At 44.9% G+C, this 57,671-nt stretch carries 52 protein-coding genes and 3 pseudogenes (2 of these 55 cut by a window edge); 36 read left to right on the forward strand and 19 right to left on the reverse strand.

The features are described from left to right. The 10 genes and pseudogenes from QUB12_RS37470 to QUB12_RS03000 all read left to right on the forward strand — a co-directional run. A pseudogene (locus tag QUB12_RS37470) lies at positions 1–1,033 on the forward strand (leucine-rich repeat domain-containing protein); its annotated part reaches 56 nt to the left of the window's first position; the annotation flags it as partial. A 540-nt stretch (positions 1,034–1,573) separates the two neighbouring features. Continuing rightward, a pseudogene (locus QUB12_RS37475) lies at positions 1,574–2,104 on the forward strand (DUF6745 domain-containing protein); the annotation flags it as partial. A gap of 220 nt (positions 2,105–2,324) precedes the next feature. Further along, the gene (locus tag QUB12_RS02965; RefSeq protein ID WP_333142518.1) at positions 2,325–2,447 is read left to right on the forward strand and encodes a hypothetical protein; all 123 of its coding nucleotides are present in this window, start codon (positions 2,325–2,327) and stop codon (positions 2,445–2,447) included. Between the two features lie 429 nt (positions 2,448–2,876). Then, on the forward strand, positions 2,877–3,830 hold the full coding sequence (locus QUB12_RS02970) for an ABC transporter ATP-binding protein (protein WP_333142519.1): 954 nt from the start codon (positions 2,877–2,879) through the stop codon (positions 3,828–3,830). Positions 3,831–4,031: 201 nt separating this feature from the next. Then, positions 4,032–5,702, forward strand: a complete 1,671-nt coding sequence (locus QUB12_RS02975; RefSeq protein WP_333142520.1) for a hypothetical protein — start codon at positions 4,032–4,034, stop codon at positions 5,700–5,702. A gap of 574 nt (positions 5,703–6,276) precedes the next feature. Beyond that, positions 6,277–8,439 carry a DUF4394 domain-containing protein gene (locus tag QUB12_RS02980; protein ID WP_333305416.1) on the forward strand — a complete coding sequence of 721 codons (2,163 nt, stop codon included), beginning with the start codon at positions 6,277–6,279 and terminating at the stop codon, positions 8,437–8,439. 150 nt (positions 8,440–8,589) lie between these two features. Next, entirely contained in the window at positions 8,590–8,877 is a 288-nt protein-coding gene (locus QUB12_RS02985; protein ID WP_333053679.1) for a hypothetical protein, read from the forward strand. 205 nt (positions 8,878–9,082) lie between these two features. Then, on the forward strand, positions 9,083–13,480 hold the full coding sequence (gene nrdJ, locus QUB12_RS02990; RefSeq protein WP_333305418.1) for a ribonucleoside-triphosphate reductase, adenosylcobalamin-dependent: 4,398 nt from the start codon (positions 9,083–9,085) through the stop codon (positions 13,478–13,480). A 208-nt stretch (positions 13,481–13,688) separates the two neighbouring features. Beyond that, positions 13,689–13,889 (forward strand): helix-turn-helix transcriptional regulator, encoded by a 201-nt coding sequence (locus tag QUB12_RS02995; RefSeq protein ID WP_333231794.1) that lies wholly within the window; start codon positions 13,689–13,691, stop codon positions 13,887–13,889. 224 nt (positions 13,890–14,113) lie between these two features. Next, on the forward strand, positions 14,114–15,289 hold the full coding sequence (locus tag QUB12_RS03000) for a formylglycine-generating enzyme family protein (RefSeq protein ID WP_333305420.1): 1,176 nt from the start codon (positions 14,114–14,116) through the stop codon (positions 15,287–15,289). Between the two features lie 278 nt (positions 15,290–15,567). Here the strand turns inward: QUB12_RS03000 and QUB12_RS03005 are convergent, their stop codons facing one another. After that, positions 15,568–16,854 (reverse strand): Glu/Leu/Phe/Val dehydrogenase, encoded by a 1,287-nt coding sequence (locus QUB12_RS03005; RefSeq protein ID WP_333305422.1) that lies wholly within the window; start codon positions 16,852–16,854, stop codon positions 15,568–15,570. 324 nt (positions 16,855–17,178) lie between these two features. On the opposite strand from QUB12_RS03005, the gene QUB12_RS03010 reads away from it, so the two are divergent. Beyond that, positions 17,179–17,790, forward strand: coding sequence for a DUF4126 domain-containing protein (locus QUB12_RS03010; RefSeq protein ID WP_333142527.1), 612 nt, complete (start codon positions 17,179–17,181; stop codon positions 17,788–17,790). A gap of 338 nt (positions 17,791–18,128) precedes the next feature. Here the strand turns inward: QUB12_RS03010 and hemH are convergent, their stop codons facing one another. Next, positions 18,129–19,292 (reverse strand): ferrochelatase, encoded by a 1,164-nt coding sequence (gene hemH, locus QUB12_RS03015; protein WP_333142528.1) that lies wholly within the window; start codon positions 19,290–19,292, stop codon positions 18,129–18,131. Positions 19,293–19,885: 593 nt separating this feature from the next. Between hemH and QUB12_RS03020 the strand changes: the two genes are divergently transcribed. Genes QUB12_RS03020 through QUB12_RS03030 form a run of 3 tightly spaced genes read left to right on the forward strand, consistent with a single transcriptional unit; the run spans position 19,886 to position 20,584 of the window. Next, on the forward strand, positions 19,886–20,242 hold the full coding sequence (locus QUB12_RS03020) for a hypothetical protein (RefSeq protein ID WP_333142529.1): 357 nt from the start codon (positions 19,886–19,888) through the stop codon (positions 20,240–20,242). Next, positions 20,190–20,348 carry a class I SAM-dependent methyltransferase gene (locus QUB12_RS03025; protein ID WP_333305477.1) on the forward strand — a complete coding sequence of 53 codons (159 nt, stop codon included), beginning with the start codon at positions 20,190–20,192 and terminating at the stop codon, positions 20,346–20,348. The genes QUB12_RS03020 and QUB12_RS03025 overlap by 53 nt, the downstream gene beginning before the upstream one ends. A 29-nt stretch (positions 20,349–20,377) precedes the next feature. Then, a complete protein-coding gene (locus tag QUB12_RS03030; protein WP_333142530.1) occupies positions 20,378–20,584 on the forward strand; it encodes a hypothetical protein in 207 nt (68 codons plus the stop codon). 67 nt (positions 20,585–20,651) lie between these two features. Here QUB12_RS03030 and QUB12_RS03035 read toward each other — a convergent pair whose 3' ends face one another. The 3 genes from QUB12_RS03035 to QUB12_RS03045 all read right to left on the reverse strand — a co-directional run bounded on the left by QUB12_RS03035 (position 20,652) and on the right by QUB12_RS03045 (position 24,666). Beyond that, the gene (locus QUB12_RS03035) at positions 20,652–21,776 is read right to left on the reverse strand and encodes a hypothetical protein (protein WP_333305425.1); all 1,125 of its coding nucleotides are present in this window, start codon (positions 21,774–21,776) and stop codon (positions 20,652–20,654) included. Between the two features lie 692 nt (positions 21,777–22,468). After that, positions 22,469–23,167: a GDYXXLXY domain-containing protein gene (locus QUB12_RS03040; protein WP_333305427.1), complete on the reverse strand. Its 699-nt coding sequence runs from the start codon at positions 23,165–23,167 to the stop codon at positions 22,469–22,471. A gap of 98 nt (positions 23,168–23,265) precedes the next feature. Next, positions 23,266–24,666, reverse strand: coding sequence for a DUF2157 domain-containing protein (locus QUB12_RS03045; protein WP_333305430.1), 1,401 nt, complete (start codon positions 24,664–24,666; stop codon positions 23,266–23,268). 191 nt (positions 24,667–24,857) lie between these two features. On the opposite strand from QUB12_RS03045, the gene QUB12_RS03050 reads away from it, so the two are divergent. Further along, a complete protein-coding gene (locus QUB12_RS03050) occupies positions 24,858–25,451 on the forward strand; it encodes a Uma2 family endonuclease (RefSeq protein ID WP_333305433.1) in 594 nt (197 codons plus the stop codon). A gap of 272 nt (positions 25,452–25,723) precedes the next feature. Here QUB12_RS03050 and QUB12_RS03055 read toward each other — a convergent pair whose 3' ends face one another. The 5 genes from QUB12_RS03055 to QUB12_RS03075 form a co-directional block, all read right to left on the reverse strand. Continuing rightward, positions 25,724–26,179: a hypothetical protein gene (locus tag QUB12_RS03055; RefSeq protein ID WP_333305435.1), complete on the reverse strand. Its 456-nt coding sequence runs from the start codon at positions 26,177–26,179 to the stop codon at positions 25,724–25,726. Between the two features lie 399 nt (positions 26,180–26,578). Continuing rightward, the gene (locus QUB12_RS03060; RefSeq protein ID WP_333305437.1) at positions 26,579–28,009 is read right to left on the reverse strand and encodes a hypothetical protein; all 1,431 of its coding nucleotides are present in this window, start codon (positions 28,007–28,009) and stop codon (positions 26,579–26,581) included. A 288-nt stretch (positions 28,010–28,297) separates the two neighbouring features. After that, entirely contained in the window at positions 28,298–28,423 is a 126-nt protein-coding gene (locus tag QUB12_RS03065; protein WP_333305439.1) for a hypothetical protein, read from the reverse strand. A 169-nt stretch (positions 28,424–28,592) separates the two neighbouring features. Beyond that, positions 28,593–29,303, reverse strand: a complete 711-nt coding sequence (locus tag QUB12_RS03070; RefSeq protein WP_333305441.1) for a DUF547 domain-containing protein — start codon at positions 29,301–29,303, stop codon at positions 28,593–28,595. Positions 29,304–29,451: 148 nt separating this feature from the next. Further along, a complete protein-coding gene (locus tag QUB12_RS03075) occupies positions 29,452–29,700 on the reverse strand; it encodes a pentapeptide repeat-containing protein (RefSeq protein ID WP_333305443.1) in 249 nt (82 codons plus the stop codon). A 255-nt stretch (positions 29,701–29,955) separates the two neighbouring features. Between QUB12_RS03075 and QUB12_RS03080 the strand changes: the two genes are divergently transcribed. After that, on the forward strand, positions 29,956–31,434 hold the full coding sequence (locus QUB12_RS03080) for a bifunctional orotidine-5'-phosphate decarboxylase/orotate phosphoribosyltransferase (RefSeq protein WP_333305445.1): 1,479 nt from the start codon (positions 29,956–29,958) through the stop codon (positions 31,432–31,434). A 392-nt stretch (positions 31,435–31,826) separates the two neighbouring features. On the opposite strand, the gene leuB is transcribed toward QUB12_RS03080, so the two are convergent. Continuing rightward, entirely contained in the window at positions 31,827–32,912 is a 1,086-nt protein-coding gene (gene leuB, locus QUB12_RS03085; RefSeq protein WP_333305447.1) for a 3-isopropylmalate dehydrogenase, read from the reverse strand. 119 nt (positions 32,913–33,031) lie between these two features. Between leuB and QUB12_RS03090 the strand changes: the two genes are divergently transcribed. The 3 genes from QUB12_RS03090 to QUB12_RS03100 all read left to right on the forward strand — a co-directional run bounded on the left by QUB12_RS03090 (position 33,032) and on the right by QUB12_RS03100 (position 35,379). Further along, on the forward strand, positions 33,032–33,874 hold the full coding sequence (locus QUB12_RS03090) for a Uma2 family endonuclease (protein WP_333145251.1): 843 nt from the start codon (positions 33,032–33,034) through the stop codon (positions 33,872–33,874). A 126-nt stretch (positions 33,875–34,000) separates the two neighbouring features. Next, entirely contained in the window at positions 34,001–35,206 is a 1,206-nt protein-coding gene (locus QUB12_RS03095) for a DUF4336 domain-containing protein (RefSeq protein ID WP_333145252.1), read from the forward strand. 32 nt (positions 35,207–35,238) lie between these two features. After that, positions 35,239–35,379, forward strand: a complete 141-nt coding sequence (locus QUB12_RS03100; protein ID WP_333305449.1) for a hypothetical protein — start codon at positions 35,239–35,241, stop codon at positions 35,377–35,379. A gap of 50 nt (positions 35,380–35,429) precedes the next feature. On the opposite strand, the gene QUB12_RS03105 is transcribed toward QUB12_RS03100, so the two are convergent. From QUB12_RS03105 to QUB12_RS03115, 3 genes are all read right to left on the reverse strand, one after another. Further along, a complete protein-coding gene (locus tag QUB12_RS03105) occupies positions 35,430–36,071 on the reverse strand; it encodes a HEPN domain-containing protein (protein WP_333145254.1) in 642 nt (213 codons plus the stop codon). A gap of 13 nt (positions 36,072–36,084) precedes the next feature. After that, positions 36,085–37,332, reverse strand: a complete 1,248-nt coding sequence (locus tag QUB12_RS03110) for a DUF262 domain-containing protein (RefSeq protein ID WP_333145255.1) — start codon at positions 37,330–37,332, stop codon at positions 36,085–36,087. A 117-nt stretch (positions 37,333–37,449) separates the two neighbouring features. Then, a complete protein-coding gene (locus tag QUB12_RS03115; protein ID WP_333145256.1) occupies positions 37,450–39,273 on the reverse strand; it encodes a metallophosphoesterase in 1,824 nt (607 codons plus the stop codon). A gap of 416 nt (positions 39,274–39,689) precedes the next feature. Here QUB12_RS03115 and QUB12_RS03120 point away from each other — a divergent pair, with 416 nt between their 5' ends. Continuing rightward, positions 39,690–40,667, forward strand: coding sequence for an acetamidase/formamidase family protein (locus QUB12_RS03120; RefSeq protein ID WP_333145257.1), 978 nt, complete (start codon positions 39,690–39,692; stop codon positions 40,665–40,667). 503 nt (positions 40,668–41,170) lie between these two features. Beyond that, positions 41,171–41,458, forward strand: coding sequence for a hypothetical protein (locus tag QUB12_RS03125; RefSeq protein WP_333301011.1), 288 nt, complete (start codon positions 41,171–41,173; stop codon positions 41,456–41,458). Between the two features lie 246 nt (positions 41,459–41,704). On the opposite strand, the gene galT is transcribed toward QUB12_RS03125, so the two are convergent. Next, positions 41,705–42,727 carry a galactose-1-phosphate uridylyltransferase gene (gene galT / locus QUB12_RS03130; RefSeq protein WP_333145259.1) on the reverse strand — a complete coding sequence of 341 codons (1,023 nt, stop codon included), beginning with the start codon at positions 42,725–42,727 and terminating at the stop codon, positions 41,705–41,707. A 351-nt stretch (positions 42,728–43,078) separates the two neighbouring features. Between galT and QUB12_RS03135 the strand changes: the two genes are divergently transcribed. Beyond that, positions 43,079–43,300: a helix-turn-helix transcriptional regulator gene (locus QUB12_RS03135; protein ID WP_333145260.1), complete on the forward strand. Its 222-nt coding sequence runs from the start codon at positions 43,079–43,081 to the stop codon at positions 43,298–43,300. Further along, a pseudogene (locus QUB12_RS03140) lies at positions 43,301–43,905 on the forward strand (ScaI family restriction endonuclease). A 15-nt stretch (positions 43,906–43,920) separates the two neighbouring features. On the opposite strand, the gene QUB12_RS03145 reads toward QUB12_RS03140, so the two are convergent. Both QUB12_RS03145 and QUB12_RS03150 read right to left on the reverse strand, forming a co-directional pair. Next, the gene (locus QUB12_RS03145) at positions 43,921–44,751 is read right to left on the reverse strand and encodes a site-specific DNA-methyltransferase (RefSeq protein WP_333301013.1); all 831 of its coding nucleotides are present in this window, start codon (positions 44,749–44,751) and stop codon (positions 43,921–43,923) included. 137 nt (positions 44,752–44,888) lie between these two features. After that, positions 44,889–45,578, reverse strand: coding sequence for a restriction endonuclease subunit R (locus tag QUB12_RS03150; RefSeq protein ID WP_445300653.1), 690 nt, complete (start codon positions 45,576–45,578; stop codon positions 44,889–44,891). Between the two features lie 75 nt (positions 45,579–45,653). Here QUB12_RS03150 and QUB12_RS03155 point away from each other — a divergent pair, with 75 nt between their 5' ends. The 8 genes from QUB12_RS03155 to QUB12_RS03190 all read left to right on the forward strand — a co-directional run bounded on the left by QUB12_RS03155 (position 45,654) and on the right by QUB12_RS03190 (position 51,635). After that, positions 45,654–46,169 (forward strand): DUF433 domain-containing protein, encoded by a 516-nt coding sequence (locus QUB12_RS03155; RefSeq protein ID WP_445300654.1) that lies wholly within the window; start codon positions 45,654–45,656, stop codon positions 46,167–46,169. Continuing rightward, complete coding sequence (locus QUB12_RS03160) at positions 46,147–46,509, forward strand: DUF5615 family PIN-like protein (RefSeq protein WP_333145263.1); 363 nt, start codon at positions 46,147–46,149, stop codon at positions 46,507–46,509. The genes QUB12_RS03155 and QUB12_RS03160 overlap by 23 nt, the downstream gene beginning before the upstream one ends. A 121-nt stretch (positions 46,510–46,630) precedes the next feature. After that, positions 46,631–48,601, forward strand: a complete 1,971-nt coding sequence (acs, locus tag QUB12_RS03165; RefSeq protein ID WP_333145264.1) for an acetate--CoA ligase — start codon at positions 46,631–46,633, stop codon at positions 48,599–48,601. A gap of 304 nt (positions 48,602–48,905) precedes the next feature. Beyond that, complete coding sequence (locus tag QUB12_RS03170; protein ID WP_333305452.1) at positions 48,906–49,160, forward strand: hypothetical protein; 255 nt, start codon at positions 48,906–48,908, stop codon at positions 49,158–49,160. Positions 49,161–49,397: 237 nt separating this feature from the next. Further along, positions 49,398–49,811, forward strand: coding sequence for a hypothetical protein (locus tag QUB12_RS03175; RefSeq protein WP_333305454.1), 414 nt, complete (start codon positions 49,398–49,400; stop codon positions 49,809–49,811). Between the two features lie 89 nt (positions 49,812–49,900). Further along, positions 49,901–50,479 carry a Uma2 family endonuclease gene (locus QUB12_RS03180; RefSeq protein ID WP_242716837.1) on the forward strand — a complete coding sequence of 193 codons (579 nt, stop codon included), beginning with the start codon at positions 49,901–49,903 and terminating at the stop codon, positions 50,477–50,479. 119 nt (positions 50,480–50,598) lie between these two features. Continuing rightward, complete coding sequence (locus QUB12_RS03185) at positions 50,599–51,459, forward strand: restriction endonuclease (protein WP_333305457.1); 861 nt, start codon at positions 50,599–50,601, stop codon at positions 51,457–51,459. Then, complete coding sequence (locus QUB12_RS03190; protein ID WP_333305461.1) at positions 51,441–51,635, forward strand: hypothetical protein; 195 nt, start codon at positions 51,441–51,443, stop codon at positions 51,633–51,635. Before QUB12_RS03185 ends, QUB12_RS03190 begins: the two co-directional genes overlap by 19 nt. Here QUB12_RS03190 and QUB12_RS03195 read toward each other — a convergent pair. After that, positions 51,598–51,885 carry a hypothetical protein gene (locus QUB12_RS03195; protein WP_333305463.1) on the reverse strand — a complete coding sequence of 96 codons (288 nt, stop codon included), beginning with the start codon at positions 51,883–51,885 and terminating at the stop codon, positions 51,598–51,600. The genes QUB12_RS03190 and QUB12_RS03195 overlap by 38 nt on opposite strands. A 91-nt stretch (positions 51,886–51,976) precedes the next feature. Here QUB12_RS03195 and QUB12_RS03200 point away from each other — a divergent pair, with 91 nt between their 5' ends. The 5 genes from QUB12_RS03200 (at position 51,977) to QUB12_RS03220 (ending at position 55,373) form a co-directional block, all read left to right on the forward strand. Then, positions 51,977–52,393 (forward strand): element excision factor XisH family protein, encoded by a 417-nt coding sequence (locus tag QUB12_RS03200; RefSeq protein WP_333053641.1) that lies wholly within the window; start codon positions 51,977–51,979, stop codon positions 52,391–52,393. Further along, the gene (locus tag QUB12_RS03205; RefSeq protein ID WP_190740648.1) at positions 52,381–52,716 is read left to right on the forward strand and encodes a XisI protein; all 336 of its coding nucleotides are present in this window, start codon (positions 52,381–52,383) and stop codon (positions 52,714–52,716) included. The genes QUB12_RS03200 and QUB12_RS03205 overlap by 13 nt, the downstream gene beginning before the upstream one ends. 3 nt (positions 52,717–52,719) lie before the next feature. Then, the gene (locus QUB12_RS03210) at positions 52,720–53,298 is read left to right on the forward strand and encodes an ACP phosphodiesterase (RefSeq protein WP_333305465.1); all 579 of its coding nucleotides are present in this window, start codon (positions 52,720–52,722) and stop codon (positions 53,296–53,298) included. Between the two features lie 96 nt (positions 53,299–53,394). After that, positions 53,395–54,291: a thermonuclease family protein gene (locus QUB12_RS03215; RefSeq protein ID WP_333305467.1), complete on the forward strand. Its 897-nt coding sequence runs from the start codon at positions 53,395–53,397 to the stop codon at positions 54,289–54,291. Between the two features lie 293 nt (positions 54,292–54,584). Then, positions 54,585–55,373, forward strand: coding sequence for a class II glutamine amidotransferase (locus QUB12_RS03220; protein WP_333145272.1), 789 nt, complete (start codon positions 54,585–54,587; stop codon positions 55,371–55,373). A 685-nt stretch (positions 55,374–56,058) separates the two neighbouring features. Here the strand turns inward: QUB12_RS03220 and uca are convergent. Next, positions 56,059–57,671, reverse strand: partial view of an urea carboxylase gene (gene uca / locus QUB12_RS03225; RefSeq protein WP_333305469.1) — the final stretch only. Its footprint extends 2,005 nt past the window's final position; 1,613 of the gene's 3,618 nt are visible here — the last part of the coding sequence; the start codon falls outside the window, past its right edge; its stop codon occupies positions 56,059–56,061.

Raw genomic sequence — 57,671 nt, forward strand, 5'->3', positions numbered from 1 at the left:
GCTCACCAATCTGACAACACTGAATCTCTACAACAATCAAATTAGCGACATCAGCTTCCTCGGCTCGCTCACCAATCTGACAACACTGAATCTCGAAAGCACTGGAATTAGCGACATCAGCTCTCTTGGCTCGCTCACCAATCTGACAACACTGAATCTCTACCACAATCAAATTAGCGACATCAGCTCTCTCGGCTCGCTCACCAATCTGACAACACTGAATCTCTACCACAATCAAATTAGCGACTTCAGCTTCCTCGGCTCGCTCACCAATCTGACAACACTGAATCTCAGCCTCAATCAAATTAGCGACTTCAGCTTCCTCGGCTCGCTCACCAATCTGACAACACTGCGTCTCTATGGCAATGAAATTACCGACTTCAGCTTCCTCGGCTCGCTCACCAATCTGACAACACTCCATATCTGGGACACTCAAATTAGCGACATCAGCTTCCTGGGCTCGCTCACCAATCTGACAACACTGGATCTCTACGACAATCAAATTAGCGACATCAGCTCCCTCGGCTCGCTCACCAATCTGACAACACTGGATCTCTACGACAATCAAATTAGCGACATCAGCTCCCTCGGCTCGCTCACCAATCTGACAGAACTGGATCTCAGCTACAATCAAATTAGCGACATCAGCGCCTTGCGAGCGCTCACCAATCTGACAGCACTGAATCTCGCAAACAATCATCAAATTACCGACATCAGCGCCTTGCGATCGCTCACTAATCTGATATCACTGAATCTCAGCGAGAATCAAATTACCGACATCAGCGCCTTGAGATCGCTCACCAATCTGACAGCACTGAATCTCAGCGAGAATCAAATTACCGACATCAGCTCCCTCGGCTCGCTCACCAATCTGACAGAACTGGATCTCAGCGAGAATCAAATTACCGACATCAGCGCCTTGCGATCGCTCACCAATCTGACAACACTGAATCTCGAAAACAATCAAATTACCGACATCAGCGCCTTGCGATCGCTCACCAATCTGACAACACTGGAGCTCTGGTACAATCAAATTACCGCTCTGTGCGTGTTAGGCGAACTCGCAGAGAAACGTCTTACTCTCTCGACTAAGCCAATTGATGCTCAAAAAGCTACAGAAGCGATCAAAGTTGCCTATGCCGCTATTGGGCTAGAACAACCCTCCGTTATTATTTGCAGTAGTCCCCGCGACGCTTATCTCCAACTCTTCAACTTGCCGAAACGCGACCATTCACCAAACTGCTCAGACGAATGGGACAGCAATAGATTGGGGAAAAAGCTAGAGTGGGAATGGATTTCCCCATCGATTATTGTGAGAGAATTTACAAGTCCGGGCCTGTGGGAGTCTGAGCTCGCTCACATGACGATCGAGTCCGAAGCAGACAGCACAATGAGGTGGCTGATGTACGAATTGGTTGGCAGCTATGCGCGATCGGAAAAAACGAAGGGGAATGTTTTTCCCGATTATTTGTTCGGCCTCCAATCCCCTGAAACCCCCACGACTTTGGTTAAAAAAATCTATTTGACTGAATGGTATATCTCTTCATTAGGCGTCAATCTTTCCCAAAAGGCACAAAAAATACTTCGCTGCCAAAAGCAGCTTTTCGAGCATTGCGGTTTGATATTTCCCTTTGAAAAGATTTGCGCGGTGTGCGATCGCCCCCGCCACCTCCGCTTTGACAGTCAAAACCGCTTGCACGCAGAAGGGGAACCCGCGATCGAGTTTGCGGATGGATGGAATTTTTACTATTATCACGGTGTCAAATTGCCTGAAGAATACGGCCAAGTCCACCCAAATCAATGGCAATCAGAATGGCTTTTAGCTGAAGATAATGCCGAAGTTCGGCGAGTGTTAATTGAAGGAATTGGTTACGATCGCCTAATTCAAGAGTTGCAAGCAAAACAAATAGATAGTTGGCAGGAATATGCACTATTACAAATAGATAATGCCGATGTCGAGCCGATTTGTTTGTTAAAAATGACTTGTCCGAGTACGGGATTCATTCACGCTTTGAGAGTGCCGCCTAACCTGACATCAGCTAGGGAGGCAATTCGCTGGGCAAATTGGGATATCGATCCAGAGGAATTTTCCGTGCAGACTTGATATAGCAGAAGGAAGAAGGAAGGCACTACACGGATTAACACGGATACACGGATACACGGGAGCATCTCACCTTTGCAGCCCAGCTATAAATTGGAGTTTTGAGGCAGGAGGCAGGAGGCAGGAGGCAGAAGGAAAGAGGAAGAAGGAAGGAGCCAGAAGAAGTATTTTTACAAATATGAGATGCTCCCCGGATACACGGATTAAAGGGTGCGCGTATCAGATGTCATACCGAATCAGCGATCGGGAAGAAGGAAGACTTAATACTAGCAAGAATTTCAGCGATCGAGAATGTCCTTGTTTTCATTTCAGAAACGAGATGACAATTCCTGGAAGAACGAGCTAGGCTAGCTGTAGGCATCTATTTCGATCGGGATTTACGCACGGGTGGCCAGAAACCGGGTTTTTTGTGAGAAGACGCGTTATAGCCCGTAAAAATGACAAAAACCCGGTTTCTTTGGTGTTGATGCGTAATATCCTGTGCGGTAGATTAGTCGAGGGGGCAGGTTTATGAAATTGTCGGTTTTCGGCAATTATTGTCGGTGAACCTGCCCCTACAAGACATGGCGTTTGTAAGAACGGATCGGATCTATCTGAGATATTGCAGCGTTCTCCATTAGCTGTAGGGGCGGGTTCGCCAGTAGGCTTAAACGTTTGCAGACAGGTTAAATAAACCCGCCCTCCCCCACGAATAATCCCCTCAAATCAATCGGACTCGATATAACTCCTATTATTCCCAGGAATGCACCGATAAAATTTCATTCACCCTCCAAACATGGCAAAACAACTAGCAATAGAAACTCGCGGGCTGACGAAACAATTCGATCGCCATATAGCCGTCAATGACATCGATTTGCAAGTAGCAGCAGGCGAAGTATGCGGACTGATCGGCCCCAACGGTGCCGGCAAAACTACTTTGCTGCGAATGCTGGCGGCGGCTGAGGAACCGACTATAGGGGAAATTTACATCAACGGGGATAGGTTATTGCGCGATCGATCGCACCCCATACTCAAACAGCGCATCGGCTTTCTTCCCGACGACTTTCCCCTCTACGACGACTTGACTGTTTGGGATTATTTAGATTATTTTGCGCGACTCTACAACCTCCAGCAACCGCGCCGCCGATCGCGAATCAACTCCGTGTTAGAACTCGTGCAACTAACCAACAAGCGCAACAGCTTAATTTCCACCCTGTCGCGGGGGATGAAACAGCGCCTGAGTTTGGGGAGAACTATTATCCACGAACCGCTATTGTTGTTGTTAGACGAACCCGTTTCTGGCTTAGATCCGATCGCCCGAATGCAGTTCCGCGAAATTATCAAAGTTTTGCAAGAAGCCGGCATGACCGTAGTCATCTCATCTCACGTCCTCAGCGACTTAGCCGAACTTTGTACCTGGGTCGGCATCATGGAACTGGGATATTTGGTCGAAAGCGCACCTTTACAAGAACTTTACAAACGCCTCAGCCGCCAGCAAATTTTTATGTCGGTTTTAGGAAATAAATTAGAAGCCCTAACATCGGAGTTAAAAAACTTTCCTTGGGTGGAAAATTGGGCAATAATCCCGGAAACTCAACAGGTGTGCGTTGATTTTTCAGGAAGCCCGGAAGATGCCGCAAATTTATTACGCGAACTCGTCGCGGCGAAGATTCCGCTAACAGAATTCCACTGCACTCAAGAAGACTTAGAAACCATCTTCCTCAAGATGGGACACCAGCAAGCATCCTAATTTGCTCATTCCCACAATCACATTTATTCTTTGTGGAACGGGCATCTTGCCCGTTCTTCTTGAGAATAATTCAACAGTGAGTTATAACTGAGTTATATTCTTTACGGTTGGATCGGAATTATTTAACCGCAGAGAGCACAGAGGACACAGAGGAAGACAAGAGAGAGAATTACCAATCCAATCACCAATAACTAATCAACCATGACACTCAACTTATTAGATAAAATAGGCAACTGGAATCCCCAGTTATTTCGAGAAATCAAAGGCCGCTTGAAGATTGGCAATATGGCGCTAGCCTCTGCCCTTTCCCTAAGCGGTCAACTGCTGCTGTTCATGTATTTCAGAGCCCAGATACCCGTTCCCCCTGCTAATGGGAAGTACACTAATCCCATCTATCACAGATTTTGCACTTTAGATGAGGCGGCCAATTCCTATGAAAAAATCTGCGTCAGAGATGCCTTCAGCAACTTTGTCATTAACTGGCGGGAGTGGTGGCTAGAGATATTCGTTTGGCTGAGCATATTGAGCGTGTTAGCTTTATTAGTAGCAGGGACTTATATGCTTGTCAGCGACTTAGACAAGGAGGAACGCCGCGGCACGCTCAACTTTATTCGCCTCAGTCCCCAGTCAGCAAAAACAATTTTTCTCGGCAAAATGCTCGGCGTCTCAATTTTACTGTATCTAGCAGCAATTCTGACAGTACCGCTGCATTTGTACGCTGGATTAGCCGCTCAAATACCCCTGCATGAAATTTTATGTTTCTACATAGCGGTTGCAGCTAGCTGTGCTTTGTTTTACAGCAGTGCGATGCTATTTGGATTGACAACCAGTTGGTTGGGAGGATTTCAACCTTGGTTGGCTAGCGCTACGGTTTTTGTTGTGTTTGGGATTTCTTGGCTGCCGCTCACGCGAACTGCTGGGGATGTGTTACATTTTTTGTCTCCCCTTGCTATGCTGAGATATCAGCTTTTTAGAGTTGATAAAACTGATTTCGATTCGTTAGTTGAAAACTTAGACAAGTTGCAATGGTTTTACTCGGCCGTGGGTACAAATATTGCGAGTGGCATTGCTTTGTCTCTCTTGATTTGTGGTACAGGAACCTACTGGATGTGGCAGGGATGGCAGCGCCGCTTTCCCAATCCCAGCGCTACAGTTTTGAGCAAGCGGCAAAGTTATTTGCTAGTTATCTGCTGTCAGGTAATATTTTTAGGGTTTGCACTCCAATCAGACGCCCCAGAGAACGCTAATCTCATCTGTTTACTTATCTTGAATTTGGTGATGTTCTTAGCTTTAATTGCAGCTTTAACATCTGACAGACAATCATTGTACGATTGGGCGAGGTATCGGAAACAAATCGTTCCCAGCAATCAGAAGCTGTGGCGGCGCTACCCACTACTCGATTTAATTTGGAGCGATAAAAGTCCGGCTGTAGTTGCGATCGCGATCAATTTCCTCAGCTCAGTAATAATTTTAACACCTTGGGCGCTGTTGGAAAAAAGTGAGAATAATGCATTTGGGGGTGTAATTTTCTGCATGAATCTTATCCTAATTTACGCAGCCATCACCCAACTATTCCTATTTACCAAAACCCGAAATCAGGAAATTTGGGCCGTCGGGACAGTCGGCAGCGCTATCTTGTTGCCACCTCTGATTTTATCTATGCTTTTGCTAACCCCAGAAAAAGCTCCTATTCTCTGGTTGTCTTCAACATTTGGTGCCTTTTTGCCTGCGGTGTCTCTGGCAGCGTCAGGAAATACGATTTTGCTCTCCATACTGAGTCAGTGGACTGTCTTGGTGTTGTTGAACCTCAAATTGCGATCGCAACTGAGACTCGCAGGGCAATCAGCTTCTAAAGCACTGCTGAAAGCTTGAAAAAGCAGGGGAAGGGATCAAACGTGAAACTCCGATTCAGGCAGGGATTTAAACCCCTGCCTGAAAGCTTAAGTCGTCTGAAAACGACTGTTCAACTAACTTGTTATGCCTATTCCGCATTTATAATCCACTTTATATTGAGCGATGGTTGTCGCGGCTACACACACAAAGCCCATCTTCCCAGGCTTTAATACTAAAGTTGAAAAAAAATTCTGACTGTACAGATCCAAAATTATAGAGTGAGCGTATATTACTAATGAACGCAGTACAAAATTTCATAGGTTCGCACCGCTACCCATTTCAGCTTGCCTGTTTGCAGTTGAGCTGCGATCGCCCTTGGCTACACAGCAAACTATAAAATACGGCTAAGCGATCTGTATTTAGGAGTAGGTTTATTGGAATCGGGGGGCGGCTTTATATATCATTTTGGCTGGGTGTAATACTTTTATTCCAACCCATCCCTACAGCCGAAAATAAGAAAAACTATCCTAAAAGTGCGAATTTGTGATATTTTGACTGAGAATACCACCGCCGTTAGGCAACAGAAGTATCAAAATTAGAGGGTGATTAGAAAATGGCAGAAATTAGAGACACCGCCCAAGCAAACTTGCTAGCAGGAACTCCAGAAGATGACCTGATTTTTGGTTTGATGGGCAATGACACCATTGCCGGAAACTCTGGTAATGACAGCATTTATGGAGGAAAACAAAGCGATTTAATTGAGGGCAATTTAGGTCAAGATTCGCTCTTTGGAGATTTAGAGAACGATACTGTTAACGGCGGAGAAGGTAACGATTTTTTAGTGGGCGGGAAAGGCAGCGATTCCATATCGGGAAACTCCGGTAATGATGTTTTGTCGGGCGATCGAGATACTGATGTCCTGATAGGCGGAGACGGGGCTGACTTATTTGTTTTGAGGCGCTACGCGGAGGCAGATCCTGGTCGTACCAGCGGCGGTGTTAGTTTGGCAAATGCAGACGCGATCGCCGATTTTGTACCAGGTACAGATTTAATCGGTTTGGCGGAAGGTCTCAGTTTTAGCGACTTAAATATTCTGGAAGCTGGAAACGATACTGTTATTCAAGACCGGGTAACAGGAGAATTTCTCGCGACTCTCAGAGGGGTGAGACAAAGTTCGATTAACCAGGCAAGTTTCACTAATAATATTGGCAGCGTTGTTCCCAGCCCCCCGCCTCCAGCGCGGACAACGGCTTATGCTTTAACTCCTGCTAATCGGATTGTCGGTTTTAGTCTTTCCAATCCCGGAAGTGTGCTCTCAGATTTGCCCGTGACTGGATTGCCAGCGGGAGAAAGTTTACTGGGAATTGATTATCGGCCGGCTAACGGTGTGCTTTACGGTGTGGGTTCTAGCAATCGCTTGTATACTCTCAATCCGATGACTGGGGAAGCAAGTCCAGTCGGTAACGGGCAGTTTGCTGTTCCCCTAACTCCGGGGGCTGCGGGTTTTGATTTCAATCCGACAGTCGATCGAATTCGGTTTGTCAATCAAGCCGATCAAAACGCCCGCCTCAACCCGGATAACGGGGCAATTGTGGATTTTGACACGCTGGCGGGGGGAATTCAACTCGACGGGAATTTAGCTTATGTTGCGGGCGATCGCAATGTTGGGTCAAATCCTGCGGCTGCTGGGGCTGCGTATGTTAACAACTTTGCCGGGGGAACTTCGACAACGCTGTTTGTAATTGACAGCGATTTGGATGTTTTGGTGCGACAAGATCCGCCGAATAATGGAGGGTTGAATACGATCGGATCTTTGGGAGTTGATGCTACTAGCGTTCTCGGCTTTGATGTCAGGAGTATTGGCGGGCGCGAGGTGGCAGTGGCGGCGCTGGAAGTTGGTGGCATTTCCGGCTTGTACAATATCAATTTAAGTAGCGGTCAAGCTTCCTTTGTCGGTCAAATTGCCGACGGGAGACCGATTAACGGTTTGGCTTTACCTTTACCTACAGCTTACGCCTTAACTGTCAGAAATGGCGCTGAAACAATTGTCGGTTTTAACGAGGCGGCACCGCGGGCGATTCTCAGCGACGCAGCAGTTACAGGGTTGCAGCCGGGAGAAAGTTTGCTGGGAATTGATTTTCGCCCCGCTAACGGTGTGCTATACGGTGTGGGTTCTAGCAATCGCTTATACGCGATTAATCCAGTTACTGGGCAAGCAAGTGCCGTCGGTAGCGGGCAGTTTGCTGTTCCCCTAACTCCGGGGGCTGCGGGTTTTGATTTCAATCCGACAGTCGATCGAATTCGCTTTGTCAATCAAGCCGGTCAAAACGCCCGCCTCAACCCGGATACGGGGGCACTTGTGGATTTTGACACGCTGACGGGGGGAGTTCAACTCGACGGGAATTTGGCTTATGCTGCGGGCGATCGCAATTTTGGCAATCCCGGCGCGGCTGCTGCTGCGGCGTATGTGAATAACTTTGCAGGGGCAAATTCGACGACACTATTTGCAATTGACACCAATTTAGATGTTTTGGTGCGGCAAGATCCGCCGAATAATGGGGTGTTGAATACGATCGGATCTTTGGGAATTGATGCTGGTACCGTTCTCGGCTTTGATATCAGGAGTGTTGGCGGTAACGAGACGGCTTTGGCTGCGATCGAGGTGGGCGGAGTTTCCAGCCTGTACAATATCAATTTGACGACCGGTCAAGCTTCGATTGTCGGTCAAATTGGTGACGGGCGAGGGATTAAAGGCTTAGCACTGACTTTGATTTAAATAGGGGAAGGAAGAAGGAAGAAGGAAGAAGGAAGAAGGAAGAAGGAAGAAAAATAATTAAACTTTTTTAATTTACCAATGCCCAATTCCCGATTCCCGATTCCCAATGCCCAATTTGAGTTAATCTATTATTTTGACAAACAAGATAAGATGTTATCTCAAGTTTTTTACTTGCTACGTTCCCGCAGTGACGGCAAATATCTGTCCGCGAATCCCAATCCAGATGCGGCAGTGAGTTACCTGCTGATGTTTCGGGAAGACTATGACGCTTTGAGCTATCTCAACGCCCACGCTGCTGATGTTGCCGATCGATTTGGAGTAGAATCGATTTCCGGTTCTCAGGTAAAAAAGCTACTCGAACGTTGGGGATTTAACGGTGTGGGGGTTGTTCAAGACCCGCTGTTACCGAATATTGAGTTTTTATTGACAAATAATTGACAATTGACAAGATTTGCGCTTCACCCGGTTTCTGGAAGAAATCGGGTTTTTTCGTCAAGTTTTGGGGCGATCGGTCGATCGAGCTTGTACAGTTCTGTGCCCCATATCTAGTGCAAATTGTCAAATATATTAACCTTTTACCCTAAATCTGAATCCTGTTGTATATTCGTAGTTTGATATATTCCGACACGTCAGTACACAACCTATGGTTCGAGAATTAGAGCGATCGAGTGCCAGCGACAAACGCAACCTGTCCGATTTCCCCGAAACAGCACCCGCAGCCAATCCAGTATTTTTCAGGACTTACAGCCGCCGTACCGAGACGGGAAGGGAGACTTGGGCCGAAGTGTGCGATCGAACAGTCAAGGGGCTGCAAAAGCTGGGAAACCTCACCCCCGAAGAAACACAACTGCTGCACCAGATGCAAAACCAGCTCAAAACCCTCGCTTCAGGCCGCTGGCTGTGGGTAGGTGGCAGCAAATGGATCGAGCAACCAGAGAATTTTTCCGGCGCATATAATTGCTCCTCAACAAATATTCTCGACTGGCGTTCCTTTGGCTTGTTAATGGACTTGGCAATGATGGGCTGCGGCACCGGCGCAGTCTTGGAACCACAATATATCAACCAACTGCCGCCGATTCGCAACCGTTTAACCCTAACCATGCAAGGCGAAATCGGCTCTACACCCGCCCAGTCGCGCCGTCAAGAAACAGAAGTAAAAATAGCAGAAAAAACCGCAACTATTTATGTCGGAGATTCTCGCCAAGGTTGGGTAAACTCCTATCAAACTTTGCTGGAATTATCCACAGATGAAAGATTTGCAGGAGAAGTTCAAGTTTTTATCGATTTGAGCGATGTTCGCCCCGTGGGAGAACCTTTAAAAGGTTTTGGCGGAGTAGCAAATCCGGTGAAATTGCCCGACCTTTATCAGCGCTGCGCGGCAATTTTGAATAAAGCTTTAGGGCGGCAGTTAAATTCAGTTGAATGCTGCGTGTTGATTGATGAAGCTGCGGTCACGATCGTCGCTGGAAATATTAGAAGATCGGCCGGAATGCGTCAGTTTTCTTTTGATGACGAACTGGGGGCAAATGCTAAAAATAATTTGTGGCAACAAGATGAAAGCGGCAACTGGAGAATAGATCCAGAACGCGATGCCCTTCGGATGGCAAACCATACGCGAGTTTTCCATACCAAACCTACACTAGAAGAATGTATTGATGCTGTCCGCAAACAGTATTATAGCGGCGAAGGTGCGATTCAATGGGCCGGGGAAGCTGTAGCTCGATCTAACGTTGATTTACTTTCAACACCGAGTCTTAAACTTGAGTTTTTGAAAGCTTATGACGAAGGAAAAGCTAAAGAGTGGTTGCAGGAACGCTATCCTAATATGACTGCTGGCGAGTTAGAGCATCGGTTAGTCCGTGTGGGCTTAAACCCGTGCGTGACTGCTGATACTTGGGTTCATACGGAATTTGGTCCACGCCTGGTTAAAGACTTAATCGGGAAGCAACATGGGACTTACGTCAACGGCGAACTCTTTAGCACAACGGCTGATGGCTTTTTCTATACGGGCGATCGCACTGTTTTCACCCTATCCACCAAAGAAGGTGTCTCGCTACGTCTGACTGGAAACCATCAAATTTTACGGGTCAGCGCTCAAACCCAAAAGCGTCAATACACCGAATGGGTAGCGGCTGAGGATTTGAAACCGGGCGACAGTATTTGCTTACACAATCACCGAGGAATTCAGCCTTGGCATGGTGCGGGAACCTTTGAAGAAGGGTGGCTACTCGGCAGTCTCGTCGGTGACGGGTCTTTAGCAGAAACCCAATGGAACGACCAGGCCATATTACGATTTTGGGGTGACTCTCAAATAGAGATGGCTGAGTATGCAGTCGTAACCCTCCAGAAAAATGTAATTTGCGGTGCGAATTTAGGAGGCCACTATCATCGCCAACACAATTTGCATCAAGTCGCTTCCAGTGGGCTTGCCAAACTAGCGGCACAGTTCAACATTCATCGCGGTAAAAAAGTAGTTACGCACGAAGTTGAACAAGCAAGCTACGAGCTTTATCGTGGATTCTTACAAGGGTTGTTTGATGCTGATGGCAGTGTGCAAGGAACGCAGAATAAAGGCATTAGTATACGTTTAGCCCAAAGTAATCTCGAATTACTCCAAGCTGTTCAGCGAATGCTGCTGCGCTTGGGAATTGTTTCGACGGTTTATCAAAATCGTCGGACAGCAGGTTATCGTTTGATGCCCGATACCAATCGTGATATGGCTCCTTACTTCTGCAAAGCGCAGCACGAATTAGTCATCGCTAACGACAATCTGATTTACTTCCTCGATCTCGTTGGTTTCCGTCAGCCTGAAAAACAGAAAAAACTGGGCAATTTATTAAACGACTACAAGCGTAAGTTAAACCGCGAACGTTTTGTTGTAACAGTTCAGTCACTTTCTCTCAGTGGGATAGAATCCGTTTACGATTGCACGGTACCCGGTCCATCTCAGTTCGATGCGAATGGTATTGTGGCGCACAACTGTGGTGAAATCATCGGCTCTAATTTTCATTGTGTCAGTGGCGACACTCTGCTAATTACTAGAGACGGACTGCATAAAATAAAGGACGTTGTTGGAACTGAAATCGAAATTTGGAATGGTAAAAGATGGAGCTGCGTCACACCATTTAAGACAGCGAGTGATAATTGTGGCGGGCGACGCAAACTTTATCGTGTAAAGTTTGGTGATGGTACTTATCTGGATGCCACAGAATATCATCGCTTTTTTGTCAAGGATCGCTTTGGTAAAGTTTACAGAGAAGTTCAAACCAAAGACTTGATGGATACAAGTCGGTATAGCATTCATACTGAACCTTTTACAATTCAGTATGAAGATGGCTTGAATATCGATTCAAGTTATGCTTACACTTTGGGGGTGGCTGTAGGAGATGGGACTACAGACAAAAATGACAATGCGAAAGTTCGACTTTACGAACACAAAATGGCATTATCAGTAGCAGGAAATAAGTCTCCTGAAAGAAGCTATGACTATTTACCTGCTTTTACCGATGTAACTAACTTGAGCTTTTCTGGAGAGTTGCTGAAAAGTTTGAAAGTTAACCCAGAAGCACTAAATGTAATTGCGAGCTGGAATCGGCAAGCAATTTTACATTTTATTGCTGGATTAGCCGATACTGACGGCTCGAATACCCACAGTAATGGTATCAGAATTTATATTTCTGACCGCGATCGCGCTTTCAGAGTTCAGTTACTTTTGACCAAATGTGGTATTCGTTCGTCGCTAAATCTTTGCGCTCATCAAGGGTCAATTACTAATTACGGTGTCCGAAGTCGGGATTTGTATTACTTGCAAATTACTGACTGTGGTGAAATTCCTTGTCAGCGGTTAGATGTGAGCAAAGGGACGAATGCTAAACACAAAGGTAAATGGCAAGTGGTCAGAAGTGTCGAAGAATTACCAGGATTGCACGATACTTACTGCTTCAACGAACCAGAGTTTCATAAGGGAGTTTTCGGCAATACCCTAGCTGGAAACTGTAATCTTTCTGAGATCCACCTCAATCAACTTGACCCTTACAATTTCAAAGAACAGGAGGAAGCTTTCAAGGCGGCGGCTCTATCTGTCGCGGTACTTCTCAATCACAAATTTCTGGAACCCCGCTATCAATACAGCCGCGAATTAGACCCGATTGTCGGCGTATCTTTCACGGGATTGTTCGATTTCTTCGTTCATGCTTTTGGCGTTGAGTGGCTGCGCTGGTGGGTGGAAGGCCGCCCGCAAACTCCGCAAGGAATCGCTTTTAAACACCGGGAAGAAGAGTATTTGAGTGGTTGGCGCGAGATTGTCGATCGGGTAGTATGGGATTATTGCGATCGCCATTCCTTAAAACGCCCAAATCGCTGCACAACGGTTCAACCATCGGGTACTAAATCTCTGCTGACAGGTGCTTCCCCCGGCTGGCATCCGCCGAAAGCCCAGCGTTTCATTCGCCGAATCACTTTCGGCAAAAACGACCCCGTAGCCCTCGCCTGCATCGACTACGGATACAACGTGATTCCGTCTCAATCTGACAAAGATGAAAACGGCAATTTGCTGAACAATCCCTTCGATGAACGCTGCACAGAATGGCTGGTAGAAATACCTGTTGCGGTAAGTTGGGCTGATTTACCCGGTGCTGATGAAATTGACATTAACAAATTCTCAGCGGCGGCACAAATGGACTTTTATATGCAAGTGCAAAAGTTCTATGTCAGACATAACACTTCGGCCACGATTGAACTGCGCGAAAATGAAGTGGAAAGTTTGGGGACTCGGATTTATGAAGCGATTCGCGATGATGAAGGCTACATTTCCGCAGCGCTTTTAGCTCGGTTTGATGCTCTTGAAACTTTCCCGCGTTTGCCCTTTGAACCGGTGAGCAAGGAAACTTACACCAAGATGGTGGAAGAGACTTTAGCGCGCCGCCAAATAGATGTTTTTCATGCGGCACTAAGTCGTTATGACTTAGGTGAAATGATGGATTCGGGGCCGGCGGGCTGCGATTCCGATAAGTGTTTGATGCCGGAGACTAAGGCTATGTAATAGCGTTGAAAGAAATCCCCCGTTTGGGGGATTTTTTTATGTTTTTAAGTGCTGGTTCAGCAAAAATCGTAGGGGCGGGTTCACCAACCATAATTGCCTAAAATCAATAATCTCGTAAACCCGCCCCCACCCAACGATCAAGTCGTTCCGTATCAGGCATAATTAATTTGTCTCCTTAACCATAGGAATTCTGAAATCGGTACAGTGAATGAGTAGTGTGGGGGAAAAACTCAAACAGCGACGCCAATCGCTTTCTTTGACGCAGCAGCAAGTTGCTGATGAATTGGGCGTGAGTGTAACCACTGTGAAAAATTGGGAAGCAGGCCGACATATTCCAAAACTCTATCTCGAACAGACGAAAGCATTGTGCGACCTCCTGAAGCTTTCCTTAGAGGATTTGGTAAATTAAATATTTGTATGGTGCGTCGCTACGAGATTTTCAAGACGAGCAGCAGACTATCGACAGCGACGCACCCTACGGTATCTATATCCGTTGATTATTCGGCGGTTGAAACCGCGTCTTGTCAAACGAAGTCCACCTGCGCGGACTAAGAAATGAGGGGGATATTTAAGCCGCATTTGGTTATCGTAGAGTAAAGTTGTGCTGAATTCAAAGGCAGAGGCTAAGGTTCAATGTCAAACCATCAAAAGGAACCTAGAGAATACGATGCCGTCCTCGGCTGTCAAAATTCAATTCCTGTCAATGCTGCGGTACTCGGAGGCATCCCCGGCGTTAAAAGCCGCTTAGCTTCACCCGCTGTAGAAGTTAGAATCGCCGCACTCTCCGAAGCGCTCAAATATGGAGAAGCAGGGGTAGATTTGATAATTGGAGCATTGCAAGATGAGTCAATGCAGGTGAAATTAGCTGCCTATTCACTGTTGAAAGATAGGGATGACTTAAAACTCAAACCACATTTCCCCCAAGACTATCTCCCTACATTTGACTTTGAGGTCATGACAGTAGATGTTACAGGAAAAGAAAACAGTCGCAGTAAGTCCTTTGCTCGCTTTTTTCCTGAAGACTTAGGTAACTCAATTGCACTGGAAATGGTTTACATTCCCGGTGGCACATTTATGATGGGTTCCCCCAACAGCGAAGCACATAGACGTGATAGCGAAAGTCCGCAGCATCAAGTAACAGTACCCGCTTTTTATGCAGGAAAATACGCCATCACCCAAGCACAGTGGGAAGCAGTCATGGGAAACAACCCATCTTGGGCAAAAAAATACGCCATCGCCCAAGCACAGTGGGAAGCAGTCATGGGAAACAACCCATCTTATTACTTTGGTGAAAAACGTCCTGTAGAAAATGTATCGTGGAATGACGCAGTGGAATTCTGTAACAAACTATCGCAAAAAAGCTTTAAAAAATATCGCCTGCTGAGTGAAGCCGAATGGGAATACGCCTGTCGTGCGGGAACAACAACGCCATTTCATTTTGGAGAAACCATTACCCCAGAATTAGTCAACTATAACAAAAAAAAACCATACGCCGAAGCCCATACAGGACTGTATCGCGAAGAAACAACCGATGTGGGAAGTTTTCCCCCCAATGCCTTTGGATTGTACGATATGCACGGGAATGTTTGGGAGTGGTGCAGCGATAAATGGCACGATAAATATAACGGCGCACCGACTGACGGAAGTTCCCGGGAAAGTGAAACATCTCATCATCGGCTGCTGCGCGGGGGTTCGTGCAAGTTCTTTCCGAGGAATTGCCGATCGGCTTTTCGCAACTACTATCCGCCGGATTATTGCTCCGACGACCTCGGTTTTCGGGTTGCGTGTGTGGCTGCGTGGACTTCCTAGCACTTTACACTTTCGCCCTTTTGCCCTTGGGGATTGGAAATCGCTTCTACAAAAACAAAGTCCGCCTGCGCGGACTAAGAGAAGATAGCCGTGTTTTGCGTTATTTGAAAATATCTTTCCGCTTCTGCAACAGCAAAGTGGCGGTTAAATAAACTGCGGCGTGCAAACCTAAAATTCCCCAATTCAGAGCCAAATTTTGCCAACTTGGTTCGTAGACTGCACTTTTTTCAAAGAGCTGCGGTAAGATGGTACGATCGCACAATCTTACCGCACTTTTCTCAACCGTTCACATAATAATCCCGCGTTCCCTTCGCATTCATCGCTTCTCCGAGTCTATTTAACCCGTACACGTAAGCCGCAGTTCTCATGGAAACTGACAATTCCTGAGATTTTTTCCAAATTGCCTCAGTTTCTTCGACCATTTTATGCTTCAACCGCTGATTGACTTCCTCTAGCGTCCAATAAAGCCCGCTGCGATTTTGCACCCACTCAAAATAACTAACCGTTACGCCTCCGGCATTGACTAAAATATCAGGGATTACCTGAATTCCCCTCGCTTCTAAAATCAAATCAGCAGCAGAATCAATCGGCCCGTTAGCTACTTCAAAAATAAACTTAGCCTTAACATCATTAACATTGGCTTCTGTGATTTGATTCTCCAAAGCTGCTGGAACCAGCACGTCTACATCTAATGCTAAAAGCTGTTCATTTGTCAAGATTTCGTGTTCGATAATATTGCAAACAGAACCTTCGCAGTAAAGAGCTTTGATACCTTTGTTAGAGTCTTTAAAACCTCGAATACTGGGGATATCCAGCCCTTGTTTAGCATAAATTCCCCCTTGGGAATCGCTGACAGCAACAACTTTGTAACCTGCTTTCCAGAGCAGTTCAGCTATTTCGGCACCGGCATTACCAAAACCTTGTACCGCTACAGTTGTATCTTGAGGATTTAGCTCAAATTTGGGTAGAAGAGTTTGTACTACAAAAAAAGCACCCATTGCTGTTGCGGTATCTCTGCCCAAACTCCCACCAATTGTCACTGGTTTACCAGTCACAACCGCTGGAGAAAGCTGCCGCTTAATAATATTGTACTGATCCATCATCCAACCCATAATCATGGGATTGGTGTAGACATCCGGCGCGGGAATATCGACATCGGGGCCGATGAAATCTGCGATCGCATCGACATAGCCCCGGCTCAACCGTTCCAATTCCAGTTTGGACAATTCCTTGGGATTGAGAGTAATTCCGCCCTTGGCTCCTCCAAAGGGCAAGTTCAAAACTGCACATTTAAAAGTCATCCAAAATGCTAAGGATTGCACTTCATCAAGGGAGACTCCCGGATGATAGCGCACTCCTCCTTTAGACGGGCCTCTGGTATTGTCGTAGCGCACCCGATAACCTTGGAAAATTCGCAGGGAACCGTCGTCCATCCGCACGGGTATCGATACAATTAAACTGGATTTGGGGTGTTTCAGCCGTTCGATCGTATCCTCGGAAAGGGACACATATTTTAAGGCTCGTTCTAATCGGCGGCTGGCATCGGCAAATAATGATTCAGACATAATAAGTTAGTTGACTGTTGACTGTTGACTGTTGTTAGTTGACTGTTGTCAGAGAGAAGAAGGCTTCTGGTGCTTAAGCTAATTTAATCACAATCCTGGTTGAATGCTGCCTCCTTTCTTCTGGCAACAGTCAACTACCTTGTGTCGATCGACTTTTCGAGCAGTGCCAAGCAGCGATTAAGCAGATACACTTACAATAGAGGGTGATATTTAAGCTCAAGCCGCAATTTGAGTTCGATCGCTCAAATCACTGGCAGCCATCAGGGGAATTAAATTCTGAAATAGATCGAGGCTTTAGCTGACGTTAGAAACTGAATTATTATTATGGTTGGACTCCTAGCCGCACTCTCTGCGTCTGCGGCAGGGGGTATGAGAATTGCCCTGCCCCTGCTGTTAATTGGTTTGTTGCGGATTGACAAACTTTGGTCGGAAATACCTCTATTGTCGGGGGTTCCCCCCCAGGTGGCTATCACCATCTTGGTGAGTTGGTCGCTGTTAGAGTTATTTGCTTCTAAAACCTTTGTAGGACAGCGGGTACTGCAAATTGTGCAAATTATTTTCAGTCCCATTGTAGGAGCAATTATGGGAATTTCGATCGCTCAGGTAAGTTCGATCGACGAAATTATTGCTCACCCTTGGATGCTGTGGATAATTGGTATTGTCGGAGGTTTGTTGGCTTTAGTGCTGCAACTGGTACAAGCAGGATGGTTTTACCGGCTGCGGGGTTTGCCGATTTGGGTGATTTTCCTCCAAGATGTTCTGTGCATTTCCTTGGTTTTGTTTGCCTTTGACGCCCCGCGGCAGGGAGGATTAGTGGCTATGATCCTGCTGTGGCTGGCAATTCGCAGTTCTAAAGAGTGGTATCGCTGGTACAAAAGTCAGGGAATACCGGGCGATAGGGGAAATCCCCGCCGCCGCAAGCGCGATCCTGATTAGTTAGTGATTAGTTATTGGTGATTAGTTATTGGTGATTAGTCATATCGTTTACGGTTGTTTCGGAATGATTTAACCGCAGAGACCGCAGAGGGCGCTGAGGAAGAGAAGAGAGAGATGAATAATTCCGATACCAACGGATTTTATATCATTAGTCATTTTTAACAACAGTGAACAGTCAACTGTCAACTGTCAACTGTCAACTGTCAATTTAAACTGATATCTTGTACCATTCTCGCTTAACAGGCAAGATGCCTGTTCCACAATAAAATTCACTCTTTGTGGAACAGGCATCTTGCCTGTTCATAAAAAGCTTATTGAGAATGGTGCAACATTTGAGTTTAAAGCAATCCGATCGAGTGTAGCGGGCCCTGACCCGTAATTAACTCCAGCAATAGTGCCACAAAACCAATCATCGCCACACGACCGTTCCAGACTTCCGCCCCCGTGGTCAAACCCCACTCCCACTGCTCTTGAGGGTACATTTTCACTTTCTTGGAAGGGCGTATAACATCGGAGAATTTAACGCTGGGAGATTCGATCGACTCGATGACTAAATCAGCCAAGGCTTCAATAAACACCGGATGAGTATTCAGGGCGGGCACTCGGTAGAAATTTTCAATCCCCGATTCTTCTGCTAATTCTCGATACTCCATGTCAATTTCTTGTAGAGTCTCGATGTGTTCGGAAACAAAACTAATCGGAACTACCAACAAATCTTGGACTCCATTTTCTGCCAATTCGGTTATGGCGTCTTCGGTGTAAGGCTTGAGCCATTCCACCGGGCCAACCCGACTTTGATAAGCTAGAGTGTGTTCGTTCGATCGATCTAAATGTTCCATAATCAGACGAGTGCAATCTTCAATCTCGCGCTGATAGGGGTCTCCAGCCTCTTCTACGTAGCTGAGGGGGACGCCGTGGGCGCTGAAAAAGATGTGAACTCGATCGGGATTCGGATTGTGGTCTAGTTGTTGGGCTATCAATTCCGACATTGCCTGAATGTAACCAGGCCGCTGATACCAAGAAGGAATCGCGGTATATTGTATATCCTTGAGGGCAGGATCTTTGCCCCACATTTCTTCTAGCTGCCGGAAGCTAGAACCGCTGGTGCTGATGGAAAATTGAGGATACAGCGGCAAGATTGTCAAATGTTCAATGCGATCGCGCTTAATTTTGGCTATCGCTTCTTCGGTAAAAGGATGCCAGTAGCGCATCCCCACGTATACTCGAGCATCTTGTCCCTTTTCTTGCAAGAGTTCTTGCAGGGCTAGGGCTTGTTCCTCGGTAATTCGCCGCAAAGGAGAGCCGCCACCGATTTGGCGGTAGTTTTCCTGGGATTTTTGAAAGCGCAGGGTCGAAATCAACCAGGCGAGCGGTTTTTGCATCCACGGAAACGGGATGCGAATGATTTCCGGGTCAGCAAACAAGTTGAACAGGAAAGGACGGACATCCTCGATTTGATCTGGCCCGCCCAAGTTTAATAGCAATACTCCCACACGACCCATAGCGGTTACAGCTCTCCCATCGTCTCAGTTCTGTTACTTATCTTTATGATATAACTTATTGACACTCCTCGACTATCAGGCGCGAGGATTCTTGGATCAATGACTGACCTTACTATTCACTATCCTTACGGCAATGCTTAAACCTTTCAACCGTGGTCTACCACCAATTGACGAGCTTAACTTAGTGAATCCCAGAGGGTCTATCTCCCCAAGCGTACTAGGATACGAACCTAGAGTTCAGGCGTGCCCCGCCTTACTTGAACCGTCAACAAAGTGTTTCGTTCTCTGGATATTGGGATGTTATTTTTAAATCCCTAGCTGTATAGCGAGTTTTCGCTGCTCTTTGCCCCTAAATTTATGCCTGAAAGTGTGTCTTAACTGTTTCACGATGGCAAAGGAGTTTCACCTTGGCCACTTAATTCTAACCTGACTGAGGATTGTTTTGTCAAACATTTCACGTTTATCCAATAGAAAGCCGTCCTATAAGGACGGGGTTTTAAACCCAGTTTTTTGATAATATCTTAAGTCGATAGCAAGGTATACATAATTTTGACTATGGCAACAATTTTTAGAGATTTAAGTTATCGGTATCAGTGTATCTAGGATTGCGATCGCGCGTCTGGCTGCGAGTGAGCGTAGGCGGCAATACTCGTTTGGGTCAACTAGCCTGGGAAAATTTAACCGTCAGCGCCGAAACTAAAGTTTTAGACGGTTGCTGCGGTAGCGGTCAAACTAAGCAATTTCTGGTGCAATATTTCCCGGATGTCACAGGACTTCACGCTTCGCGATTATCTCTGCAACGGCCAAGGAAAAATGTACCATCAGCCAATTATTATTTAAAAGCTTTTGCCGACTGTCAGTTTGACAGGAGTACACAGCAGCGTTGCGATGCACGAAATGCAACGGGCGCAATTGCGACAAATCTTTCAGGAAGTATACCGCGTGCTTAAGCCCGGTGGTCTATTCATTTTGGTAGATTTTCATCGACCCACAAATCCGGTATTTTGGCCAGGGTTGGCTGTATTTTTGTTGTTATTGGAGACTGAAACTGCTTGAAAGTCGCTCGAAACTGACTGGGGAGTTTGTTGGCAGAGGTAGAATGGCGATCGTACAATTCCGAAGGAACTCCACAACCAAAACTTTATGCTGACGGCAGCATTCAAGTAATCCAAGTTCAAAAGTCAGTTGACAGTTGTCAGTTGACAGTTGTCATTAGTGCGCGGGGAAGAAACCGGGTTTCTACGAATTTTGGGTTGAGTGACGATAAATATCGGGAGAAACCCGGTTTCTGAGGTCGGCGCGCGCATCTTACTATACTTGTCAACTAATGACTAATGACTACTGACTAATGACTACTGACTAAACAAACTTTTTCGCTTCTGCCAAAGCTGCCTCAAACTTGAGCAATACATCCTTTTCGGTGTGAATAGCTTTCTCTTGTTCCAGCAGCGGGCGACCAAAGCGAAAAATGCCGTCCTGTTCTACGTGGTCTACATAAGGCAGCGTTTCTGGATGCGGCAAAAATTTTCTGCCGATTGGGTACGGCGTGTGGAAAGAAAAACTAAAATCGGGAAACTTGTCGCTTTTGATTTCGAGATAGTAAAGCGAGTAATAATCTTTGATGTCGGAGTACACGCATTCGCGGCACTTATTTACAAGTTTGCGGTTCTGATAGAAAAAATCCCACTTATCCCAAAAGTAGCCATCTTTCATCATTTCCTGGTGGTCGTCGCACAGTTCGAGATATAATTTGTCAGAATCCGCCGGACGGTAGAAGTAAAGCATGGCGTAGGGCATCTCAATCAGTAACTTGACTGCTTGATTTTTTCGCTGATACCATTCCTGTTGGTGAGTTTCGTAGACTTCCTTATATTTATTAATTGCTTTAAAGCTGTTGAGCTGATTTTCTTTTGCCCAGCGCGATGCCCAAACTGTCCAGTAAGCTAGCTGGAAGGTTGCTGAAATTTCCGCCGAACCTTGTTCTTTCCAGTCGGCAATGATTTTTTCCCACTCGGAACTAAAAGCTAGTCGTGATTGTTCGTTTTCTTCAGGCTTTTCTGTATTGATTGGGGTGGGTATTTCGCGATTATTTTTAATCAGCCCTTTGGGTTCTTTGCGCCAATTATTAATATCGGTTGGCGTTAGACTTAAGATGAATCTTCTGTCGTGAACGGGATATTCTAAATGGATTCCTGATTTGCGGAAAGAGCGGTATTCTAAAATAGGGAGTTTGTCTTGTTCAATCCACTGCTGGCGTTCTGCTGGCGAACACTTGAGTATTGTTTCTAATTCAACGGGATCGACGGCTAATTCACTTTTGAAAGTCTCCCAAAATCTTTCTTGTTCGGCTGGATTTTCTTCCAGCAGGGATACAATTCGGTTGACGAGATGATCTGTTTGGTCTTGGCAATTTTCGGGAAGTCCTAAGAAGTCGAGGAGTTTGGTCTTGAGTATTCGTCTGGCAGAGATTAGCTCGGCTAACATGAGAAGCTCCAGTAGAGTCATGACTTGCGCCCTTGAACTGGCAAGATTTTTGCAAGTCTTATCGGAAAGTTGGGTTTAAAACCCCGTTCTTCTAGAACGGCTTTAATTTCTTAAATCTATTCTAAAAAATCAGGGAATTGCTGGTTTTTTTGTAGTATACTGCAAAAGTCAAGGTTAAACTCCTTTGCCCTCGTGAAACAGTTAAGACACACTTTTAGGCACAAACTGGGGACACAGAGCGGCGAAAACTCTTAAAACAGCTAGGGGATTAATACATCCTCGTTACCAGAAAACAAAGAACTTTTTCATTTGTTAGGTAGGGTAGGGCATATCCGAACTCTAGGCTCAGTATCCTAGTACGCTTTTGGAGACAGACCCTCTGGAGTGTTTTGAGTTAAGCTCGTCAATGGGTAGTATTTCCTACGGTTGAAAAGTTTAAGAATTGCCGCGAGGACATGGCGCTTAAAGGTTAGTCGATGAATTAAGAATCCCCACGCCTTTAGGCTGGGGAGTGTCAAATATCTTAATAGATTCTCCTGGGTTGTCGGCAATTGAAATGTCTGCGCGAGGGAAGCTATCCCATTGCGCCTGCTGGCCCGTTGCGGTAGGGTATCGCCCAACCTCCGCCCCCTCCCTAAGCTAAAATACTCAAAACCAGGGCAAAAGGCCGATCGACCTTTTGGCTAAATTGGCTAAAATCGATAATTGCGATCGCGCACCCACAAACTCACAGGCACAGCATGGCCTGTTTTGTCAACCTTTACTTCTACCAAAAAAGATTGTCGCTGGTTCCTTTGAGCTTCGCTAATCTCCTGATTGACTTTTTCCCTTTCATCCTCTGGCATATAATAAGTTTCTAAGCCGTATTCCATCTGCCAACCGTTATATTTGCCCTTAATTGCGATTTGGTTGGCGGGCAAATTAACGGGATTTTCCAGACTGACGCGGACGGGTTTCCAAGCTTGGGGGCGGCCGGGATTAGTCGCGGTTTTTGGCGCTTCTAAGATTACATAAAAACTGGTTTTTGCCTTGACACTGTGCGTATTTTGTGGACAAGCAACTCCGGGCGGGCAATATATTTTTTCCCCAGGCAAATCTTTCCAGCCGGGGAGTTTTTGGAGATTTGTGCGCTCGGAAATATCATAGCTCAAAACTTGGTAATATCCGCGCAAAAAGTCGTAAGGGTCTACTGGTGCTGTTTGCAGGACAACTGTTTTGCCTGTAATAAAAGTGTAAACTGCGGTCGCGGGTACGGCGGCAATTAGTCCGATTTGCAAGAGTAAAGGAACCCACATTCGCCACGCGGGAAGGCGTTTTGCTTCCGGGGGAAGCTGAAACAGATTTGTTGTATCTGGATTTTCAACTAATAAGTCAATGTTGTTTGTGTTCATGTTATGTATGGGTTATATTGTTTACGGTTGTTTCGGAATGATTAAACCACAGAGAACGCAGAGGGCGCTGAGTGAGAGAAGAGAGAGATGAATAATTTCTATTCATCGGGGATTTTTGCGAAGTGACGCTCGAACCACAAACCCGCAGCAATTACACCAATTCCGCACAAAACAAATACAAAAGATTTGAGCAACAATCCTGTGTTATATTCAAAGACTCGGCTGATAATTTGTAGGGTGATTAATACCATGCCTCCCCAAAAAGTCCGGCGGTTTCCTAATGCTAAACCTTCTCGGATTAAGCCGACAGCGAGCAAAAATGATAAAACATTGAACAGAAAAGTTGCTAATTGAGGAAGGGGAGTAAAATTGAGGTGAATAAGCGGTATTAAGGCGCTGGCGAGGATTAAAATGCCGATCGCACTTGTAGTCAAATCCACTGCTTTTTGTTTTGGTCGCCGCAGTTCCAAACGTCCCAAACGCAGCCACTCAAACAGCGTGAAACCGCCCAAAACAGCCACATTTGCCAGCAAAACCCAATCCGACTCCGTTGGCGCAGGATTCGGCAAATCTTGCCAAAACCAGTGGAAAGAAAGAACATAAAACACACCGGCGAGAAACAGCAGGGCTAAACTGCGGGCGGTAGGTTGAAACAGCTTGCTGCGTACCTTGGGCCAGATTGCATCGTCGTATCCCCACAGCAAAGCGGGCGGTAGGGCACAAAAAATTGCAGCAGCCCAGGTTGGATTTAACCCTTGGACGATAGAAACTTGTAGCGAAAAAATTATCGCGATCGCACCTATGGCAAAAATAGCACGCGATCGACACCAATAAGCCAGCGGCACAAACATTATACTGGCTGCGATCGGCATTTGCCGCACCAAAACTTCCAGCCAAGAAAACTCGACTTTGGAAGACCAATCTAACACGGCAAGCCAATAGCCCAAACCGATTAAAAGTGCGGACAAAACGCCCAAGGAAGTCAACCGCAAACTGTAAGCCATTCCGAGCACGCCGATTCCCCAAGCAACGAAAAGTCCATAGGAAGAACCGCCAATATGGAACATTTGCGCCATCAATGCCATATTTGCTCCTAAAATCAGAGCTCCTAACAGCAACAATCCTTCACCTAAGAGTTTATTTCGCCCTTTTGTTGCGGGCATATTGGGATGGGAGTTTTGGCTTCGGGATGGGGGAATTCGCCACAGATAGAAACCTGCTGCATTGACTGCTACGAAAAGACTTAGCAGCAGTGCAACTCTCACTTCGCGTGACCAAACTTGCCAGTTTGCGGCTACAAAGGTGATCACTCCTATACCGAGGAGAATGCCGCCGAGACTGATGAGAATGCTGAGGAAACGGTTGCGGGAGGCGGTTTCGAGTGTGTTGAATTGGTAGCGTTCCGAAAGTTGTTGGTAGAATGAAGTGTCGATGAGTCCTTCTGCTTGCCAGAGTTTGGCTTGTTCTCGCAACTCGCGCCGAAATTTATCTGAAATCATTGTTTATATTCCAGAGGATTTGAACTGTGATAGTTTTTAATATGTCACTTGTGGGTTGATTGTCGATGGAGGCTGGGACACCTGCTGAACTAGCACAGCAGTTTTGATTGATATCCTTCGGCTGTTGAAACCGTTTCTACATAAACAAACTCCCAGCAGAAAGGAACGAATAAATTAAGGAATGTAATATTATGGTACAAGCTCACTCTAAAAAATTAACTTTTGACGAGTACCTTAATTACTCACATGATACGGGTCAACGCTATGAGTTAATTGATGGGGAGTTAATAGCTTTGCCACCAGAATCTGAACCTAATAATTTCATTGCTAATTATCTATTTTTCTATCTTGCTAGCAGCGGGCTAGTGCCACTCAGACTGATTAAAACGCATAATTGCGAGGTTCAAGTTGCCGTTTTGCGATCGGGAGATGCGGCCAACCGCTACCCCGATTTGATAATTCTGGAACCTGAACACATTCCGCTGACAGCAACCAGGCTAACTATCACTTTCGATATGCTGCCTCCTCGGTTTGTTGTGGAGGTAGTGAGTCCGGGTAGAGTGGGCAGGGATCGGGATTACGATCGCAAACGAGCTCAGTACGCAGCGCGGGGCATTGCAGAGTATTGGGTTATCGATCCAATAGAAGAATTGGTGACGGTTTTGCGGCTTGAGGAGGGGCAATATGTTGAGGGTGGGGTATTTCGGGATGGAGAGGCGATCGTATCTCCGATGTTTCCACAGCTAAGTTTGACGGTTCAACAGATTTTGAGTGGAGAGGTTTAAGGGCGGATCAATAGCTAATTGGTTAGCATTCATCTAACCACCTACCGATTAGTGAAAATCTCCACCCTCAACCTGATTAAGGCCATGTTTCAATCCCTGATAGGGATTTAGGTTGATTGCAACCTGTAAGTTTCGCTAACAGTCACACCATTTTTAGATAGTGACGTGAGAATATCACCAACCTTACTTTGCTAAATAAATCTAGGCGGGGAAACTCTAATTTCCCCGCCTAAGCCCTGTAACCCTTGATGCTACTTCATGTTATAAGTATCCTACTCAGGATTTATAACTTGCATATTATTTAATTCCTCTATCTTACTTGTCCAACCTTCTTGATAGGCTGACTCTCGTTTATCCTTAGTAGTTTGTGACTTCTTAACATCTTCTTCAAAACGTTTATTTTCAAGTTTCTTTAATAACTCATTATATTTATTTTGGTAAGAATCTTCATCATCTTCGGGAATATTATTATACTCATCATAATAAAGCTTACAATCTACCCATCCCATTAAATGAATGAAAACTTCCTCTGGGGTTGAATAGGGTTTAGTTTTATATTCCCTATCTGGATTCTTAATTTGAATGGCAGCATAATCTGTTAATTGATCGGATAAAATATTTGCTGCTACTATTACTCTATAGTAAACCTTTCCACAGTAAGATTCTAGACTAAGTTGTTCAAAATCAACATCAAATCCTTTATATTCTCGACGTTGAAGAATACTCATAACAAGCCACCTTAAGAGAAAAATATTTTCTATTGTAGTACATCAACTGTTTATGTAGCTACTCAACACAAAAAGCTAGACCAAAACAGCCCCGAACCGCTACTTTTTCACACACCGCCCCGCCCCGCCCCGCGCTCTCACCGCTCTCTGTGTGCCACCGCTCCCACATCCTCCCAGTTTTTAAAAAAGCAATAGGTTGCAACGTGCGAGTGTGACGCAAAAAAGCTATACCGCCACCGCTCCAATCCAATCGTACAACCGCTCCCACCTCTCCAACCTATCCGACCTTGCCACCGCTCCGACAGTTCGATCGCTCCGACCGTGCTAGCCTCTCCAACATCTCTAACCGACAGCGCTAGACTTACCAGCGAAAAATCGCCCCAATATCTTTATTAAAAGTTAACAACTGATTTTTAATTTTTGTATAGGTTTATTAGAACTCAAATATTTCTTTTTCATTGATTTAGAATCACCTATTAATTCAAGTAATGATTCCTTATAAATTTTATTTATATCTTCAAGGTTGACATTCACACCTACGGTTAAACCATCGCCTATAAACGCTCTAAAAAGAAACAACAACTTAACAAAATATGGTGGATAAATTGATACGAGAGCATTACTTTTAAAAAATTCTTTAAAAAACCATACATTAAGCCATTTACTAAAAAACTCAGACAAATTATCACTAAAAATAATATGTTCTTGGGGTTTGAGAAGAATATTTTCAGGTTGAGCAATAATACTCTGAGTTAAAAAATACTCAGGTAAAGGTTCCCATTTAATAGTCCTATCTGTTGTCAAATAAAAAATTGCTACAATTGACATATTGTGCCATATATTCAAATATTCACCATCTATATTTTCATGCCAAGTAATACTTATTTTTTCTGATGGTTTTCTTGCTATTGGTTTGTAAACTATACCCCGCCATGTTTTTACTTTTTTAGGACAACATAAATAATAATGGAACTCTACTTTCTCTAAAACCTCATGTTCATCACTTATACCGTAAAAAGCTTTTAAAATACTACTGTAACGTGTTTGAACTTTCACCATCTTACGCTTAACAGTTTCGGTTTCTAAATTATTTTCTGATAATGAAATATTATCAATATTATTGTCATTAAAACCAATTAAACGTTTTCCTCTTTGATATTCATCTCCCAATTTAATATAACTTATTAATTCAATAACTTTAGTAAAAACTTCATCTATATTATTTGTAACAAAAATATTTTTATTAAAAACAAACACATAATAAAGTAGTTTTATTAAAATTTTATCATTAATAGGAAGACACAAATAAAGAACTATATTTGAAAAAAATATACACTGAGATTCAGAGGATTTATTATGATACAAACTCAATGCAGTTTTTTGAATTTCATATCTATTTTTATAAAAGTTTTCTACCCATAAATTAATATCTATATTATATTCATTTATAAATTGTTGACCTCTTTTTATATGATATTCAAGCTCTGGATAAGTTATATTTTCAGAATATGTTATCCCTTCATTAATAATATCTTGAATTTTTATATGAAACTTTTCTAAACTTTGCTCTTTGCCCTCAGAATCAGTAGATTTTGAAGAAGTCTTAATCTCTATTCTCTCAGGACAAGGATTTTTACCACTATCTTTATAATGTGAAAAATGTGGTGCTTTTATTATTCCGGGCTTATTTAAATCACTTCCCTTCTTGAAAAATACACTTTCTTTACACACATCACAAATCAAAAATAAATTAACATATGATTGATAATTTATTACTTCATCATTGGCTGTAAATGTTTGATTTAAGGACATCGAAAAAGCATTTTTCATAAAGCAATGATTCCTTGTAGATTTATAAAATTTACTATCCTAAGCATCAAGTCACTATAATAACATATCTATATTGGACATCAACTATTTACATAATAAATACTCATATGAGCCAATGAACTCTACAATTCGAGAGTTTCTGAATTTACCAACTTTGACAAAAAATCAACAACACCCCGTCACGGCTCCAACTGACCACCACTATTCAACCATTAGACAGTGCCAGTCTCTCCGACTGCTAGACCGCCACCGCTCCCACCGCTAGACCTTGCCAGCCGTGCCAGCCTCTCAGACTGCTAGACCGTGCCACATATCCCATCGCTTCAGCCGTGCCTGTGGTGCGATTCTCACCCCTTCAGCCCTGTCAGCCATCCGATCGCCCCAAAACCCCACACAACCCCCTAAATGCTTCATTTTGAAGCCTTGCCAGTGCCAGCCGTGCCAGCCTCACCCCTGGTCACAGTCGATCGCCGTGTTGCCTCGGAGTCATCCGATCGCCCTGTTGAATCTGGCAATTTGAAGGGGTAACGACAGCCGAAAAAAATTACTCCCTCAAAAAAACACCTACCCACAGGCGCAAATTTTATCCATCAACCCGATTCAAATTCCAGTCGTAAGGAAAAAAAACGATCGCCCATCCATCGCCCACAGCCGCCTCCGGCCCCAAATAACCGCCCACATACTCAACCACCGAACCCGCCGCCTTCACAAAATCCTCGCCGTACCACTTAAAAATCTTGCTCAAATAAAGCGTCTTTTTCTCGGCATCATATCGCACCTTATCAGGATTGTGAATAAAACGGCTGGCATCCGCTTCTAGTTGAGTCCGTACCGACTCCGGGAAATAAGCCCCCCGGCGCAGCAGCGGGCACCCGACAGCAGCGCAAACTAATGCAAAATGGATGCGCGGTTCCGCAAATTCCGGCCGCAAAATTGCGTGTTCGATTTGATTGAGACTGTACTTTTTGCCGCCAATAATCGAATTTGAACGAGTGAAAAAATCCAAAAAACTCAGCCAGTTGGGAATTCCCAAAATTTTGGGACGGATGGACGCGATCGGATATACTTCCAGAACTTGAGAAATTGCGATCGCATTGTACGCATTCAGCCACAACGCCAGCCGCGCATCCGCATCAGTACCATCCGCCAAATCCACATCCGCCAAACTTTCCAGCCACGCCCTCAAAACATCCGCCCCCTCAGCTTTCCAGCCCCGATAATTGACGCGGCCCAAATCGTCAACGTAGCGTTGCAGCAACTCGTCCCAAATCGTAAAGTCGATCGTACCGATCATTTATTGCTACCCCTAATATAAGGCGGGCATTGCTTTAACTTCTGCTTCTATAGCAATCCTAAATCATTTGTGAATTTCTTACTCCCTCCCCTTAGCAAGGGGAGGGTTGGGGTGGGGTTAAAAATTTACGACTCCTGCAAGGATTTCTCTATTTAATACTACCGTCAACCCAAATAATACCTCCAACGGTAGGATTTTTTAGATTAGCCCCGTTAAACGGGTTCTGGATTAAATTAACTTGAGTCAAATTAGCGCCTTTTAAATTAGCTTGCCGCCAAGAAGCCCCGCTCAAATTTGCCCCGGATAAATTAGCTTCCCTAAAATTTGCTGATCTCAAATCTCCCCCTTGCAAATTCGCATTTGCTAAACTCGCGTACCGCAGGCGAATGCCGATCAAATCACCGCCCGGAGACTGGTTAGTTTACCGCAACTAATTGATTTGCTGCGGGTTAGGTGCAATCACTGGTGTAGCTAACCCGAAAATCATTCCCCATGAAACTGCTCCCAAAGTTACAGATTTCCTGCTCTTTACATTCTACAATCTTAAAAGATTCTTAATTTCAATTTCAACGGGGATCGGTTTCTTCCGGCACAACACCCCTCCCACTTTGATCTGCAATTTTTTAAATTCCCCTTACCTCCATAACACACTATGACGGATCGAACCAACTTTTTCGATAAGCTGTTAGCGGCTGTTGAAACCAATCAAAGTTTGCTTTATTTAGCCCTCGACCCCGACCCGGAAACCTTGCCCCCGCAGGTTTCGATGACAGGGGAAGAAACTCAAAGTTTTGTAACTGATTTGTTTGCCAAGCTAAAAAGTGCGATCGACCAAACAGCCGATTTAATTTGTGCCTGCAAAATCACCCTCGGTTTTTACCAATCTCTCGGTATTCCCGGTTGGGCATTGCTGCAACAAATTTTAAACATTATTCCCCCTCACCTGCCAGTAATTTTAGATGCCAAACACTGCGATTTAAATACCAGCACAGTGTTTGCCAAAATAGTATTTCAAGACTGGCGAGTTGACGCTATTACCTTAAGTCCCTATGCCGGATTCGACCAAGTAGCGCCTTTCTTGTTATACGCCGGAAAAACTGTTTTTGTACTCTGTGCCACCGCCAACCCGTCAGGGGCTGCTTTGCAAGAATATCCGACGCCAAAAAACCCTTTTTACTTGCAATTAGTCCGACTTTCTCAAACTTGGGGAACTCCCGAAAAAGTCGGTTTAGAGGTAGGAGTAATGCCCGATATGTTAGCGCGTATCCGCAAAGAAGCTCCTGAACGCCTAATTTTAGTTGAAGGAGACATCGCAGAAGAAAATGACCTCACAGAAGAAAACGACCTCGCACAACTGCTGGCGGCCGGTTTAAGCACAAATGGTGACGGTTTGCTGCTGCCAGTCCCCCCAAGTTTATTAGCGGGCAAAGAGCCACGCCGAGAAATTGAGAAATTGCGGGATAATATTAATCAACAGAGGCTGCGCGCGATCGAAGGTAGTCCCACTTGCGAACTGTGGCTGCCGGATGTTTGCTTTTTGCAACCGGAACCTCACCGCGATTTAATCTTGCAACTTTATGACATCGGCTGCGTAGTTTTTGGCGACCACGTACAAGCATCGGGAGCCGTATTTCCATATTACATCGACTTGCGGAAAATAATTTCTATTCCGCAGATTTTCCACCAAATTGTCAGCGCTTATGCAGACATTCTCAAGGATTTAAAATTCGATCGCATTGCCGGAATTCCCTACGGTTCTTTACCCACAGCAACCGGTTTAGCGTTGCGGATGGAACGCCCGATGATTTTCCCGCGCAAGGAGGTGAAAACTTACGGTGCAGGCAAATTGATTGAGGGGCATTTTCAGGCAGGAGAAACGATTGTCGTAGTCGATGATATTTTGATTAGTGGCAAAAGCGTAATGGAAGGCGCGGCTAAGTTAAAATCGGCTGGCTTGAATGTGGAAGATATTGTGGTATTAATCGACCACGAACAGGGAGTCAAAGATAAGATGCAGGCCAACGGTTATCGCGCCCATTCGGTGTTAGCGCTTTCGGAAATAGCTGAAGTTTTGTATCGAGCAAATCGCATTGATACCGAGCAATTCAATCTTTTGACAGCGGAACATTAAACCCCAATTCCTGTAGGGGCGGGTTCGCCCGGATCTATAAAACTCACAAAAAATCATCATAAACCCGCCCCCACCAACGAATAATTCACATCAATTCCAGTAGGGGCGGGTTCGCCCGGATCTATAAAACTCACAAAAAATCATCATAAACCCGCCCCCACCAACGAATAATTCACATCAATTCCAGTAGGGGCGGGTTTTACCAACCATAATCGCCAAAAATTAATAATCTTATAAACCCGCCCCCTCCCAACGGTAAGCCTCAATGTACCTTTTTCCCTGCGATCAAAGTCAAGGTTGATATAGGTTATTAGTTGTGTGGGGGCGGGTTTATGAGATTGTGCGTGTGCGTCGAATATTATTCGTAAAACCCGCCCCTACCAGACCATCGATCAACCTTGCAAAACTTCAATTAAAGCATTGCCCATTGCCCGACAGCCGACGAGTTTCATGCCTTCTGACATGATATCGCCAGTGCGATAACCTCGATCCAAAACTTCGACAACTGCTTGCTCGATTTTATTAGCAGCTTCCGGCTGATTTAAGGCGTAGCGCAGCATCATTGCCGCACTCAAAACTTGGGCGATGGGATTTGCTTTATCTTGTCCGGCGATGTCCGGTGCGGAACCGTGCACAGGTTCAAAAACTCCCGGCCCGGTTGCTCCCAAACTAGCAGAAGGCAGCATCCCAATGCTACCAGTTAGCATCGCCGCCGCATCGGAAAGAATGTCGCCGAATAAATTGCCGGTGACAATTGTATCGAACTGTTTCGGCCAGCGAATTAACTGCATGGCTGCGTTGTCAACGTAGAGGTGAGAAAGTTCGACATCAGGGTATTCTGAAGAAAGGGCAATAATACGATCGCGCCACAGTTGCGAAACGTCCAAAACATTCGCTTTATCAACGGAACACAGCCTTTTCCCCCGCTTCCTGGCCGTCTCAAAAGCGACTCGCCCGATTCTATCAATTTCCGACTCCGTGTAAGCCATCGTATTGACGCCGCGTTTTTCGCCTGTTTCCGTCTCAAAAATACCTTTCGGTTTGCCGAAATAAATGCCGCCTGTGAGTTCGCGGATTACCATAATATCCACGCCTTCGACAACTTCCCGTTTCAAACTAGAAGCATCAACCAATTGCGGTAAAATAGTCGCAGGACGCAAATTTGCAAACAATCCCAATCCGGCGCGCAGTCCTAATAATCCAGTTTCAGGGCGCTGTTCGCGGGGCAAATTATCCCACTTGTAACCGCCAATAGCTGCTAACAATACTGCATCGCAGTTGCGGCATTTTTCCAGTGTTTCTTCTGGCAGCGGATTGCCTGTTGCGTCAATAGCAGCGCCGCCCATTAAAGCTTCTTGAAATTCAAAGCCGATGTCCAATTGTTGACCGACAAGTTTCAGGACATCTACCGCCACAGCGATAATTTCAGGGCCGATGCCGTCTCCTGGTAAAAGAGTGATGCGGTAGTTTTGAGTCATATCGATTTTGGAGTTTTGATTTGAGATTTGAGATTGAGAGTTAATGGGAATTCTTTGAAAATGCAAGACATTCTCACAAGGTTATAATCATATCAGGATAAGCAACCTCAGAATTGATTATGACATTCCCGACTTACCCGCCTGCTCAAGCTGAACCGCCTTTAGACCCCCGGCAGAGTTTGCCAACAATGTATGATTTACCTAGCGAAGACCCAAAGGAGCCCGGTTTGCCAGATACATTTCATTTAGATCAGCCGCAACTCTTGGAATTCACGTTTTTGCCGCCGGGATGGGATGCGGAACAAGTCTTTACAGCCAGTGACCTAAATTTGTATTACGATGCAACACAACCGCGCTGGCATAAACGCCCGGATTGGTTTGCTGCGGTGGGTGTGCCAAGGCTTTATCAAGGGCGCGATATGCGTTTGAGTTATGTAGTTTGGCAAGAACGGGTAAATCCGTTTGTGGTGGTGGAATTGCTATCGCCGGGCACTGAAGATGAAGATTTAGGGCGGACTGTTCAGCAAGCTGGGGAACCGCCGACTAAGTGGCAAGTTTATGAACAAATTTTGCGGATTCCTTACTATTTTGTGTTCAGTCGCTACACGGATGAATTGCGAGCTTTTCATCTTGTAGGAGGTCACTATGAACCTGCAGAATTAATTGATGGGCGGTTATTTATTCCTGAGTTGCAGTTGAGTTTAGGTTGGTGGCAAGGCACTTATAAGAGTATGAATCGGTTGTGGTTGCGGTGGTTTACGGCCCAAGGAGGGTTGATTTTGAGTCCGGGTGAAAGAGCAACGGCGGCGGAACGGCAACTGATAGAATCTCAACAGCAAGTAATTGAAGCTCAACAGCAACTGACAGAATCTCAACAGCAACTGACAGACTCTCAACAGCGAGAGGAAAGACTAGCGGCGCGGTTGCGGGAGTTAGGCATCGATCCTGAACAGTTGGTTTAATAGTTCTCGCACCCAGGCCTGGTGAAACCCGGTTTCAACTCCTCGAATCCGCGCAACAGGAGTGAAATAAGATAAAAATAGTTCGATCGCACGCACGTACAAAAAAATCGGCAAGGAGTCGCACCAGTGGCAGAGGGCGAAGGCATACCAACATCAGCACAGATTGATTATCGGGACTATTCTTGGGCCTTTTGGCCGGTCGTCCCCCTCTATCCCTACAGCAAGCGGCGCACCATCCGCAAGGAAATAGTCAAGGACACAATCTGGACTTTTGACCAACTACAAGGCATTTTCTACGTAGTCGTCCCGATTCGGATGACAGTAATTAAACTAGAACCCGAAGGCCTTCTCGTCTACGCCCCGGTTGCACCGACTCCTGAGTGCATCCGCTTGGTAAAAGAGTTAGTAGCAGAGCACGGCGAGGTGAAGTACATCCTGCTGACAACGGTTTCAGGCATCGAGCACAAAGTTTTTGTCGGCCCCTTTGCGAGGTGTTTTCCCGAAGCGCAGGTGTTTGTCGCCCCGCAGCAGTGGAGTTTCCCGGTGAATTTGCCGCTGAGTTGGCTGGGTTTGCCCGCGAAACGCACCTCTGTACTGCCCTTTGACAGCAGCAACACCCCCTTAGCCGATCAATTTGACTGGGCAATTCTCGGCCCGCTGGACCTCGGTTTGGGCAGATTTGCTGAAGTTGCGTTATTTCACAGACGATCGCGCACCCTGATGCTAACAGATTCCATAGTTTCCATTCCCGAAAATCCCCCCGCGATCGTCCAACTCGACTCGTACCCGCTGCTATTTCACGCCAAAGACAGCGCCTCGGACACGGTGGCAGACACCCACGAAAATCGGCGCAAAGGGTGGCAGAGAATCGCCTTATTTGCCATGTATTTTAGCCCTAGCGTGCTGGAAGTGCCGCCGTGGTCGGAGGTATTTGCCAAGGCACGAGAAGCGCCAGAACGCTCTAGGAAAGCTTATTTCGGGTTATATCCGTTCAAGTGGAAAACACATTGGGAGCGATCGTTTGAGGCTTTGCGGGGAGGGGGGCGGTTGTTTGTCGCGCCGATTTTGCAGACATTGATTCTCAACCGCGCCCCCAGGGAAACTCTCGATTGGGTGGATAAAGTGGCGAGTTGGGACTTTGAAAAAATTGTACCTTGTCACTTCGATGGTGCGATCGACTCCCGGCCGCGTGAATTTCGGCAAGCATTCTCGTTTCTGGAAAAACACTCGCCAGTTAATTCTTTACCCGAAGACGATTTTAAATTGCTCAGGCAGATTGATGCGGGTTTGAATAAAACAGGTTTGGTTCCGCCTGCGAAAGACAAGGTTTAATCGGAAATTTTGCACCATTCTGAATAAGCTGTTTGAGCACAGGCAAGATGCCTGTGCCACAAGAAAATAAAGTATTGTGGAACGGGCATCTTGCCCGTTTGAGCACAGGCAAGATGCCTGTGCCACAAAAAAATAAAGTATTGTGGAACGGGCATCTTGCCCGTTCCGGCTAGAAGCCTACCAAAAAGATTAAACTCTTGACAATTGGTGTCGGTTTATTCATTTATCTCATTAAATTATTAATCAGCTCATCCACCCTCAAAAGTTCTTGAATAATTTGCTCTACCCTCTGCAGTTCATGTATAGGATTTATGCTTCTAATAGTTTTCGGGGATGTAGCTGAAGTATGTGCCGCCACACCTCTTTCTTCCCCAAACGTATTCATGGTAGCCAGCCAAGCAGGCTCTAAATCATCGGTATCTATTCCTATTGGCAAAAGCAACGCCAGAAGATTAGCTTCTTTGATGCCATGATTCTGGTCAATGCTTCGCTTAAAACTATTAATAGCTAAATCTATTTTTTTGTTGACTTTTATTTTTTCCGGTGGCAAAGCTTTACTTCCCTTAGTTGGAGTCAGTGTATCTGGTGGTGCTTCCATCATTTGACCAGAAAAGCCAAGCAAGCAGATTAAAGTACGGCAACTCTTACCCTGACTATCCCAATTCTTTTTAGCATTAAGGGCTGCTTCCCAAACTCTGTCCTCAAAATAAGCCTCAATTTCGGCATGAACTAAAACTCTGTAGGCAAGAGTTAAGGCTAGCTGCCGCTCGGAATATGAACCTAGAGGATTAATCTTAGGAAAAAATTGTTTTTTTAACCTATTTAACTGCTGGGTTAGAGTACGAAATCTAACGGATTTTGGCATACCTCTTAATAACTTACCTCAAACCGTTAAAGATAATATGGTTATCTACGAGTTCAGGTACATTAAACTCTACATCCAAAACCTTTAACAAAGCTTTGCCCCACAGTGAGAGACGAGTATGAGTTTCGCGAATGCTAGTTGTGCTTTTCTCAACAGCTTCTCTGAATTCGCTATTAGATGATGAACATAACTCTTTAAAAGCTTTTTCCACACCCGCCGGATTCTTCTCAGCAGCTTCACTAATAACTGAATCTGAAAAATAAAAAACCATTACATCTAAAATAGCTCGATTAAACTTGCCTCGGTAAGTATTAGAACTACTCAACCACACGCGAAATATATTTTCTTCTCCAAATATTGTAGTGGTTGTTTGCACTGCCTTTTCAAATTGGCTAACTGTATATCTGACCTCAGTTTCTTTCTCTTTCCAATCCTTGTTGAGCTTTTTGCAAGTCATATCCAGGAACACTTTAAGATTACCGCGATAATCGGATAAAAAATGATGGAATCCTACATATCGCAGTAATAATTCGACATCGCGCATCCGAGGATCGGGATTTGGGGATTTAAGTATTTTTCTTAAAGCCTGATTTTTAATTGATTCGTCATCTAAAAAATTGATGAAATCACCTGGATGCAATGCTTGCCTGAGTTCTTGTGGAGATAGCGGAGTATTTTCTAAATTCAGACGGAGAAAAATTTTGTAGAGTAAACTTTCTGTATGCCAATTCCTAATCAATGTAGTACGAAGAGTTTGATTATCGAGTGCATCAAGTACAGAACTATGGAGAAGATCGTTTTTTAGAGCCTCATGCGTACAACCATTGAGTTCAGGTCTAAATTCTAAGTTTTTCAAAGCAAAACTATCGTTGGGAGTTTCGCTCCTTCCATAAAATTGCAGAATCGTAAGCAAGCGTTGCTTGCCGTCAAGAACTACAAATTTTCCGCGCTTTTTATCTTGAGAAGCCAAAACTATATCTGGAATGGGAAATCCTAGAAAAATAGATTCAATAAACCTGCTTTTGCGAGTTATATCCCAAGCATCTCGTCTTTGAAATCTTGGATTAAGTTGAATATTGTCACGAACAAGTTGATCGAGTATGGTGGCTGTCGTCCAGTCATTTCCAGCTACAATTATTTCGGAAATTTCGTCTAAGACTGATTTGGAATTACCATTAGATTCAAGCTCATAATCTAGAGCTTCATCTTCCTCATCAAAGCTTACTTCTTCGGGTTTTTCTAAGAGGTTTAGTTCAGGCATGACCGCGCTCTACTTGGTAAGTTTAATTGGGATACAGTATACCTAAGTATAGCAAAAGTCAGAAGCCTTAAGTTATCATAGGAGTAACTAATTTATCGATTATGAAAACGATCGCTTTTAATTTTTACGGATTTTTAAGCTAGATGGCGAATTTTTCAACTTAAACTCATCAAACTTCACCACTTGCGACTCCGGTTTCCGCGTATCGAAATAGTAGCTACTCACAACACCACTACCCGTATCAAAAATAGTAAAAGCCGTAATATCATTGCTATCAATATACGGCAGCGGCCGCCCATCCTTCCCCAACAAAGGCGCAACAGTCGGCACCACAGGTTCCAATCCGTTCGGGTCTCCAATAGCGCTGTAATCTTCCCGATATGCCGGCGGCACAAATCGGCGCTTTTCCCCCACAAAAGCACCGTAACTGTTGCCTACATTAGAACTCTCCAAAAAGTGCATTCCGCTGGAACTGACAAACCGATTCCACAAGTGCGAATGTCCGTAAAATACCAACTGCACCCCCGCTGTTTCTAGTAGCGGCACTACATCCCGAATCAGATAATCTTGCTGTTTCGGATATTCGTAACGCACCATTTTAATCTCGCCATCGAGAGCGAGATCGACTATTTGCACAGGGTCAGTATAAGCAGGTACAATATTGTCACCCAGAGAATGCGGCGGGTGGTGAAACATCACAATTTTATATTTTGCCTGCTGGAATTCCGAACTCTTTAACTCTTGTTGCAGCCAATTATATTGAGCGCTGCCCTTGACAATCGGCTCAAAAATATGCTGTCCGTATCCCCATTTTTCGGAATTATTAAAATCTGCGTCCCGTTCGCGATACCTGCCTCTCGCACCCGGATCTAAATTCGGAGTCCGCCAGATATTCGTAGCATACAAAGTCACTAACCGCACGTCCCCAAAAGTCACAGCATAGTAATTTTTGCCTCCCGGTAAATTGAAAATCTCGTCATAGGTATCGCTATTAAAACTATTGTTTTTTAGCCATCTTTCCCGCACAGAAGAGTCATTACTAGGATTCAAAGAGGCAGCACGTTGAGCGTATATTTTCTCGGCAGCGACGCGGGGAAAAGGATCATTAAATTGCTCACCGAGTGTGCTGTTAGTTGCAAAGCGACCCATGATTTCGTGATTGCCAATGGCGGGAAATAAAGGCGCGTGTTGGATCAGTTCGCCGCCGCTGTAAACGGTTTTGATGCCGTTTTTGTCGAGTTCGGAAAATGCGCGCCCTTGCATAGCGGGAAAGAAGGCGCGGCCGCGATTTTCGTCAAACCATTCGGAAGCGCGATCGGGTATATTAATTAAATCCCCTGCCATAAAAACCGCGTCAACTCTCCCAATGGTTTCGGCTACTTTCTGGAGATTTGCTGCTGTCATCGGCATCAATTGATGGTCGGAAGTGAGGAGAATTTTGAGCGCAACTCCTGCTGCTGGTGTGGGAGAAAGAGTGAAAACTTTGCTGCTGACAGATGCGCCGTCTTTCCTTTCGCTAGTGACTCGATAAGGAATGCGAGCACCGGGCCTTAAATTGGAGACTTCTGCTTCGTGGCGCCAGATGTCGCGGACAATTGGATTGCTGTCAATGATGCTTTGTTTCATTTCATCGGAAATGCGCGAGTCTTTGTCTTCGCGAGTGCGGCTTAGCTTGGTAGTATTTGCCGCCGCAATTTCCTTCAGATTTTCGCCGTAAGCAACCGTGTTGCGAGTACCGGCAAACTCGGTGAACCAGACAACTCGCACCGAGTTTGCTGTTGGAAGTTGCAGAAACGGATCGGTTAAAAGCTGAGGTTTGTTAAGATAAGATTGCATAAGGAAACCTAGCAAGAGGACAATCAAAATCAAAACAGCAAAAAACCAGGGATTGCGAGAATAACCTTTGGGATTTCCTACTTGGTTGGGCAATGGTGTTAACATAATTCATTAGTCATTAGTTTGTAAGGGCGGGTTGCACCAGCCAAACAGAACTCCCCACCCAAATACATATAAACCCGCGCCACCAATTTTCAATTTTAAACTACCCAGGTTATCAACAAGTTAAGAAATTAGTATAATATCTCCGATAAAAGAAACCTCCACCCTTTTTGGAAATCTTCTTATAGCGGTTCTCAGGAAAGTAAGGTACTCTTCCAATGCCCCATGCCCAATGCCCAATGCCCAAAAACACCTCATGTTACTGAGAAAGGCTATATCTCTGAATTCTCTTTCTCTGCGCCCTCTGCGCCCTCTGTGGTTCATTAAAAAAAAATCTCAAAAATGCTTGAGACTTGCGATATAACATTCTTAACACCCTTCCTTCCATCTAAAATCTAAAATCTAAAATCTAAAATCCCATGACTCGCCACCTTCTCAAAGCCAACTGCAAAACCGTACACTTGGGCGGTTTCTCTCCGAATATCGAACCTGCTTTAACTGTCGATTCGGGCGATCGCATCGATATCGAAACCTATTCAGGATATTATGTTGCTGACAAAGCGCCGCCCGAATTTCTCACCCCCGAATTTTTAGATATTTGTCAGAATTTGCCTCCCAACCGGAAAGTTGGGCCAGGGCCCCACTTGCTGACAGGCCCGATTTATGTTAACAATGCCGAACCGGGAGACGTTTTAGAAATTCACATTGAGGATGTTTACCCCAGTTTACCAGTAGGATTTAATGCAATTCGCGCCGGATGGGGAGCTTTGCCTGAGTATTTCCCCGAACCTAAATTGCGGTTTATTCCGCTAGATTTAGAGCAAAAAACTGCTGAATTTCCCACAGGTAGCGGCATTCGGATTCCCCTGCATCCTTTTTTTGGCATTATCGGCGTTGCCAATGCAGAAATCAACCGTTCTTCTATTCCTCCAGCGCGCTACGGCGGTAATATGGACAATCAGGAACTGCAACCAGGAACGCGGTTATTTTTACCTGTTTTTCTGCGCGGCGGTTTACTGTCAATCGGTGACGGACATTCGGCACAAGGAGACGGTGAAGTTGACGGTACTGCCATTGAAACTTCGATGAACGGGACTATTCAAATCATCTTACGCAAGGATTTATTTCTGATATTTCCGTTTGCGGAAACGCCCACTCATATTGTGATTATGGGATTTGGTAGAACATTAGATGAAGCGTTTGAGCTGGCGGTAAAACAGACGGTTTATTGGCTGCAAAAGTTTGCAGGTTTCCAAGAGGAAGATGCTTATGTTTTCTGTTCGCTATCGGTAAATTTTCGGATTACGCAGGCTGTCAACAATCCTCAAAAAGGAGTTCACGGAATGATTTCCAAGTGTATTTTACCAGAGGTGAAAATTCTTGGTCACGGAGTGTGAGCGAGTATAATAACACGCGATCGACCAAAAAATTAGGATCGCGATCGCACAAACTACACAAATTTGTCACTGCTGTGGTCGATCTGGATCGCGATCGTGTTGACAATTAAGCTTAAAATGGGATAAGTGACAAAATCTACCTAAATCGAACTCAACGTCAGGAACCTCAGTCTAAAGGCATGAGGCTTGAAAGAGAAATCTAACAAGCCATCCTGACGGGCCTAAGTCTTTACTGACTACGTTTTTTGAGTCACGATACCGGAGAATGCGAAGCTAGTTTTCCGCTCTATCGCTTGCAACTAAACAGTCTTAAGGTCACGCTCGACAGTGTTGCTAGCCGGCGCAAGCTCACTAAACAAAGGCGCGTGCTAACTTTACCCCAGAAATGGGAGTTTGAGGCAACCATACCTCACGCCTTGGGGCAACCATACCCCTCCACCCCGCGAGGAGATTCAAATTAAATGTAAAGCCGTGCTAAAAGCACGGGGTTTCTACCCATTTTTATGATGAAAAACCAGACTGACGATGTTGCCAAAAGAGATTTAGTCGATCGAGCTTTTGGGAGTGCAGCAATACCAGATCCGACAGCGTGGGTGCACGAACATTATTTTCTGGCTAATTTCGCCGATACTCTGGCCCTCATCCAAGAACATATGTCTGATGACAGTTGCGAAATCGGCGAGAATGGTGACTCTGGCGAGGGACTCTTATCGATCGATGCCAAAATTAGAGATATGTTGAGAGCTACTTTTAGCGACGACGGCTGGCAATATGTCGAAAGTTTATTGTGAGTTTGGTACAATCCATAAGTATTTGTACGTTCATAACTTGAGAGCGTAAGTTATACCAGTTTAAAAAAGAATCCAACTTTAGGCCGGTGATCTAAACCATTAGATCATCCGTTATGCCGAATTCTTTAATCTCAAATCTCAAATAATATCACTTTCCTCCCCCAAGACAGACTCGCAATTCAGACTGCCTGCGTGCATTTCCACCCGAATTTGAAGTAAATTTGACCTATTGTGATGTAGGATACTTTAGATGGGCGGGAAATTACTGTCGCTAGGAATTTCGATCGATCGCAAAAAAGCCGCACTTTCTTCTGGCAAAGCAGTATTGATAAACATCCCGCTGCCCAACTCAAATCCAGCTTGCTTGGTGACTCTGGGAATAATTGCGATATACCAGTGAAAGTATTTTGTTCCCCCTTCGGCGATCGGCACCGATCGAATAGTATAGTTGTAATCGGGATTGTTCAATCCGTAATAAAGCTTAGCCAGTACAGTTTTCAAAGTATCAGCAAGATCCGTAATTTCCCCATCAGTAAGGTCATCAAATGAAGAGGAATGTCGGCGCGGAAAAATCCAAGTGTGAAACGGTGAAAGTGCAGCGTAAGGGATAAAAGCCACAAAATGTTCACTCTCACAAATCACTCTTTCTCTCGCCGCTAATTCATCTTCCAAAGTTCGGCAAAACAGACATTCTCCCGTGTCATCAAAATATCTAATAGCTTCGTCGATGCGGCTGCGAAATTGGCTGGGTACAACGGGCGTCGCTGCTATCTGCGAGTGGGGGTGTTCGAGAGAAGTTCCGGCAGTTTCTCCGTGATTTTTGAAGATAATAATTGTTTCAATGTGGGGATTTTTTCTAATTTCTACATAGCGCTGGCGGTATACTAAAAGTATGTTGGCAACTTCTTCAACACTCAACAAAGCTGTCGTCAAATCGTGTCGCGGGTGTTCGACAATTACCTCGTGAACGCCGATTCCCGCCATCGTGCGGTGAATTCCCGATGATATCCTCATCCATTTTGCTGTCGGGGAGAGGGCGGGATATTTGTTGCAAATTGCCCTGACTTTCCAGCCAGCGCGATCGCCCAAACGGCAAGTTTCTAAGGTTCCGTCTTCTTCATTTCCCACGCAAAACGGGCAATCGGCGCGGTGCGGTGGCACTACGGCGGCCGACTTTTTTTTGTTAGCGAATTGATCCGGTCTTGTCGCCCGTTCGGTGGCGATGATTACCCAATCTCTGGTAATTAAATTTTGTCTAAGTTCAGACATTTTCTTACCTTCAGTTTCCGGGTCAAATTGTCTCTTATTTTAGATAAATATGTGTACTCTGTCAGTGTCTGATTGCAGACTTTTAACAAATCTTGATATCTAATTCCGAAGGTATTAAGTCGGTTGTCATGAGTAAAATTTTACCCAACATCAGACTGACGGTATCTAAAGCGTTAGACATCAATCTATTTGTTACGGCCTAGATTACCCGGAGTACCAATGAAAGCAATTAAAGTAATGGCATCAAGTTAAGTCTGCTTCGTCGGATTATGGGCGTGCTGTTTTCATGTAATCCTAAATCACACTTATAGTGTGTAGATTTTGGAGTGCACTCACCGATATCTTGCTCGTGTGGCAAAAAATCCAGAGCTAAAAAAATTTGGAGAGCAAGTTCGCAGGCTAAGGACATCAAAGGGCTTTTCCCAAGAAAAGTTAGCAGAACTAGCCGGACTGCACCGCAACTACATTGGTGGTATTGAGCGGGGTGAGCGAAACATAGCTCTATTAAACATTTTGCGGTTAGCAAAAGCTCTAGGAGTATCGCCAAGCGAACTATTGCAGGAAATAGAGTAAATGCAATCACCCTATACCGGGCTTCCTGTCGAAGATTGGGAAGAGAAGACACGAGAACTCATAGATCGACACCCACTAGATCCACAAGAAATTTATGACGTGGTTATTCAAGTTTGGAGTGAAATTTTTCAATCCAGCATAACCAGCAGAGGCTACAGAATAGGAATAAATTTATTCCCAACTCCCCAAATTATGGGATTTTTTTACATGAACTAATCCCATTAGAACTCGCCAGCAAATACCCCGGAATTTGGCGGCGCGATCGCAGTACCCTCGAAAAAGATATTGTTTACATCCCGAACAATAATTTCTCAATTGAAATTAAAACTTCTTCAAGTAGTCGTAACACTTACGGCAATCGCAGTTATGCTCAACAAAGCGCCCTAGGAGCAAAGCCGAAAAAAGACAAGTCCGGCTATTACCTTGTAGTTAATTTCCAGAAATTCAATCCCAAAATGGCAAGCGTGCAAACTCTAAATATTAATTTAGTTAGATTTGGATGGATAGATCGAGAAGATTGGCAAGGGCAAACAGCAGCCACTGGTCAGCAAGCTAAATTAAGCCCTGATGTAGAGCGATATAAGTTGCTGCAATTGCCTATTTAGCAATATTTACCATCTTTAAAATAAAGATAATTGAGCTTCGCTAATCTGCTTTTGTCTTAGAAAATCATCAATTCGGTTGGCAGCTAAATCGCAGTATTCCTGACAGATATCAAATCCGATAATAGTGCGCTGCAAATCTAAAGCAACAACCGCCGTAGTTCCTGAACCCAAAAAAGGGTCTAAAATGATTTCATTTGGGTTGGATGAAGCTTTGATGATTCGCTGTATAACAGCACTTGGAAATTGAGCGGGGTGAGAGGTTCGCTCTTTTGATGCTCTATTTTTACCAGAAGTTACCTTCGGGAATTCCCAAACATCAGTCGGATTTTTGCCTTGGGAGTTGACTTTAATTTTTCCATTCTTTTTTTGATTAGGATATTTTACATTTGGATCGCGCACATCATCTAGGTTAAATGTATAGTCTTTATGGTTTTTAACATACCAAAGAAACTTTTCATTGCGCGGTGAAAAGAACTTACTACCAGCAACCCCAGCGCCATAGTGCCAGATAACTTCTTGGATTAGGTAAAAAGGAATTTTGTCCCAAAGTAGATAGGGAATGGGGATAGCTTTAGCTTGATTGGGAATTGATAGATACCCCAAGTTGAGCCAGAAAGCGCCGTTAGGAAGGATGAGCCTATAATTTTCACTTATCCAGCTTTCACACCAGTTTAAATATTTATCTAGTGGTAGTGTTTTTTCGTATTCTTTGCCAATGTTATAGGGGGGACTGGTCACAGTAAGATTGACGCATTCATCAGGGAGCTTGGACATTGCTTCTAAGCAGTCCATCTGATAAATGAGGCAGTTTGGCGCTTGGAAGTAGGGTTTGCCTAAAAAATTCACTATATCAGTTATAAGCATGATAAAATTTATGATGGTATAAATCTATATTGGCACAAATTGGTCGTTTTTAATGATTAACTCAGGGAGTAATTAAATCATGTGTACTTCCTTAATTCGTCTTCCTGAATTCCCAAACATCATGCCAACTGTAACTGCACATTCTGCAACTTGCAAATCGCTTTCAAGACTTGCGCCAACAAGAGCGATCGCTCTTGGTCAATCAAATTCAATTCCGGTAAAATCTGATAAGTACAAGGATTTCCCCGCGTCACCCGCACAAACCGATAACTTTCGCCATTCGTCGTCAATCCCCAAACAGACGATTGCTGCTGCAAACTTTTATAAGTATAAGTCAGGAGTTGCGGCAAACCAGTCAAAGGTGCGATCGCACTATTTTTCGCCTCCACTACCAAAATCCAAAACTGTGCCGCCGCTATGTCTGCATCCGGCTGATTTACCGCTAAGACATCCAAGCGGCCTTTAATTAAAGTATCCTCATCCTCAACCTCGATGGGGATGCTATCTTCCATTGTCAGCACCACAGGAACTTTAAAAAATCCCGTTAATCTCATTAACGGTGAAAGTGACAAAAACTTAACCAATTCTTCAGAAACCTTTCCCACTTCTAGATAGCGCCAAAAGTCATTGCTGATTTGCAATAATTCCTGCTGTTCAAAATCCGTCAGAGGTTCCAGAGAGAAAAAATCAGTAAAACCTCCTCCTGTTTGTCTTTCCAATTTGAGAAGGCGGCGAACGTCATTTAGCGAGAGTTGACTTGCTTCTAAATTTTGTGTCATGGCTTTAGTGCGATCGGCTGTTAATGTCAATTATAAAAGCATTACCATCGAATTTGTTATGATATAATCATACCAGATATCGCTCCTGTAAATCGGGTAGATTGTATGAAAGCAATTAAAGTGATGGCAACGATCGACGATCTAGGACAATTGTGCGTTGGTGAACCGCTCAAGTTATATCGCAACAGCCGAGCCGAAGTAATTGTGCTGGTTCCCGAAGGAACAGACATTAATAAAGAGAAGCAATCTCATGAAGCCAACCACCAAACCACGCAACTAGAAGACTACTTCAACTTCCTAAGACCTGACGATATTCGGCTCAAAGGTTCCCGCATTGGCATCGAAACAATTCTCTATGAATACCTGTTTCGCGCTCGAACTCCCGAAGAAATCGCTAACATTTATACATCGCTCACCCTGGAACAAGTTTATGCGACCATTTTGTACTACCTGCACAACAAAGAAACAGTCGGTAAATACATAACCGAATGGCTGGAGTGGGGCGAAAAAATGCGAGAAGAACAAACTCGTAATCCTCCTCCAGTGACAGAAAAACTTCGCAAATTTAAAGCAGAAAGAGAGGCAAGGAGCAAAGCTGATGCCAATCCAGTATCTCTTTGATGAAAATGTCGAGCCTGTGTATGTTAACCAAATTCGCAGGCGCAATCCCGATCTGGTTGTTCTAGCAGTGGGAGAACTAACAGCACCTTCTAAAGGGACTCTCGATCCAGAAATTCTTATTTGGTGCGAAATCCACAATTTCATTCTTGTTACCAACAACCGCCGCTCTATGCCTGTTCATTTAACAGATCATCTAGAGCAAAACCGCCATATTCCCGGAATCTTTCTCCTGAATTCCAAGCTGAGTATCGGTCAAAATATTGAACTACTGCTTCTGATTTATGAAGCATCATTTGAGAATGAGTACGAAGATAGAATTTACAATTTACCAGTGCTCTAATTTCTCATGCAGCTCCAACATTTACAAAATTCCCCAAAGTCTTAAGGAAAATAAACATACTTTTGCTCCAACTTATGCAAACAATAGTTAAAAAGACTAACCGAAGTTAAAGTTAAAAGCAATGTCGCAAGATACCATCGAATCAATTCTGCATGAAAAACGGCTATTTCAGCCGCCTGCTGCATTCTCCCAAAAAGCTCACATCAAAAGCCTAGAAGAGTACCAAGCCCTCTACGACAAAGCCAAAGCTGACCCCCAAGCATTCTGGGCAGAACTTGCGGCCCAAGAATTGCACTGGTTCCAAAACTGGGATACCGTGCTCGACTGGCAACCGCCTTTTGCTAAATGGTTTGTCAATGGCAAAATTAACATTTCTTACAATTGTCTCGATCGCCACTTAACCACTTGGCGCAAAAATAAAGCCGCCCTGATTTGGGAAGGCGAACCGGGAGACTCCCGCACCCTCACCTACGCGCAACTCCACCGCGAAGTCTGCCAAATGGCGAACGTCATCAAACAATTGGGAGTCCAAAAGGGCGATCGCGTCGGCATTTATATGCCCATGATTCCCGAAGCTGCGATCGCCATGCTAGCCTGCGCCAGAATCGGTGCAGTACACAGCGTTGTTTTTGGCGGTTTTAGTGCAGAAGCATTGCGCGATCGGCTTAACGACGGCCAAGCAAAACTCGTCATCACCGCTGACGGTGGCTTCCGCAAAGATACCCCCGTCGGCCTCAAAACACAAGTAGACAAAGCATTAGCAAATAATGCCACACCCAGCGTTACCAACGTTCTCGTAGTTCAGCGCACCAAACAGAAAATTGACATGGAACCCGGGCGCGATCATTGGTGGCACGATTTGCAAAAAGGTGCATCGGCAAATTGTCCCGCCGAACCGATGGACAGCGAAGATATGCTGTTCGTACTCTACACCAGTGGCAGTACCGGCAAACCGAAAGGAGTCGTCCATACAACCGGTGGTTATAACCTTTATACCCACATGACAACCAAATGGATATTCGACCTCCAAGATACCGATGTTTACTGGTGTACTGCTGATGTCGGCTGGATTACTGGACACAGTTATATTGTCTACGGGCCGCTGTCCAACGGTGCGACAACTTTAATGTATGAAGGTGCTCCTCGCCCTTCAAATCCTGGCTGTTTTTGGGATGTAATTGAAAAATACGGCGTCACCGTTTTCTACACTGCACCCACCGCCATTCGCACCTTTATGAAAATGGGCGAACACTTGCCCAACGCGCGCAATTTGTCCTCTTTACGATTGTTAGGAACCGTCGGCGAACCGATCAATCCTGAAGCTTGGATGTGGTATCAACGAGTAATTGGCAAGTCGAATTGTCCGATCGTCGATACTTGGTGGCAAACAGAAACCGGGGGAATTATGATTACCGCTTTGCCCGGTGCAATTCCTACAAAACCCGGTTCTGCAACCCTACCGTTCCCCGGAATTGTGGTCGATGTTGTTGACCAAGATGGCGAACCAGTCACCAACGAAAGCGGCGGTTATTTAGTGGTGAAACATCCTTGGCCGGGAATGATGCGGACACTTTACAACGATGCCGATCGCTTCCGCCGCACTTATTGGGAATATTTGCACCCGAAAGATGGCGAATTTGTGTACTTTGCTGGAGACGGCGCGCACAAGGACAAAGACGGTTATTTCTGGGTAATGGGCCGCGTTGACGATGTAATTAATGTGGCCGGACACCGACTCGGCACAATGGAAGTCGAGTCAGCTTTGGTATCGCATCCAGCGGTGGCGGAAGCTGCGGTTGTTGGTAAACCCGACGAGATTAAAGGTGAGGACATTGTGGCTTTTGTCACGCTGGACAACTCGCAGCAACCTAGCGAAGAATTGGCTAAGGAATTGAAGCAGCACGTTGTTAAGGAAATTGGGGCGATCGCCCGTCCCGGCGAAATTCGATTTACTGATGCTTTGCCGAAGACTCGCAGCGGTAAAATTATGCGGCGTTTGCTGCGTTCTTTAGCTGCGGGACAAGAGGTTTCTGGGGATACTTCGACTTTGGAAGACCGGACGGTTTTGGATAAGTTGCGGGGAGGTGCGTAGGGAGATTTTTTAACCGCAGATGTAGGCAGATTAACGCAGATAAGATGACATCTGCGTTCGTCTGGTTTAATTGTTCGCTATAACTGAGATGTTGCACTATTCTCAAGAACGGGCAAGATGCCCGTTCCACAAGAAAATTCACTCTTTGTGGAACGGGCATCTTGCCCGTTCCTAAACAGGTAATTGAGAATGGTGCAAGATATCAGCTATAATGGAAGTGGCAAAACTACATAACTTTCTGCGGTGTCATTCTCAATAAGAGTGGTAAGTCATACCGCTGTATTTTTGAACGGGAGATAGAGGAATGAGTCAGATGTGGACTGAAGAGCAAATCAGACAAATAATCCCAGATATTGATTCACAGTTAGACGACAGCGATATTCCAACGGTGATTATTAAGGGTGAAGGTAGCAGTATTTTTCTCCAGTTTGAGAACCGTCGCGAGATTGAATTTTTGATGACCCAATTATCTAACCTACTTATTCATCACGAGGAATTAGATATGGGAGTTACTGTTAAGGGGTATGTGACAACATTTGGTGAGTATAGCTCTCAATAGGCTGCAACACTACTTCTGAAAGAAAACGGCTTTGGATAAATTGCGGGCTGATTCCTAGGGGTATTTTTTAACCGCAGATGCAGGCAGATTAACGCGGATGAACGCAGATAAGATTACATCTGCGTTCATCTGTGTTTATCTGCGGTTTACCAACTAGAAATCTGAGTTAGTATTATTATCAGCTAATTCAAGAGTGAGTTATCCTAGAAATCACCTCAACATCCCTTGAGACACGCCATGCTCCCAGAAACCGTACAGTTGCAAATTCCTTTTCAAGTCATGCTAGATGCGATCGCCTCCCTCCAACTCGAAGAAAAGCGCCGACTTTGGCAACTATTAAATGAAGAAATTACTCAAGCAGAAACCGACCTGCCCTCTCAAGTTCTGATTCAAAATAACAATGGGTCGGATTACAAACCCACAGGGGAAATCTTGACGGCGGCAGAAATACGCGATCGCTATCCCCGCGAGTGGGTGCTAATTGCTGATACTGAATCCGATGATTTATGGAATGTGATTCGCGGTGAAGTCTTAGCTCATTCACCGCAGCGAGAAGAAATAGACCGAGCTTTGACAAAATTTAAAGATGTCCGGTCAATTTCTATAGAATACACTGGCCCTATTCCTGATGACTATTCGGTGATTTTGTGACTTCACAAAGACGTTGTTTATCTGCGGTTACAAAAACCTTAAAAATATGAGCTACAATCAAGATAACTTCTGGACTGGATCTGAGCGCGATGCCTCCACTACTTAGCAAAACCACAGATCAGCGAATTGTTCATCATGGAATGTGGGAACGGTTTAAATTTATCCAAAAAGGCTTTGAAGGCTCCCCTAGAGTGCGACTATTTTACTATGATGGGACGATCGAGATTCTGATGCCTGGAGAAGACCACGAAACTTTTGCTCATGTTATCGGTTACTTAGTGACTACGTTTCTCGTCGAACAGGGAATTTTCTTCAAGCCCACAGGGGCAATGACGCAGGAAAGATCGGGAGTTGTCTCTGTGCAAGCAGACGAATCCTACTACATTGGGAGTGTAAAACCAATTCCCGATTTGTCGATCGAAGTTGTCTTTACCAGTGGAGGAATCAGTAAGTTAGAGCGCTATAAAGCTTTGGGTGTTCCAGAGGTTTGGTTTTGGGAAGATGGATTACTGAAGATATATCATCTCCAAGATGGTAGCTATGAAAATAGCGATCGCAGTCAGCTACCCGGACTCAATAACCTCGATCTCGATTTGATGAAACGCTGTATTTTGATGGCGGAAACTGATGCTGGGGAAGCTATTAGATTGTTCCGTCGAGAGATGTAGCCGATCGCACTTTAGCAAATTATCGATGACAGTAGCAGCCAATAGACGGTCAGTATTTTGATGCCATCAGTTTCTCATTCAAAAAGCAGTGCTTGGCAAATTATATCAACAGTTTTTAGATGAACAGAGCTACCCATTCAATCCCTACATTTGACTCAATGCTCTTGCCCACAATTCAGGCTCTACAAATGCTGGGTGGCTCTGGAACTACTGAAGAGATTTATGACCGAGTAGCGCAGATTCTCAACTTACCTGACGAGGTGCTGGATATCCCACATGGAAACAAATCCCAGAGTGCTGTTGAGTATCGACTTGGTTGGAGTCGTACTTACTTGAAGAAATACGGGCTTTTACAAAATTCCTCACGTGGCGTGTGGTCTTTAGTTTCAACATCTATAGATTTTGATATTCTGGATGCAAAAGAAATTGTCAAGGTGGTTCGCGATACAGACAAGAAAAAGGTGATGCAGCCAGACAATTTAAACGAAAATGTTGAAGCTGTTGAAACTTTAGAAGAACTTGCATGGCATCAACAGCTTCATCAAATACTGCTATCACTAGAACCTTCTGCATTTGAGCGTTTGGCACAGCGCCTACTACGTGAATCAGGCTTTATACAAGTACAGGTTACAGGTAAGTCCGCCGATGGTGGAATTGATGGTGTAGGTATTGCCCGTATTAGTGGTTTCTTGAGCTTTCATGTTCTGTTTCAGTGCAAGCGCTATCAGGGTTCGGTTACGGCTAGTCAAATTAGAGACTTCCGTGGGGCAATGCAGGGACGAACCGACAAAGGTTTATTCATTACAACTGGGACATTTACTAGAGATGCTGTCAAAGAAGCAACACGAGATGGCGCACCCCCAATAGATTTGATTGATGGTGAGCAGTTAGTTCAACGACTAAAAGAGTTGGGGCTTGGTGTCAAGATAAAAATGATTGAGTCTGTGGAAGTGGATGCTAGTTGGTTTACGAAGATTTAAGCTTCTATTGTGAAACGATCGAGCATCAGTCAATCGATCGCAAGCAATATTTGAGCGTGGGAGCAGCGATCGCCTGCATACTACAGTTAGGCGATCGCTCTTTTGTTATCCAAGATTCACGGATCTACCAAAAACAGCTTATTTACCGCGCCACAGATGAACGGCATCGGCGTTAATTTCAGACCTTACCTGTAGCCAATCCTCCAGCAAGTAGTCATCATCAACTGCTTGCTTGTGCTGTTCGTCTTTGAGAATTGCCAAGACGTGAACTCCAGACGGATAGTTGACATGACGAATTTCTGGGTCATATCCCAAGTCTTGAATTTTTGCTAGAACGCGATCGACAGCACCGGCAACAGTAAGATCGACGGCAAGAATAATTTGACCGAGTTTAGCACCCGGTTTTACACATTCCAGAACAGCCATTATTCTTTCTCCTTGTAGTGGCGGTTTAAGATAATTGCATCATAATTTGCTATTATATAACCATGAAATCTAATATTACTCGTGTTGTTCTATGCCTGCTTTAGACCTGTACCACAATACAGTCAAAAAATCTCTCCTCAATGATGGCTGGATAATTACTCACGATCCTCTCCATCTGAAATGGGGAAAAAAAGATATGTATGTGGATCTGGGAGCAAAACAGGTGCTGGCAGCAGAACGAGGAGAACAAAAAATTGCTGTGGAAGTCAAAAGCTTTGTCAGCGATTCAGAAATGCAGGACTTGAGAGAGGCGATCGGACAATTTACTATTTATCGATCTGTGCTTCAGAGAACTTATCCAGAACATACGCTTTATCTGGCTGTTCGCGATATCACCTATGAATCTCTATTTGAAGAACCGATCGGTCAATTAATGATTGAAGATGAAAAGCTCAAGCTGATTGTATTCGACCCAAATCAAGAGGCGATCGTAAAATGGATACTTTAGCTAACTTTAGAACCACAATTAAAACAGTTCTCGAACCTTACACAAAAATCCCTTACTCTCATGGCGATATAATTTGTAAAGCCGTGTTTGATGAAAAATCTGATTGTTACCTCCTAGTTACTTTAGGCTGGGATAAAGCCAAACGAATTCACGGCTGTTTGGTTCATATAGATATTATTGATGATAAGATTTGGGTACAGCGAGATGAGACAGAATACGGCGTGACGAAAGAACTTGTAGCTGCTGGGATTTCCAAGGATTCCATTGTTTTAGGTTTTCATCCCGCCGATGTCAGACCTCATACAGGTTATGCAGTTGTGTAGTTAATGAATTATTTGGCTCATCTATTCTTATCAAAAGGCACGCCAGAATCCCTGATTGGCAACCTCTTAGGAGATTTTGTCAAAGGTTCGGCAATCAACCTTTATCCCGAGGAAATTAGAAAGGGCATCGATTTGCACCGCAAAGTAGATAGCTACACCGACTCTCACCCAATAGTGCGATCGAGTAAAAGCCTTGTTTGCTCCCACAGGCGCAGGTTTGCTGGAGTTTTGATTGACGTGTTTTACGACCACTTCTTGGCTAAAAATTGGCTGGAATATTCAGAAATTCCGCTCCGGGATTTTTCTCAGGATGTCTATAAAATCCTGCAAGACAACCGCGATATATTGCCTGAATCTCTCCAGCGGGTGCTGCCAACAATAATTGCCCGCGACTTGCTTTCATCTTATCAGGACATCGCCGAAATCGGCATCACTCTTACAAGAATGTCGGCCAGAATCAAGCGGACAAATAACTTGGCAAGCGGCATAGAAGATTTGACAGCTAACTATCAGCGATTAGAATCGGATTTTCGAGATTTTTTCCCCGACTTGATAAAATACGCCACAGTTGACAAATATTAATACAAACAACAAAAATTACAGTTGCTATTGATAACGAACTCGTGTAAAATTCAACCGATACCTGCATGAAATCTCAAATGCAACAGGGTTGAAAATATGGCAACCAGAATTCCGAACCTGCAAATAACTAAAGTAGTTGATGGCGACAGCATCAAAATTTATCTCAACGGCAAAACCGAGTCTCTGCGGCTGATTTGCGTCGATACAGAAGAAAGTCATCCGGGAGGCTCCAAACCTGTAACTGCGGCGGGGAAAGCAGCTACGGAAATGGCTCAAAAATACTTCGCGACAGCAGATGGTGGACTTGCTCAAATTGACATAGAATTTGATACAGACGATTCGGTTGAAGTGGCTCTACACAAACACCGCGACAACTACGGGCGTCTCCTTTGTTACGTACATAAAGATGGAGAAAATTACAATCTTAAACTGATTGAAGAAGGCTGGAGTCCCTACTTCGTCAAATACGGGCGCTCCAGATTGTATCACCGACAAATGACTGAGGCAGAATCGGCGGCCAAAGCTTACAATCTGATGATTTGGAATCCGATTATCAATGCCAAAATCCCCTCTCGCAACTATGCTAATTTACTGCCTTGGTGGTCGATGCGAGGCTCGATTGTTGAAGAGTTTCGGTTGTCGGAAGCAACCGCAGGAGCGCTTTCTTTGAGGTTGCACTACCCGAAAATATTAGCTGCTTCTGAGAAAGCTAAATCTCTTACTATTTTCTGCGATTTGCAGGCTGGGATTAATAAATGGATCGGCGGCAGCGCTCTAATTTATGCTGGTTCGGTGTATCATAAATTAGATTTGTGGATACCAGATGCGGAAACTGATGAAATGGCTCCCTTGAAGCGGCTAATCGAGAAACGTTATGCGGGTCTGGGACGGGGATATGTGTATGTCAGTGGGAAGGTAGAACAGTACAAAGGGAAGCCTCAAATAGTTTTGAAAGATATCAAACAACTTTCAGACTTTCCCCCACAAAAGTGAATTTTACATAAATTTAATTAAAAAAATTGCAGGACAAATGGAACGATGAAGACTGTTCTCCGGGGAACGCGATTGAATTTTGCGCGATTCCCTACCGCAACGGGCCCGCACGCGCGTTCGGGATAGCTTGGCTTCACGCATTTTTTAAAATTTAATTAGCATTATGGTTGACAATCCAAAATAATTGTGTTTTTTTTATTAGGCTAAATCCATTCATACTATAATACTATCATCGCCGATCTGTAGCTGCCAATAGCGGCGACATCCATCCAAACTCCAGAGATTTAAAAGCTATGTGCCAATTACTGGGAATGAACTGCAATGTTCCAACAGATATTTGCTTTTCTTTTGAGGGTTTTTCTGCAAGAGGTGGCAGAACAGACGTTCATCAAGACGGTTGGGGAATTGCTTTCTTTGAAGGTTTGGGATGTCGCCTTTTTATAGACTCTAAACCTGCGATTGCTTCTCCGGTTGCAGAAGTAGTGCGCCGCTATCCCATTCATTCAACTAACGTCATTGCTCACATCCGCAAAGCTACCCAAGGCGAAATTGCTTTGGAAAACTGCCACCCTTTTATTCGGGAACTTTGGGGGCGCTATTGGGTTTTCGCTCACAATGGAAATCTGGAAAATTTTAATCCAGAACGTGCCGGAGTTTACAAACCTGTTGGCAAAACTGACAGCGAAAAAGCATTCTGTTTGATATTAGAAAAGCTGCGCTCTACTTTTCCTCAAAGTAAGCCTGCTGTAGCGGAAATTTATCCGGTACTGGAGGAAATTACTAAAAGTTTGGCAGAACACGGAATTTTTAATTATTTACTTTCCGATGGAGAACACTTGTTCACCCATTGTTCTACTAATCTGCATTATATTGTGCGACAAGCACCTTTTGCTAGCGCTCACTCGATCGACGAAGATGTAACTGTCGATTTTCGGGAATTGACCAACGAGGACGATCGCGTGGCTGTTATTGCCACTTTTCCGCTGACTGATAACGAAGTTTGGACGCAAATTCAGCCGGGAGAATTGCTGGTATTTCAGGATGGTTTGCCCGTCAATTCTGGGCTGCGGGAGTTAAGTTAACGGGATTTCAACTGAGATGTTGCACCATTGTCAATAAGCTTTTTAGGAACAGGCTTTTCGGCCTGTTCCACAAGAAAATTAAATTTTTGTGGAACAGGCATCTTGCCTGTTCTTGAGAATGGTGCAAGATGTGAGTTTAAACAAATTTAAAGCCTAAACAGAGCATCGAACCTGCTAAATGACCAGCTTTCCAGCTTGATTTATTAAGCCAGATTTGTCATTGCGCTTGACAGCGGCTAAGCCCAACACGGTTCAGATAAGACTGATTCCCCCCTAGCCAAGAGGGCGGGCACGGGGGCACCGCCCCTACGAAGGGGGGGACAAGAAGTTGCTCTTGCGTCCCCCAACAATCAGGGGGATTTAGGGGGATCTCCGGGGAATTAACAGTGTTAACTGAACTGTATGGCGGCTAAGCCTTCTGAAAAACTGCCGACAGCGGAAACTTGGGGGCGATCGCCCACTAGCCTGCTTGATTGATATATCCCCACCCTTTTGAAGCCCTAACTGCTGCTAAACCTTCATTAATTGAGCCGGGGTTGCACAATTTGATGATGATGCTTGTAGGGTGTCCCGCCTTCAGTGAAAATACACCTGACTGGCTACGATATCCCATCCCACAAAACAATCAAAATCATCCCCCAATTATCCAACGGCTTCTACTTTCCCCGAAGTGACAACAGAGGGATTAATTCGGTTGAACAGCCGCTAAAATTTGTCCTGCTGTCACCGTTTGCCCCTTTTCACAAAACAACTCGGCAACAGTGCCCGCAACATCAGCAGTAATAGCAATTTCCATTTTCATCGCTTCCAAAATTAACAGCCGATCGCCCTCTGCAACCGCATCTCCAACATTAACCAGCACCTGCCAAACATTGGCCGAAACGTGAGCGACAACAGCCTCACAGCCGATCGGCAAAGTAACCTCCGCCGCTGTTTCAGAAGCCACATCCGCCGAGGCTTCTGCGATAGCTTCAGCGTCAAATTCCCCGGATGCGGCCCAGCGATCGCGCTCTGCATTAAATGCGGCCTGCTGCTGCGCTTTAAACTCAGCCCCACTGCCCGCAATAGAATGCAAAAACTCATTGTATTCTCTCAAACTAAAAGTGATTTCCTCAACCTTTAATTTAAACTTCCCTTCGATAAATGCTTCCCGACAGCGGTGCAATTCCTCATGGGAAACCGGATAAAATCTGATTTGGTCAAAAAAGCGCAAAAGCCAAGGCTTACCAGACTGGAAATCCGCCGTTTGTTTGAACCGATTCCACATTTGCACCGTGCGGCCGACAAATTGATAACCTCCGGGCCCTTCCATCCCGTAAACGCACAAATACGCGCCACCAATGCCCACTGCATTTTCAGGAGTCCAAGTGCGGGCGGGATTGTATTTAGTAGTAACCAAACGGTGGCGCGGATCGAGGGGAGTTGCGACGGGCGCGCCTAAATAAACGTCTCCCAAACCCATCACTAAATAGCTAGCATTAAATACAATTTCTCTGACTTGTTCGATGCTGTCAAGCCCGTTTATGCGGCGAATAAACTCAATATTACTGGGACACCAAGGTGCATCCGATCGCACAGACTGCATATATTTTTCAATTGCCAACAGCGTCGATTCATCTTCCCAAGATAAAGGCAAGTGCACAATTCGCGCCGGCACTTCCAAATCCTCGATCGCCGGAAGTTCCGCCTCAGCCGCAATCAGCGCCTGCATTAGCTGCTGTTGCGAAATCTGGCGGCCCTCAAAGTGAATTTGGAGCGATCGCATTCCCGGCACTAATTCGATAACACCCGGCAACGGATTGGCTTTCAACTGTTCCATCAATGCGTGCGCCCGAAAACGCAAATTTAAATCCAGCACCAACGGGCCGTATTCAACTAGAATATATTTATCCCCAGCTTGACGGTAAGTAACAGCAACCTGTCCCGGAGATTGGGGAATTTCGTGCAAAATTGGAGAAGCGGGAACTGCGGGCAATTCCTCCGCATTTTCCCCAAAAACAGGCAAACTAAAAGTAGCAATTTGCCTATTTTGTGCTAATTCCCGCTGCAAAGCTTCAGCAAAACTCAAACAGTGAAAGCGAATGCTGTCCCCCGGTTTCAGTTGTCCGATTTTCCACAATTCCGACTGCACAATAGTAGCAGGACAGACAAAACCTCCCAAACTCGGGCCGTCAAGACCGAGAATTACAGGCATATCGCCCGTAAAATCGATCGTGCCGATCGCGTAAGCATTATCGTGAATGTTAGACGGGTGCAAACCCGCTTCCCCTCCGTCTTGACGCGCCCAGGTGGGCTTCG

This window comes from Microcoleus sp. B7-D4, assembly GCF_036705125.1.
In the GTDB taxonomy this organism is placed as follows: Bacteria; Cyanobacteriota; Cyanobacteriia; order Cyanobacteriales; family Microcoleaceae; genus Microcoleus.

Coding starts and splice junctions, on each gene's coding strand:
- QUB12_RS03170 (WP_333305452.1), top strand. CDS start 48,906: ATGAGTCAGATGTGGACTGAAGAGCAAATCAGACAAATAATCCCAGAT.
- QUB12_RS03215 (WP_333305467.1), top strand. CDS start 53,395: ATGGCAACCAGAATTCCGAACCTGCAAATAACTAAAGTAGTTGATGGC.
- QUB12_RS03010 (WP_333142527.1), top strand. CDS start 17,179: ATGGTTGGACTCCTAGCCGCACTCTCTGCGTCTGCGGCAGGGGGTATG.
- QUB12_RS02985 (WP_333053679.1), top strand. CDS start 8,590: ATGTTATCTCAAGTTTTTTACTTGCTACGTTCCCGCAGTGACGGCAAA.
- QUB12_RS03220 (WP_333145272.1), top strand. CDS start 54,585: ATGTGCCAATTACTGGGAATGAACTGCAATGTTCCAACAGATATTTGC.
- QUB12_RS03005 (WP_333305422.1), bottom strand. CDS start 16,854: ATGTCTGAATCATTATTTGCCGATGCCAGCCGCCGATTAGAACGAGCC.
- QUB12_RS03050 (WP_333305433.1), top strand. CDS start 24,858: ATGGTACAAGCTCACTCTAAAAAATTAACTTTTGACGAGTACCTTAAT.
- QUB12_RS02965 (WP_333142518.1), top strand. CDS start 2,325: ATGTCATACCGAATCAGCGATCGGGAAGAAGGAAGACTTAATACTAGC.
- QUB12_RS03040 (WP_333305427.1), bottom strand. CDS start 23,167: ATGAACACAAACAACATTGACTTATTAGTTGAAAATCCAGATACAACA.
- QUB12_RS03090 (WP_333145251.1), top strand. CDS start 33,032: ATGACATTCCCGACTTACCCGCCTGCTCAAGCTGAACCGCCTTTAGAC.
- QUB12_RS03060 (WP_333305437.1), bottom strand. CDS start 28,009: ATGAAAAATGCTTTTTCGATGTCCTTAAATCAAACATTTACAGCCAAT.
- QUB12_RS03025 (WP_333305477.1), top strand. CDS start 20,190: ATGCAACGGGCGCAATTGCGACAAATCTTTCAGGAAGTATACCGCGTG.
- galT (WP_333145259.1), bottom strand. CDS start 42,727: ATGTCTGAACTTAGACAAAATTTAATTACCAGAGATTGGGTAATCATC.
- QUB12_RS02975 (WP_333142520.1), top strand. CDS start 4,032: ATGACACTCAACTTATTAGATAAAATAGGCAACTGGAATCCCCAGTTA.
- QUB12_RS03160 (WP_333145263.1), top strand. CDS start 46,147: ATGCCAATCCAGTATCTCTTTGATGAAAATGTCGAGCCTGTGTATGTT.
- QUB12_RS03055 (WP_333305435.1), bottom strand. CDS start 26,179: ATGAGTATTCTTCAACGTCGAGAATATAAAGGATTTGATGTTGATTTT.
- QUB12_RS02970 (WP_333142519.1), top strand. CDS start 2,877: ATGGCAAAACAACTAGCAATAGAAACTCGCGGGCTGACGAAACAATTC.
- QUB12_RS03155 (WP_445300654.1), top strand. CDS start 45,654: ATGAAAGCAATTAAAGTGATGGCAACGATCGACGATCTAGGACAATTG.
- QUB12_RS03070 (WP_333305441.1), bottom strand. CDS start 29,303: ATGATCGGTACGATCGACTTTACGATTTGGGACGAGTTGCTGCAACGC.
- QUB12_RS03065 (WP_333305439.1), bottom strand. CDS start 28,423: ATGAAGCATTTAGGGGGTTGTGTGGGGTTTTGGGGCGATCGGATGGCT.
- QUB12_RS03195 (WP_333305463.1), bottom strand. CDS start 51,885: ATGGCTGTTCTGGAATGTGTAAAACCGGGTGCTAAACTCGGTCAAATT.
- QUB12_RS03115 (WP_333145256.1), bottom strand. CDS start 39,273: ATGTTAACACCATTGCCCAACCAAGTAGGAAATCCCAAAGGTTATTCT.
- QUB12_RS03210 (WP_333305465.1), top strand. CDS start 52,720: ATGAATTATTTGGCTCATCTATTCTTATCAAAAGGCACGCCAGAATCC.
- QUB12_RS03120 (WP_333145257.1), top strand. CDS start 39,690: ATGACTCGCCACCTTCTCAAAGCCAACTGCAAAACCGTACACTTGGGC.
- QUB12_RS02995 (WP_333231794.1), top strand. CDS start 13,689: ATGAGTAGTGTGGGGGAAAAACTCAAACAGCGACGCCAATCGCTTTCT.
- QUB12_RS03000 (WP_333305420.1), top strand. CDS start 14,114: ATGTCAAACCATCAAAAGGAACCTAGAGAATACGATGCCGTCCTCGGC.
- QUB12_RS03110 (WP_333145255.1), bottom strand. CDS start 37,332: ATGCCTGAACTAAACCTCTTAGAAAAACCCGAAGAAGTAAGCTTTGAT.
- QUB12_RS03035 (WP_333305425.1), bottom strand. CDS start 21,776: ATGTTAGCCGAGCTAATCTCTGCCAGACGAATACTCAAGACCAAACTC.
- nrdJ (WP_333305418.1), top strand. CDS start 9,083: ATGGTTCGAGAATTAGAGCGATCGAGTGCCAGCGACAAACGCAACCTG.
- QUB12_RS03205 (WP_190740648.1), top strand. CDS start 52,381: ATGGATACTTTAGCTAACTTTAGAACCACAATTAAAACAGTTCTCGAA.
- QUB12_RS03080 (WP_333305445.1), top strand. CDS start 29,956: ATGACGGATCGAACCAACTTTTTCGATAAGCTGTTAGCGGCTGTTGAA.
- leuB (WP_333305447.1), bottom strand. CDS start 32,912: ATGACTCAAAACTACCGCATCACTCTTTTACCAGGAGACGGCATCGGC.
- QUB12_RS02980 (WP_333305416.1), top strand. CDS start 6,277: ATGGCAGAAATTAGAGACACCGCCCAAGCAAACTTGCTAGCAGGAACT.
- QUB12_RS03125 (WP_333301011.1), top strand. CDS start 41,171: ATGATGAAAAACCAGACTGACGATGTTGCCAAAAGAGATTTAGTCGAT.
- QUB12_RS03045 (WP_333305430.1), bottom strand. CDS start 24,666: ATGATTTCAGATAAATTTCGGCGCGAGTTGCGAGAACAAGCCAAACTC.
- QUB12_RS03185 (WP_333305457.1), top strand. CDS start 50,599: ATGAACAGAGCTACCCATTCAATCCCTACATTTGACTCAATGCTCTTG.
- hemH (WP_333142528.1), bottom strand. CDS start 19,292: ATGGGTCGTGTGGGAGTATTGCTATTAAACTTGGGCGGGCCAGATCAA.
- acs (WP_333145264.1), top strand. CDS start 46,631: ATGTCGCAAGATACCATCGAATCAATTCTGCATGAAAAACGGCTATTT.
- QUB12_RS03200 (WP_333053641.1), top strand. CDS start 51,977: ATGCCTGCTTTAGACCTGTACCACAATACAGTCAAAAAATCTCTCCTC.
- QUB12_RS03105 (WP_333145254.1), bottom strand. CDS start 36,071: ATGCCAAAATCCGTTAGATTTCGTACTCTAACCCAGCAGTTAAATAGG.
- QUB12_RS03180 (WP_242716837.1), top strand. CDS start 49,901: ATGCCTCCACTACTTAGCAAAACCACAGATCAGCGAATTGTTCATCAT.
- QUB12_RS03175 (WP_333305454.1), top strand. CDS start 49,398: ATGCTCCCAGAAACCGTACAGTTGCAAATTCCTTTTCAAGTCATGCTA.